We start from the raw sequence: 50,286 nt of genomic DNA, 5'->3' as shown, positions 1-50,286 counted from the left end.
TCCGAGGCATAGTCTTTGCGGTGCTCGACCACCATGCGCACCGCCCGTTCGCGTAACTCGGCAGGGTACCTGGTCACCTTTGCCATTGCTCCGTCCTCTCAAAGTCCGGAGCCTCCAGGATACCCGGGGCGGTTCACTGCGAGGTTTTCGTCAGGCGAGTGCCGGGTGGCGACTCAGACGACTCCACGTCGCACCGCCTCGGCACACAGTTGGCCGATCGTCTGCACCCCAAAGCGCTCTTGCAGCCGTTGACTGATCCGCTGCACGCTGCGGGCGCTAATCTTCGTCCCCTCAGCGGTGAGTGCCATCGCAATCACCTTGGCGCTCTGACCCATCACGAGGCCACGCAGCACCTGCCGTTCCACGGTGTCGAGTTCCGGCGCAGGGATCTGTGGGCCCAGTAGCCGCGTCGCCACAAACTCCGTGCGCAGCGCTTCCACGATCGGCACGCCAAGCACCACGATCGCTCCGGCCGCCGCCTGCGCCAATTGGTCGCCTAGATCGGCCGGCGGCGTGGGTAGCTTCGGCAGAAACCCGCGGACCCCAAGCAGCAGCACCTCGCCGAGGGCCGCTGCCTCCCAGGCCGTGGTGTAGACCACCACGTGGGCTTGTGGCGCTTGCTGGGGCAGGAGCCGCAGGTAGCGCAGATCCAGCCGTCCGTCAGTTATCGGGTCAACGATGACCAGATCAGGCCACAACGTGCTCAGCGGAAAGCCGAACCGCAGGCCGGCGTCGCCGACCAGCGTGAAGCGGCCGTCGCGGTCCAAGGCCACGCTCAGCCGCTCGCGGTGGACGGGATCCTCATCGAGGATGAGCGTCCGGAACGGGGTGCGGCTTGGTGCAGACACCGGTGCGGCACCTCTCCCGTCCAATAGGGCATCCCCGCGTGGCCCACTCACTCGATAAACGCTGGGCCGAACCGAATTCATCCAGCGTGAGGCGGATCTGACTGATGCAACGGACTCGCCGGTGGCGCTGGACGCGGGGGACATGGTCGAGCTGGGCATCGGGGTGCTGTGGACGGGCGGCGAGTGGATAGACGAGCGAGCCTCACGGACCGGCTCGTCCCGCCCCTACTAGATCGTAGAGACGAACAGGAGCTACTAACGGCATTGCATATATGCTATAATATGCATGCATTCCAATGGAGCACGAACCCGGCCCGGAGCAGATTCACCTGACCGGCATTCACATCAACCTGCAGGCGCAGGCGATCGTGTTTGAGGACCACCACGGCACGGTCGGGCGGCTGGTCTTCGGCGGCGAGACGGTACTCTACGAAGGTCGCCCGCTGCTGCTCCTACCAAGCGGCGACCCGGCCAACCCCACGGAACGACCGGCGCCGCCAGGTCCGGATCGGCCACTCCCGCCCACTCCCGCCGAACCGATGATTCATAACCCATCGCCGCAGCCGCCACGCACGGCGTTTTGAGACACCTCCAGAAGTGCTCGCAAACGGAGGTTTCTGAGAGCCTCCGCGACTCGCGTTGAACGGCGGTCTGCGGCTGTGTGTCTTGCTGCACTGTCAGCGCAGGATGGCGTTGCTGCGCAGGTCGACCGGGTAGAAGCGGCCGGCGAGCAGCTCGCGGATCAGGCCGCGATCCTCGACCAGCATCCCCCGGCGACACGAGGCAACGATCTCAGAACTCAACCCTGGACGCGTTCCGCTGAGACGATGTTTGTGATACGGGTGGCGACTTGGCGGCCACACCGGCTTGGCCGCCAGCACACGATGGCCTCACCTCCCTGTCTCAGATGGCCCTTTCTGAGACGAACACGCGATCGTGCAGCGCGAACGTGCGGCATCCACTATGCAAGTCCACTGCGGTGCGAGCACTGCCGCTTCCCTCCACCCGGCGACGGCCGGGTAGTGCGGCGAGAGGGCCGGCGCTAGTGGAAAGCAGGGTAGCCTCTGGGCAGCGGTCCGGCGCGTGAGCCAGCAACTGCGCGCACCGTTCATACGGCGCCCCAACCGGCCAGGAGCGCGGCCAGCGCGTCGCGCCAGATCCGCTCAGCGTCGTCTTCTGGGAAGGCGCAGCGGAGTTCGAGCGCGGCCAATCCCTCGCAAAGCGCGTGAAACTCGTACAGCGCGTCGGTCAGCGGACGTGCCCCGAGTCTGCCTGCCGCAGCCAGCCGCGCCAACCGGCTCCGTAGGCCATCCAGCGCATGGTCGGCTGCGCCGCGGAACCCCTCCGCGAGATCCGCCTGGACTTCCACACGCTGCACCGCTAGCCGGAACAGCGCCGGATGCTGGAGCACGAAGCGACGAAAGACACTCACGCCCGCCTCCACCAGATCAGCAGCCGGATCGTCTGTCTGCGGTAACCCATCGATCGCGGCTCGGAGCAGGTCGAAGGCTCGGGCGCCAAGCGCGATCACGAGTCCATCCTTCGAGCCGAACACGCTGTAGACAGCGCGGGTCGTGGTGCCGACTGCGCCTGCCACACGCCGCACCGACAGCGCCTCGATCCCGTTCGCAACCACAAGGCGCTCGGCAGCATCGAGGAGGGCGAGAGCCGTGCAATCGTCGTGTTCCTTGGGCCGCCCCACTGCTTGACATCCTATCGCGACGCTGTTACGTTACAACGTACCATAACTACCATGCCGCACAAAGAACGAGCAAGACATGAGCAGTGTAGCGCAGCAGGCCGACTTCAATGCCCGACCACCGATGCCGATTTCCGAGTACGAAGCGACCGTCAAGCGGGTCAACGTCGGCTACGACCTAATCCTGACGCTCGCGGACTGCTGCTTGCGCGCCCTGGGGCACGCTGACTTGCAGTTGCTGGTTGTCGGCGACGGCCGCGGGGCGGAGATCACCACGTTCTTACCGGCAAACCCGGGCTGGCACCTCACCGGGGTCGACCCGTCGCGCGACATGTTGAGCCTGGCGCAGGCGAAAGCCGCACGGCTCGGCGTGCAGGAGCGCGTGGACCTCGTGCGGCGCACGGTCGACGACCTGCCGCCCGAGCCGCGCTTCGATGCGGCGACCTGCCTGTTCGTGCTGCACTTTCTGTCGGACGCCGACAAGCGGGCGCTGCTGCGTGACATCGCCCGGCGCTTGCGGCCCGGGACGCCACTGCTCCTGGCCAACGGCGTCCGGCCCGAGGACGGTGGCCTGCGCGAGGAGTTGTTGGCCACCTGGCAGCAGTACGGCGAAGCGATGGGCATGCCATCCGCGCAGATGGCGGCAACGATCGCCCAGATTATCGCGTTTCCGGCAAGTCCGGCGGCGGACTACGAGCGGGTGCTGCGCGAGGCGGGCTTTGGCCGCAGCACCCGGCTCGTGAGCGTCCTGGGTGGCGGCTTGACCGCCTGGTTGGCGCGCAGTGACGGGTGATGGGCTGGAATCCGGCCTCCATCGCGGCCGAGGGTAGGAGAGCGCGATGACGCACGCTGACCGCCAGATCGTGAACCGGCGCACCGGGCAGACGATGATCTTCCGCCGCACGGCACAGGACACCGCGGGGCAACTGCTCCAGATCGAGTGCTCTCATGAACCGCACGGGCCGCGGGAGATCGAGCACATCCATCCGTACCAGGAGAGCCGCTTTGAGATCCTCGGCGGTCGTCTTGGCTTCCAGATCGCCGGCTCGGAGCGCAGCGCAGGCCCGGGCGACGTGGTGACGATTCCACCAAACACCCCCCACCACTTTTGGAACGCTGGCGCCGAGGTGGCGGACTACCTGCAGGAGTTTCGCCCCGCACTCTGCAGTGAGCAGTACTTCAGGGCGCTCTTCAGCCTGGCGCGCGCCGGGAAACTCGACCAGCGGGGTATGCCCTCTCCCCTGGCGCTCGCGGTGCTGGTGCCTGCCTTCGGTGACACCATTCGCCCGTGTAGCCCGCCCTGGCCGCTGCTGCGCGGCCTCGCCTGGTTGCTCGGTCCGCTCGCGCGGCTGCGCGGTTATCGCCGCGAGTCCCCGGACGGCGCCGCAGCGCCCTCACCCCGGCAGCCCGCGGCGTCCACTGGACCGTCCCTACACGACTGATGGCCTCAGCTACGGCCGCTCTCAGGTGCGGCTCGCTGGCGGGGTCTCCAGATGAGCATGTTGCTGCACGGAGGACAGCACGATGACGGCCGAGCAGATCCACACCTACTGCGCGATGTGCGTCTCCCGCTGTGGCGTGTTGGCCACCGTGCTGGACGGGGTGCTGACCAGGGTCACCGCCGATCCGAACCACCCCAACGGCGGCATCTGCGTCAAGGGCACAGCGGCACCCGAACTCATCTCGTCCCCCGACCGCCTGCGGTACCCGCTGGTGCGGACGCGGCCCAAGGGCGATCCGGACCCCGGCTGGCAACGCCTCACCTGGGATGAGGCGCTCACGCTCGCGGCCACGCGGCTGCTGGAGATCAAGGCCCGCTACGGGCCGGAGGCGGTGGCCGTGTCCGTGGCGACCCCGTCCGGCAGCGCCGCTCACGACTTCAACCGCTGGGCGTGGCGCCTCGCCAGTGCCTTCGGCAGCCCCAACCTGATGGCGACGACGCACATCTGCCAGTGGCACCGCGACTACGGCGCCAGTTACACCTACGGCGTCGGCACCCCACCACCGGACTTCGAGCAGACCCGTTGCCTGCTCCTCTGGGGCTTCAACCCGCAGGTGAGCTGGCCCACGATGGCCATGCGCATCGCCCGCGCCCGTGCCCGTGGCGCCAAGCTCATCGTGATCGACCCCCGCAGGACGGGTCTGGCGGAGAAGGCCGATCTCTGGTTGCGCGTGCGGCCCGGCGCCGACGGCGCCCTCGCCCTCGGCCTGATCCATGTGCTGCTTACGGAAGATCGCTACGATCGCGCCTTCGTGTGCGACTGGACCAACGCGGCCTTCCTCGTCCGCGAGGACAGCGGACAACTCCTCACCGCGCAGGACCTCGCCCCGGACGGGGACGCGCGGCAATGCCTCGTGTGGGACGGCAACGGCGCTCGCCCGGTCCCCGCGCGCGTCGGTGGTGGCTATGAAGCCAAGGGCGTCGTGCCGGCGCTGGGTGGTCGCTACAGCGTTGCTTTGGCGCACGGGCAGACCGTCGCCTGTCGGCCCGTACTACAATTGCTGGCCGAACTCGCCGCGCAGTATGTTCCGGAGCGGGCCGAGGCGCTGACCTGGGTGCCGGCCGACGCGGTGCGGCGCGCCGCACGGTTGTTCGCCAGCGAAACCCCGTCGTGCTATTACACCTGGGCCGGGCTCGAACAGCGCGTCGACGCGATGCAAACGAACCGGGCCGTCGCGTTGTTCTACGCGCTCACCGGGCAGTTCGATCGGCGCGGCAGCAACATGCTGTTCGCCAGCACGCCGACCAACCCCATCGTCTCACCCGCGCTGCTCTCGCCTAAACAGGCGGCACGGCGGTTAGGGTTCGCCGAGCGCCCGCTCGGTCTGGCGCGTCTGCCCGGGGTGGTTCGCGCCGCCGACGTGTACCGCGCCATACAGACCGGGCAGCCCTATCCGGTGAAGGGCCTGCTCGCCTTCGGGAGCGATCCGCTGGTCGCGCACGCCGATCCTCTGGTCGGCAAGCAGGCGCTGGACGCGCTCGACTTTTACGTGCACGTGGATTTGTTCGCCAACCCCAGCGCCGCCTGCGCCGACCTGCTGCTGCCCGCCGCCAGTTGCTGGGAGAGTGAGGCGGTGCTGCCTGGGGCACCGCCTCACGCCCTCGCCGAGCACACGGGAACCTGGGCGCAGTACCGGCCGGCCGTGGTCAAGCCGGTTGGCGAGGCGCGCCCGGACCTTGCGATCATCTTCGAGCTGGCGCAGCGGCTGGGGCTGGGCGAACCGTTCTTCGGTGGTGACATCGAGGCGGCACTGAACCACCATCTCGCGCCGTCGGGGCTCACGCTCCAGCAGTTGCGGGAGCATCCCATGGGCATGCGCGTGCCCGGCGAAACGCGTGAGCGCAAGTATGCCGAGATCGACTCCCAGACGGGAGAGCCCCGCGGCTTCGAAACCCCCACACGCGTGCTGGAGATCTATGCGACGCGCTTCGCCGAGGCCGGCTACCCGCCCCTCCCCGTGGTCGCGGAGCCGGAGGCAGTCACCGGACAGCCGGACCTGGAGGAGTGGTATCCACTGGTCCTCATCTTCTTCCGAGTAGTGCAGTTCTGCGACGATGGGCACCGCAACCTGCCGCGCCTGCGCCGCCAGGTGCGCGAGCCCTACCTGGCGATCCACCCGGCCACCGCCGCTGGACTGGGCATCGCCGACACCGACGGGGTGATCGTGGAGACGCCACACGGCGCGGTCACGCTGTGGGCGAAGCTGGATGCGGCGCTTGACCCCCGCGTGGTAGCCACGCAGTACGGGTGGTGGCAGGCGTGCCAGGCGCTTGGTGCGCCGGCCTACGACCCCTTCTGCCTGGACGGGGCGAACGCGAACCTCCTTATCCCCGCCGATCCAAGCGATCCGATCAGCGGCTCGGTCGCGCACCGTACGCAGCGCTGCCGCGTACGCAGGGCCTGAGCGACGGCGGATGTGCCATGGAAAGCGCTATGGCGAACGCGGACGGCTACGCGTGTAGTGCCCTGTGCATCACAGCACAGGCAAATATCTACTATGACATGCATACATTCCTATGGAGCGCGAACCCTGTCGTGATCCGACTCAGCCGACCGGCATGCGTCTCACGCTGGAGAAGCAGACCATTGAATTCCAAGGCCGCGACGGCACGGCCGGAGGCTTGGGCTTCACCGGCGATACTGTGCTCTACCAGGGCCGGGCGCCAGCACCTCGCACACCCGTGTGGGTCCGGCACCGCGCTCAGCGCAGGATGGCGTTGCTGCGCAGGTCGACGGGGTAGAAGCGGCCGGCGAGCAGCTCGCGGATCAGGTCGCGCTCGTCTTCGATGCGGCGCTCGAAGTACGTGGCGCACTTGCCGATGTCCTGGATCGAGTGCGAGTCGGTGCCCGCCGTGCCGGGCATGCCCATCAGGTCGCAGAGGCGGCGGCTGAAGGCGTTCTCCTTTTCGGTGCCGCGCCCGTTCAGCTCCTCCAGCCCGCAGCAGAACTCGTACGACGGGTTCTGGCTGGCGCGCAGCAGCGCCTTCTGGTACTCCTCTTCGTCCTTCACGTACCAGGGCATCTGGCGGCGGTACGGGTGCGCGGCCACCATGCAGCCGTCGCTCTTCTCCACGTGACCGGCCAGCTCGTTGCTGCGGTGCATGCCGAAGACGTACTTGTCGATGCCGAAAGTGAGGATGTGGCCGTCGTCGGTGCCGATCTCGACGCCGGCCAGCACGAGGAAATCGTGCTTTTCCTGGATCTCCTTGAGCGACTTCGCGTCCCAGAGGGTGTCGTGTTCGGTGAAGCAGATGCCGTCCAGCCCCGCCTTCTTCGCCCGGACGATCAGGTCGTCCGGGTTGAGCACGCTGTCGTGCGAGCGGGGCCAGGTGTGGTTGTGCAGGTCGATCAGCACGCGATGGCGCCTCCCATCGGAACGTCTTGTTGTGATTCTGTTGCATCTCTGGCAATGGTAGCAGGCGCAGCCGCGGCTCGCATGCACTGCGCGGCCGCGGTATCTCCCTGCCTGCCCCTATGCTATAGTGGCGTCGCGGTACGCGACAGAATTCACAAGCGGCAAGACGCCGCGGGGGAAGCATGGCGTGCTCGGCAACTGGGGCCACCTCGGCTTTCTGATCCTCGTCGGCATCGCGCTGCCGGGCACCGCGCTGGTCGTCTCGGTGGTGCTCGGCCTGTTCAAAATCCGGCCCAAACTGCCCAACTCGGTGAAACAGGCGACCTACGAGTGCGGCGTGGAGACCGAGGGCCCGAGCCACGTGCAGTTCCACGTGGGCTACTACGTCTTCGCCCTGCTCTTCGTCGTCTTCGACATCGAGTCGATCTTTCTCTACCCCTGGGCCGTGGCCTACCGACACGAGGCGATCTACGGCCTGGTCGAAGCGGTGATCTTCATAGGCGTCCTCGCTCTGGGCCTCGCCTATGCCTGGAAGAAGCAGGCGCTGGTCTGGCGCTAGACGCGGCATCGGCTCATTACACCAAACACCAAACACCAAACACCAAACACCAAGCAGCAAGGATGTGAGCCTGTCATGACCATCGAGCTGACAGGAGAGCGGGTGGCCGCCCGCCTCGGCGAGCTTCTGCCTGAAACGCGGGTCGAGGCGATCGGCCATTCGGTGTACGTGGCCGCCGAGTCGCTGCTCGCGGTTTGCACGGCGCTGCGCGACGATGCCGACCTGCGCATGCAGCACCTGACCAGCATGACCGCCGTGGACTACATCACCCACTTCGAGACCGTCTATCACCTGCAATCGCTGGCGAAGAACCACCTGGCCGTGCTCAAGTGCCGCATCGACGAGCGCGATGAGCCGGAGATCCCCTCCGTCGTCTCGGTCTGGTACGGGGCGCAGCTGCAGGAGCGCGAGGTCTACGACCTCTTCGGTATTCGCTTCACGGGCCACCCGGACCTGCGCCGCATCTTCTTGTGGGAGGGCTTCGCCGGCTGGCCGCTGCGCAAAGATTTCCTGCAGATCTCGGCCGGTGCCCAGCACCCCGGCCTGCCGCACTTCCCCAAGCAGGAGCAGGGCTTCGGGGTGCTCAGCGGCCCCAACTGGACCGCGCCCGAACCGCCCCGCCAGTCCTAAACCGCTTCCCCAGCTTCCCCCTCTCCATCGAAATGGAGAGGGGGCCAGGGGGTGAGGCCACGCCATGACCATTCAGACCGAACCGTTCATCGTCAACATCGGACCGCAGCACCCCAGCACGCACGGCGTCTTCCGCATGCGCGTGGTGCTCGACGGCGAGAAGATCATCGACGCCGACATGGTCGTCGGCTACCTGCACCGCAGCCTGGAGAAGCTGGCCGAAGAGCGGACCTATACGCAGAACATCCCCTTCACCGACCGTATGGACTATCTTTCCGCCATGTCCAACAACCTGGGCTACTGCATGGCGGTGGAGAAGCTGGCCGGCATCCGCGTGCCCGAGCGCGGCCAGTACCTGCGCGTGATTATGGCCGAGCTGCAGCGCATCGCCAACCACTCGATGGCGATCGGCACCTTTATCAACGACTGCGGCGCCTGGCAGACGCCGCTGATGTGGATGTTCGCCGAGCGCGAGAAGATCCTCGACCTGTTCGAGATGACCTGCGGCGCCCGCCTCACCTGCAACTACATGCGCATCGGCGGCGTCGCCTTCGACATCCCTGACGAATTCCTGCCCGCGGTCAACGGCCTGCTCGACGATCTGCCGCGCAAGATCGATGAGTACGAAAAGATGCTGATGGAGAACGAGATCCTGATCGCCAGGGCGCGCGGCGTGGGCACGATCCCGCGCGACCTGGCGATCAATGCCTCGCTCACGGGGCCGATGATCCGCGGCTGCGGCATCCCCTTCGACATCCGCAAGGCCGACCCCTACGCCGTCTACGATCGCTTCGACTTCGCCATCCCCGTGGGTGAGAACGGCGACTCGTACGATCGCTTTCTGGTGCGCATGGCCGAACTGCGCGAGAGCGTGAAGATCCTCAAGCAGGCGGTGCCGGCGCTGCCGGGCGGGCCATATAAGGTCGATGTGCCGCTGTCGGTGCGGCCCCCGGTCGGCGATGCCTACGCGCGCGTCGAATCGCCGAAGGGCGAGCTGGGCTACTACATCGTCAGCGACGGGGGCACGGCGCCCTACCGCTTCCACGTAAGAGCGCCATCCTATATCAATCTCTCAGTGCTGCGTGAGATGGTGATCGGCGCCTCGGTCGCGGATTCGATCGTCGCGCTGGGCAGCATCGACATCGTGATCGGCGAGGTCGATCGGTGACGGCCCTTTGCGGCTACGTGCTTTCCGAGTGGTACGACCTGCGCGATCTGGGCAACCCGGTGCAGGCGCTGCTCGACTGGATCAACGGCTGGGGCGACGGCTCGACCTTTCACTGGCTCGCCTACGTCGTCGCCGGCCTGATCGGCGCGGCGGCGATCGGGCTGTTTCTCGGCATCGCCATGCTCTCGCTGATCTGGATCGAGCGCAAAGCCGTCTCCCGCATCCAGATCCGCTACGGCCCCAACCGCACCGGACCGTTCGGTCTGCTGCAGCCGGTGGCCGACGCGCTCAAGCTGATGCAGAAAGAGGCGTTGACGCCGCTCGCGGGCGATAAGTACGTCTTCTGGCTCGCGCCGGTCGTGATCTTCATCCCTACCTTACTCGTCTTCGGCGTGCTGCCCTTCGGGCCGAAGATGACGGCGGCGAACATCAACGTCGCCGTGCTCTACATCGTCGCGGTCGGCTCGGCCACGCCGCTCGTGATCTTCATGGCCGGCTGGTCGTCCAACAACAAGTATTCGCTGCTGGGCGCGATGCGCGGCATCGCCATGGCGATCAGCTACGAGATCCCGATGGTGCTCTCGCTGCTCGGCGTGGTGCTGTTCACCGGGCACATGGACCTGAACGGCATCGTGCAGTGGCAGCAGAAGTACCACGTCTGGCTGATCGTGTTGCAGCCGCTGGCGGCGCTCACCTACTTCATCTCCGCCAGCGCCGAGCTGAATCGCACGCCGACGGATATCGCCGAAGCCGAGTCCGAGATCGTGGCCGGCTATCACACCGAGTACTCGGGCATGAAGTTCGGCCTGTTCTACGCCGTAGAGCTGGGCAACGCGCTGGCCGTTTCCGGCATCTGGGCGACGCTCTTCTTCGGCGGCTGGTGGCTGTTCGGCCTTGACCGCTGGATTCCCGCCTGGCTGATCTTCCTGGGCAAGATGTACATCCTCTACGGGGCGCTGATCCTGACGCGCGGCACGCTGCCGCGCCTGCGCATCGACCAGTTGCTCGACTTCGCCTGGAAGTTCCTGCTGCCGCTGGCGCTGGTCAACGTGCTGGTCGTCGCGGCGGAAGTGACGATCTGGCAGGAGAACGGCATTTCGGCCGGTTGGGTGCTGCCGATCGCGGCAGTGATCAACATCGTGCTCAGCGGTGTGCTGATCGTCGGCTACACCCAGACGTTCGGCTTCGCCCGGCGGCAGCGGCCACGACGGGCGCGGCTCGTGACAGACACGCTGGCGGCGATGCCGCAGTAGATCGATTTGCGCTTCGGTCAGGCTTCGGAGGAGAGGCGGATTGAGCGGCTTCGGCCCGGTGTCGGCGTTCTACGTGCTGGCGGTGCTGTCGATCGGCTCGGCGCTGGCGGTGATGGCGGCGCGCTCGATCATCCACGCGGTGCTCTTCCTGGTGCTGTTCTTTGTCTCACTGGCGGCGATGTTCGTGCTGCTCTCTGCCGATTTCGTCGCCGTGGCGCAGCTTCTGGTCTACGCCGGCGCCATCGGCGTGCTGGTCGTGTTTGCGATTTTGCTCACGCCCTCGCGCGATCGGCGCGGCATGGAGACGAAGTTTGTCGGGCCGGGATTGCTGGCCGGCGCCGTGGTGGCCGGCACGGTGGTCTTCATCGCCTTCAACACCAACTGGGATACCGCCTCGAACGACTTTCCTTCGACGGTCGACGCCATCGGCCAGGCGCTGCTCAACCGCTGGGCGCTGCCCTTCGAGATCGCTTCGGTGCTGCTGATCGCGGCGATGATCGGCGCAATCGTGGTGGTCGGCGGTCGCGGCGTTGATCTCGACACCCACGCGGCGGGGCCGGCCACGCGGTTAGTGCGGAGGGAGCGTTAGATGGTCTCTCTCGAGCACTTCCTCGTGGTCGGCGCGGTGCTGTTCGGCATCGGCCTCTGGATCGCGCTCTCCAAGCGCAACGCCGTGCTGATCCTAATGGGCATCGAGATCATGCTCAACGCGGTGAACCTGACGTTGCTGGCGTTTTCGCGCTTCGTCAAGTCGCCGACGCCGATCGCCGGTCATATCTTCGTGATCTTCGTCATCACCGTCGCGGCGGCCGAAGCCTCCGTGGCGCTGGCGATGGTCGTTTCGGTCTACCGCAACCGCGGCACGATCGACGTCGACCAGATCGATTTGTTGAGGTTCTAGGTGACGTTCAGTTGACAGGTGACCGGTGACAGGTGACAGGGGGTTCTGGAGCGTTCCATGAAACTCTGCAGTTCTCAGGCGCTGCTGTCACCTGTAACCAGTTACCTGTAACCTGAGGCGAAGCGTGTGGACTGAACTGTTCCGGGTGAAGAATCGCTACATGGCCGAGGTGTGGCGCGAGCTGTTCAACGCCGAGGGCGTGGCGACACACGCCGTCGTGCTGGGCGATCCGAAGACCGCGGGCGACCTGACGCCGCACGCGATCTACGTGCCCGACAGCAAGACCCACGTCGCCCTGGAGATCATGCGCAAGATCTAGCCTCACGTGCCACGCGCCAAGATCCCCCCTTCTCCCAGGATTGGGAGAAGGGGCCGGGGGATGAGGGCCGAGAGCAAGCATGAATTCGTTTCCGGAAGGCTTCGCCTGGGCGATCTTCCTGCTGCCCGTGGCCTCCAGTGTGCTGATCACGCTGGCACTGCTCACGGGCGCGCTGCCGCGCCGCCAGCTTCGCCTCGCCGGCTACCTGACCATCCTCTGCATCTTCGTCGCCTTCCTGCTCTCGCTCTGGGCGCTGAAAGCCGTCGATCATAACGCCGGCCACCCGCTCAGCTACACCTCGCACCAGTGGCTGCAGTTCCCCGGCTTCACCTTTACGCTCGGCCTGCGCGTCGATGGATTGACGGCGGTGATGCTGGTTGTTGTCACCAGCGTCTCGCTGCTGGTGCAGTATTACTCGCAGGGCTACATGGAGGGCGACCCCGGTTACGGCCGCTACTACGCCTACATGTCGCTGTTCACCGCCTCGATGCTCGGCCTGGTGCTGTCGGATAGCATCCTTTTCCTCTTCGTGAACTGGGAACTGGTCGGCCTCTGCTCCTTCCTCCTGATCGGCTTCTGGTTCCACAAGCCGAGCGCCGCAGCCGCCGCCAAGAAGGCGTTCATCACCACGCGTGTAGGCGACGTCGGCTTCATGATCGCGATCCTCATCATCTGGACGCACACGGGCACCTTCGACATTGCCAGGATTCACCAGGCCGCGGTGGCCGGCACGATCGGTTCGACCACGCTGACCCTGTTCGCGCTGGGCGTGTTCGCCGGCGCGGCGGGCAAGTCGGCGCAGGTGCCGCTGCACATCTGGCTGCCGGACGCGATGGAAGGCCCAACCCCGGTTTCGGCGCTGATCCACGCGGCGACGATGGTCGCCGCCGGTGTGTATCTCGTCGCCCGCTTCTTCCCCGTCTTCGCGGCCTCGAGCGGCGCCCTGCATACGGTCGCCTGGATCGGCGCGATCACGGCGATCGTTGCGGCGACGATGGGCGTGGTGAACCCGGACATCAAGCGCGTGCTCGCCTACTCCACGATCTCGCAGCTCGGCTACATGATGCTGGGCCTCGGCTCCGGCGCCTACGTGGCGGCGATCTTTCACCTGATGAACCACGCCTTCTTCAAGGCGCTGCTCTTCCTCGGCTCCGGCAGCGTCAACCGCGCGACGAACACCTTCGACATGCGCCTGATGGGCGGCCTGCGGCGGGCGATGCCGATCACCTTCTGGACCTTCGTGATCGCCTCGCTCAGCCTGGCCGGTGTGCCGCCCTTCTCCGGCTTCTACAGCAAGGACGACATCCTGCACGCGGCCTGGAACGACAACAAGATCCTGTTCGTGCTCGGCTTCCTCGTCGTCTTCCTCACCGCGTTCTACATGGCGCGCGTGATCTTCCTGACCTTCTTCGGCGAGTTCCGCGGCGGCGCGCCGCATCACGACCACTGGACCGAGGGCTGGACGACGATTCCGGTCTCCGCCTCGGAGGATCAGAACGTGCACGACTCCGCCGCCGTGTCCGAGGTGCTGCAAGCCGAGGAGGAACATGAGCGCGAGGGCGATGTCCACCGCGACCACGCGGTGCATCCGCACGAGTCGCCCTGGGTGATGCTGCTGCCGCTCGTGGTTCTCGCGGTTCCGGCGGTGATCAGCTGGCTGGTGAACTACCACACGCACTGGTTCGGCGACCTGATCAAGAACGCGCTGCCGGCCGGCACGCCAGAGCGCACCGATGAGGTCGTGAACTGGGGGCTGGCGATCGCCTCGATCGCGATGGCGCTGGCCGGTATCTTCGTCGGCTACGTGATCTACCAGGCACGGCGCGGCCTTGATGTGACGATGGGCCGGCTGCTGCGGCCGCTGTATGTGCTGTTCAGCAATAAGTGGTACGCCGACGTGATCGGCGAGGACCTGATCGCGCGCGGCCTCGTCTACCGCGGCCTCGCCTACGCGAGCGATCTGATCGACACCTACGTAATCGACGGCATCGCCAACGGCTTCGGCCTGGTGACGGAGCGCGGCGGTGCGGTGCTGCGACGCGCGGCCAGCGGCGAGTTCCAGGCGTATGGCTTCATCTTCAGCGCCGGCGTGGCGGTGATCGCCGTCGTGCTGGTGGTGATCGCCCGGACCAGTTAGACATGCTTTCAGAACCGGCGGGCGCCCGCCGGTTCTGAAAGCATGGATTCGCCAAATCCGCGGAGGCAGGGTGCAAACGTGCTGAGCGTGATCCTCTTTCTGCCGCTGACCGGCGCCGTGGTCTGCGCCCTCTGGCCGCGCGAGCAGCAGCAGTACGTGCGCTGGTGGGCGGCGCTCGTCTCGCTGGCAACCTTCGCCGTCTCGATCGCCGCCTTTGCCGCCTTCGACCGCACCCAGGCCGCCGGCTTCCAGTTCGTGGAGCATTTCACCTGGATCGACGCCCGCGACATCGGCGGCGCCTTTACGCTCCAGTACAAGATCGGCATCGACGGCCTCAGCATCCCGATGGTGTTGCTGACCACGGGGCTGACGCTGCTCTCGGTGCTGATCTCCTTCGGCGTGGACCTGCGGCAGAAGGAGTACTTCGCCTGGATGCTCGTGCTGGAGACGGGCGTGCTGGGAGTCTTTCTCTCGCTCGACTTCCTGCTCTTCTTCCTCTTCTGGGAGGTCGAGCTGGTGCCGATGTACCTGCTGATCTCGATCTGGGGCACGGGGCGCAAGGAGTACGCGGCGCTCAAATTCGTGCTGTTCACGGTGGCCGGCTCGTCGCTGATGCTGGTCGGCATCTTCCTGCTGCACTACAGCACGAACACGTTTGACTTCGAGCAGCTCAGCGGCGCCAACATCCAGAACACGATCGTGCCGATCAACATGATCTTCTGGCTGATTCTCGCCGCCTTCTTCGTCAAGCTGCCCGTCTTCCCCCTGCACACCTGGCTGCCGGACGCGCACACGAACGCGCCGACGGCGGTGAGCGTGCTGCTGGCCGGCGTGCTGCTGAAGATGGGCGGCTACGGCATTCTGCGCTGGGGCGTGAGCATCTTCCCGCAGGCGGCGAAGGACTTCGCGCTGGTCTTTGCGATCTTGGCCGCGATCAATATCATCTACGGCGCCTTCGTCGTGCTCCGGCAGCAGGACTTAAAGCGGCTGATCGCGTACTCGTCGGTCAGCCACATGGGCTACGTCTTGCTCGGCGTCTCGGCCCTGAAACAGGTGGGGCTGACCGGCGCCTCGCTGCAGATGTTTACCCACGGCATGATCACCGGCCTGCTCTTCATCATGGTCGGCCTGATCTACGAGCGCACGCACACGCGCGATATCGGCCAGATGTCGGGTCTGATGCGCAACATGCCGTTCATCGGCGTGACGTTCTTCATCGCCGGCTTCGCCTCGCTCGGCCTGCCGGCGATGGCGGGCTTCGTGGCGGAGTTGCTGGTCTTCCTGGGCACGTTCAACAAGTTCGTGCCCATGACGATTCTCGGCGTGGTCGGCGTGCTGCTCAGCGCGGGCTACATCCTCTGGATGCTGCAGCGCGTGCTCTGGGGTCCGCCGATGGAGCGCTGGGAAGGGCTTCGCGACACGCGCAACTGGTGGGAGATCGGCCCTGTCGTCGGACTGATCGTGGCGATCATCTCGGTCGGCGTCTACCCGCTGTGGATCGTGGACGTGGTGCAGAACGGCGTGCAGCCGATCGTGCAGCGGCTGGGGTGAGAGTACAGGTGACTGGTGACAGGTTACAGGTGGCGGGGACGGTCATGAGCGTTCGTCCGAAGCATGTCGTTCGGTCAATTCGGCCGCATCGGTACCCATGGCGAAGGATGGAGTCCTCGCGTGGATGACATCACCCGGTTTTTGCCCGAGCTGATCGTGCTCGCCACGGCGGGCCTGGTCGTGCTCGTCGATCTGCTGCCAGTCGACAAGCGGGTGCTGCCCTGGCTCACGCTGCTCGGCCTCGCCGTTTCGGCGGGCTGGACGGTGGGGCTGATCATCGCCGGCGGCCAGGGCCGCGCTTTCGGCGACATGCTGCGCGTGGACGCGTTCAGCCTCTTCTTCCTCTTCCTCTTCCAGGCCGTCGCCGCCGTGATCGTGCTTTCCGCCATGGACTTCGCCGGCCAGATGCCCGACCGGCAGGGTGAGTTTTACGCGCTGGTGCTGGCCGTGGCCTCCGGCGCGATGCTGCTCTCCGGCGCCAACGACCTGATCATGATCTTCATCTCGCTGGAGTTGACCAGCATCTCGCAGTACGCGCTGGCCGGCTTCATGCGCGACACGCGCTCGAGCGAGGCGGGTCTCAAGTACCTGCTGCTCGGCGCCGTGAGCACCGCGACGCTGCTCTACGGCATGGCGCTGCTCTTCGGCCTCACGGGCACGACGGCGCTGCCGGGTATCGCCACGGCGCTGCACGGCGCCAGCGACAATCTGCGTCCGGCCTACCTGCTGGCGGCTACGCTGCTGGCAGCGGGCTTTGGCTTCAAGATGGCCATCTTTCCCTTCCAGATGTGGGTGCCGGACGTATACGAGGGCGCGCCGACGCCGGTTTCGGCATATCTGTCGGTTGCCTCAAAGGCGGCGGCGTTCGCGATCGTGCTGCGCATCTTCTTCGAAGCGCTGGGCGACACGCGCATCTCGTCCGAGTGGGCCAACCTCTTCGCCATCCTCGCGGCGATCTCGATGACGCTGGGCAACGTTGTCGCCATCCAGCAGCACAACATCAAGCGGCTGTTCGGCTACTCGTCGGTGGCGCAGGCGGGCAACTTCCTCGTGGGCATCGCCGCCGTCTCGGCGTCGAGCGGCCGCTTCACGATCGGCGCCAGTGGTGTGCTCTTCTTCATCGCGGCCTACGCCTTCACGAACCTCGGCGCCTTCCTCGCGATCATCGCGATCTCGGACGCGATCGGCAGCGAGGAGATCGCCGACTACGCAGGCCTGGGCCGGCGGGCGCCGTGGCTGGCGGCGATCTTCGCCCTCTGCCTGATCTCGCTCACGGGCTTCCCACCAACGGCCGGCTTCTTCGCCAAGGTCTACATCTTCAACGCCGCGATCCAGGCGAAGTTCGTCTGGCTGGTCGTCATCGCGGTGCTGAACTCGCTGGTCTCCGCGGTCTACTACCTCGGCGTGCTGCGCGTGATGTACCTGGGCGAGCCGAAGGCGGAGGGCCGCGTGCGGGCGGGCATTCCGATCAGTTTCGGCATGGGCGTGTCCGCGCTGGGAGTGCTGGTCTTCGGCGTAGCGCCCGGCCCGCTGCTTACCGCCGCGCAGAAAGCCGCCGACGTATTCGCGGTGCATTGATCTTCCTCGTCCCGGAGGCCAAACACGGATCACTCCAGCGTGGTTTAGCAGGAGTTTTCGTCACAAATGTCTCGTATTACGCTATTATCCTTCTTTGCGATTGTGGCGCTTACGCTCATCTTTGCCGACACCCGGATTAGGACCGTTCACGCCGCCATGCGTGACGCTGCGCCACCAGATCTGGAAGCAGCGATCCAAGCTTACGTCGAAAACCAAGGCTCAGTCTTCCGAGGCGAGTGCGCCTCCGTTCCGACCGGAGTTTCAGGCGGCACGTGTTACGAGGCTTCCGTCCTGAACGATGGCGTGGCTGAGGTTTGGCTTGCGCTTCCCTTTACGGACGGTGGCTCGCTGGTGCTATTTGACCAACCATTCGAAGGCTGGGAGCTGCTGAGCTTGCCCGTGAGCTTTTCTGCAAGCTCCGCCGGTATCTGGACCGCCGCTGATTGGTCCTCCGTCACCGGCAATTGGTGGTTCACGGAAGGCGTATTGCCTGACTATCCCGGTATCGTTTCGCTTTACGTTGAACCGGACGGCACGAGCGGTATTGGAGCGGGGCGGTTCGGCGTTGCCAAGGTCTCGTTTACCTCATTTGAACAGGGAATCGCGTATGGCACTATCACAACTCTGGAGCCTCAGGGAGCAACTGTCGGCTCGGGTCGAGTTGCTCTAATCCTCCTAGATGATGGAACTGCCATCCTCACGTCGTCGGCAAGCCGCAGAAACCTGACGTTCCAGCGCCAAATTCCATAGAGATCGCTCGGCTGAACGTTTGCTGGCGGATCATCGCGTTGAATGAAATTGACATAGCCTTCGATGAACCGTTCACCGGCCTCGATCTTGCTTCGTGGTTGCCGGCGCTGGCGGAGCGGGCGCTGGCCGCAGAGGGAATCGAGGGCGCGGCGCTCTCCGTGCTGATCACCGACGACGCCACTTTGCAGGCGCTGAACAGAGAGTATCGCGGCTACGACGAGCCCACCGACGTGCTTTCATTCGGCCTCACCGAGCGGATGAAGCCGGCGTTAGACGACATGTCCGAGGTCGAAGCGTTTCCACTGCCGCCGGAGCTAAGCGAGCAGATCGGCGAGGTCGTGATTAGCTATCCCACCGCCGTGCGCCAGGCCGCCGAGCACGGCCATCAAGCCAACGACGAGCTGGCGCTGCTGCTTGTGCACGGCATCTTGCACCTGCTCGGCCACGACCACGACCAGCCCGAGGAAATTCGCGTCATGCGCGAACGCGAGGCCGCGCTGCTGTGCGAGCCGGTGTGGCCGAGCCACTGATGCTGGCAGAGCGCCAATCTGTTACGGTATAATAACACAGGTGTTCCAAACGCTGGCTCCCGAGAGGCTGAGCGATGGCCGCTGAAGTCTGGTATCGCAAGTGGCGGCCGCAGACCTTCGCCGACGTGTCCGGACAGGACCACGTCACCCGCACGCTCGCTCGTGCCGTCGAACTGGGCCGCGTCTCCCACGCCTACCTCTTCTGCGGCCCGCGCGGCACCGGCAAGACCAGCACCGCGCGCATCCTCGCCAAGGCCGTCAACTGCGCATCGCCCGAGGCCGGCCAGCCCTGCACCCGCTGCGAGTCGTGCCAGGCCGTGGCCGCCGGCCGCGCGCTGGACCTCGTGGAGATGGACGCAGCGAGCAACCGCGGCATCGACGAGATCCGCGAGCTGCGCGAGCGCGTCGGCTACTCCACCACCGGCTCGCGCTACAAGATCTACCTGATCGACGAAGTACACGAGCTGACGCAGTTTGCCTTCGACGCGCTGCTCAAGACTCTGGAAGAACCGCCTCCCCATGTTATCTTCGTGCTGGCGACCACCGAGCGGCACAAAGTCCCGGAAACCATCCTCTCCCGCTGCCAGGTCTACGACTTCGTGCGCATCAAGCTCGCGGCTGTGGTCGGGCGCCTGCGCCAGATCGCCGAGGCCGAGGGAGTGCAGGTGGACGACACCGCACTGGCCCTGATCGCGCGTCGCGCCACGGGCAGCCTGCGCGACGCGGTCAACCTGTTCGAGCAGGCAGTGGCCACGCAGGGCCACGCGCTGAGCGAGGTCGGCCTGCGCGCGGCAACCGGCGCCGGCGACGCACGGGCGCGGGAGTTGCTTCAGGCGCTGATCGAACGGCGGCTTGACGAGGCGCTGAATCTCGTCGCGGCCGTGCGCGACGACGGCATCGATTTGAGGCAGTTCACGCGCGACTGCGTGCAGACGCTGCGGGCGGCGCTGCTCGTGCGGGCGGGAGCCGCCGCCTCGCTCGATCTCGGCGATGAGGCCATGGCCGGGCTGCTCGCCCTCGCCGGAGAGTCCGGCGCCGGCGAGCTGGCGCGGTCGCTGCGGTTGCTGATGAACGCCGATTTCCGCGCCGACCCACTCTCGCCCCTGCCGCTCGAGCTGGCGATCATCGAGGCGATCGAGCGCCCTGCTGTCGAAGCTGCCCCGCCGGCGGTGCACGAAGCGGCGGCCGCCCGCCCGCAGGCAGGGACGGGCCGCGCGGCCGGGCTGGCCGTCGCGCTGCCCGCGCCGGCGCCGGCCGCGCGGGTGCGCGCGGTGCAGACCCCCCGCACCGGCCCGCCGCCTGCGCCGCTCGTCGCCAGGCGCGGCGAGCAACCGAACCCGGCCGATCCAGACACGCCTCGTCCTGCCGAGAAATCCGTCGAAAATCCGTCGGCGCAGCCGCCCGGCTCAGCAGCCACGGCCGCGGCGCCGCAGACGGAGGAACCGTCCGCTGCTGTGACAGCAGCGACCAAGGAGCCGCTCACAGACGCTGCACCGGCTGCCGAGGTCGCGGAAGACGCGCTGCTCGATGCCCCCTCCGCGCCCGCCTCGCTCGACGCGGTGCGCCGGCGCATGCGCGAGCTGCACACGCGGGTCAACGCGATTGACAGGAACACCGCGGTTCTGCTGAAGAGCGCGTGTGATATCGTCAGCTTCAATGGAACCAGCCTCGTGCTTGGCTTCGAGCACAAGCCGCTGGCCGAGCGGGCGCAGCGGGCCGCGGCGATGACCGCGCTGCAACAAGCGGCAGCCGAACTCTTCGGCTCGCAGGTCGTCGTGAGCTGTGTGCACGAGCCTGACGTGGTCAACCGTATGCAGGCGTTGCTGGCGGAGCGGCCCAGCCACCTGCTGGACGAGGCGCTGAAGCTCGGCGCGCGGCCGCTGGAGAAGACGACATAACCTGGCGGACGGCGGGAAGTGGCCGGCCGCTGGAGACCGAGGGAGACCGGGCGATGAACAGGCAGCAGCGACGACACGGCGGCGGTGGTGGCGGCTTCGGCGGCATCAGCCCCGACTTGCTGAAGCAGGCCCAGGAGCTGCAGAACAAGCTGATGCAGGCGCAGCAGGAAGCACAGAGCGCCGTGACCGAAGGCTCGGCCGGCGGCGGCGTGGTCAAGGCCGAAGTCCGGGGCGACCTCAAGATCGTCTCCGTCACGATCGAGAAGGACGTGGTCGATCCGGACGACGTGGAGATGCTGCAAGACCTGGTGCTTGCCGCGATCAAGGACGCGCAGGAGAAGGCCGAGGCCAAGCAGGCCGAGACGATGAACTCGCTCACCGGCGGCATGGGCGGGGCGCTGGGCGGCGCCGGCCTGAACCTGCCGGGCCTTGAATAGCTTTCGGGCGCCGGTTGGTCGCCGGCGGAGGGCTGCATGACTGTGTTGCGCCTGCGTATCGTCGGGCACTCGCTGCCCGGTCTGCAGTGGTGCGATCAGGCGCCGGTCTATGTCGGCGTCCAGCGCGGCTCCGTCGTGGTCGATCTCGTGCCCGGCGACGCCGGCGAGGCGGTCTTCGATCTCTCGGTGGATGTCGTGGCGCGGGACGACGGCGAACGCGACTTCCGCGGGCCGTACGCCCAGGGCAAGCGCGGCGACCGCTTCCTGTACTTGAGCTGGGGCACCCTGGGCGCCGACGGGCGCTTCGTCATGTTCCGCCGTGCCAAGATCCGCTTCGCCGAGATACCGACCGCGGAAGTCGAGCATGCGCTCGCCACGGGCGAGACACTCGTCGGCACGCTCAGCCTGACCGGCGAACGCGGCGGACCCGTTTGCGCCGCCGTGCGGCCCCCACGCATTCGCTGGCAATCCGCTGCGCCCGTGTCGGCCTGAAGCACCGCCGGGTCGCGGGCGAGATCAGGCCGGCAATCGACGCTGCTGTCACCCGCCGTATCTGAGACGGCGTGTAAGCAATTTTGCTATAATTACCGGGAGCAGTGATGAGGTGATCGGGGTTGAACGACGTGATTTCCGCTGCCGCCACGCCGGTGGCGCGGCTGATCGACGAGTTTCACAAGCTGCCCGGCATCGGGCCGAAGTCCGCCCAGCGCCTGGCCTATCATATTCTGCGCACCAGCGCCGAAGAGGCGCACGCTCTGGCGCAGGCGATCGTCGACGTCAAAGAGCAGATTACGTTCTGCAGCTCCTGCCAGAACCTGACCGAAGTCGATCCCTGCCGTATCTGCCGCTCGGACAAGCGCGACACGACGGTGATCTGCGTGGTCGAGGAGCCGCTGGACATCCTCGCAATCGAGCGCACGCGCAGCTATAAGGGGCTGTACCACGTGCTGCACGGCGTGATCTCGCCGATCGACGGCGTCGGGCCGGAGGACCTGAAGGTGCGCGAGCTGATCGGCCGTCTCTCTGACGGCGCCGTGCGCGAAGTGATCATGGCGACCAATCCCAACGTCGAGGGCGACGCAACGGCCATGTACCTCGACCGCCTGATCGCGCCGAGCGGCGTGCGCGTCACGCGGCTGGCGCGCGGCCTTGCCATGGGCGCCGACCTCGAATACGCCGACGAAGTGACGCTGACTCGCGCCCTTGAAGGCCGGCAGCAGGTCTAGCCCTCCTCACACGGGCGCGTCAGCACCCGTCGGAAAGTGGATTCAGCGCCGTGCCCGCACGCATCCCCCGTGTCTACCGCACCGAGGCGATCGTCCTGCGCCAGCGCAAGCTCGGCGAGGCGGATCGCATCGTCACGCTCTATTCGCCGCAGCTTGGCAAGATCGAGGCCGTGGCGAAGGGCGTGCGCCGCCAGACCAGCCGCAAGGCCGGCCACCTGGAGCCGCTGACCTGGAGCACGCTGCTGCTGGCGCATGGGCAGAACCTGGACATCGTCACGCAGAGCGAGACGGTCGAGAGCTTCATGCCCTTGCGTGAGGACCTGCAGCGGCTGGCGCGCGGCATCTACGCCGCCGAGCTGGTCGATCGCTTCAGCGAGCCACGCTCGGAGAACTACCCGGTCTTCCGCCTGCTGGCCGAGACGTTGCGCCGCCTGGCCACGCCCGCCGATTCGGCGGATCTCGCCGTGCGCCTGTTCGAGCTGCATCTGCTCGCGTTCGTCGGCTACCGGCCGCAACTCGACCGCTGCGTCGTCTGCTCCGGGCCCCTCACGCCCGTGACCAACGCCTTCGGGCCGGCGCTCGGCGGCGTGGTCTGCCCGGCCTGCCGCGCCGCTCAGCCCGGTCTCTGGCCGCTGAGCGTCAATGCGCTCAAGATCTTGCGCCTGCTGCAGCGCGGCGACTGGACCACGGCCGCGGGGCTGCGGCTTTCGGCCGAGCTGCTTTCCGAGATCGAGCTGCTGCTGCGCGGCTACATCCGCTACGTGCTGGAGGCGACGCCGCGCTCGGTCGTCTTTGTCGACGCGCTGCGCCGCGACACGCCAGCGGGCCGGCCGAAGCACCTGGAGCTCGAGCCGGCCACCCCGGCGTTGGCCGCGCGCGGAGGCGCGTGATAGCATGTGCCGCGCCGGCCGTGGGTTCGCGTGGACCGGGCGGTGAACAGCGTTTCGGGGGAAGGTGTATGCCGCTCTATGAGTTTTACTGCGAGCCTTGCGACGGCGTCTTCGAGCTGCTGCGCTCGATCCGCGAGTCGTCCGATCCGGCCTCGTGCCCGGTCTGCAGCCGCGACGCGCGCCGGGTGATGCCGACCTCGTTCAACGCCTTCACCTTCCGTGACGGCTACCCGCGGCGCATTCCGGACAAGGGCACCTACTGGCATCTTGGCAAAGAGGTCAAGAACCTCGTCACCGGGCCGGTGCGCCCGAACGAGCATCCAGAGATCAACAAGCCGATCCCGCCGCCGAAGCCGCTGAAGGGAGACGTCGCGGACAAGCGCGAAGTCGCCCGCTTGCAGGCCGAGCAGAAGGCGGCGGAGGAGCGCGAGCGCCAGGCGGCGATCCAGGCCTACGAGAAGATGCAGGCCGAAGGCAAGAAGACGGCCGACGCCCTCTAACTGCCGCGCGAAAGCACGAACTCGGCAAGGTCGGCGAGCGCGACGCGTGCCGGGCCCACGGGCAGTGGGTCCAATGCGGCGAGGGCGCGGTTGGCAAAATCGCGTGCCACGGCGGCGGACTCTGCCAGCGCGCCGGAGCCGCGGATCGCCTCCAGCACCTCGGCCAGCCTCTGCTCTCGGTTGCGGCGGGCGAGGAAGAAGCGCCGCACCGGGTTGTTGGCGCCGGCGCGTTCCATCAGCAGCAGTGAGGGCAGTGTCAGCGTGCCGGAGAGCAGATCGCTGCCGGCGGGCTTGCCCAGCGCCGCCTCGCTGCCGGTGAAGTCGAGAATATCGTCCACGATCTGGAAGGCCATGCCGTAGTTGAAGCCGTAGTCGCGCAGCGCCTCGACCCAGCCCGGAGCGCAGCCCGCGATCAGCGCGCCGCCCTCCGTCGCCGCGGCGAACAGCGACGCCGTCTTACCGCCGATGCGCGCGAAGTATTCCTGCAACGTCTTGCGGTAGTCGAAGGCGCTCACGTCCTGCGCCAGCTCGCCCGTGGCCAGCGACATAATCGTACGGGCGAAGAGGCGCACCACCGGCACGCTGTCGGTGCTCGCCACCAGGTCGGCCGCGTGGGCGAACATGAAATCGCCGACCATCACGCTCGCCGAATTGCCGAACAGGCTGTGCGCGGTGGGCAGGCCACGGCGCAGCGGCGATTTGTCGATCACGTCATCGTGTACCAGCGTGGCCGTGTGCAGCAGCTCGATCGAGGCGGCCAGCGGCGCCAGCTTCGCCAGATCGTAGCTGCCGAAGTTGCCCGCAAGCAGCGCCAGCGCCGGCCGCACGCGCTTGCCGCCGCCGGCGAGGATGTGGTCGAGCATGCGCCGCAGCGGTTCGTACTCGACCTCGCGAACCCGCGCCAGCGCTGCCTCAACCAGCGAGAGGTCGGCCGTTACCGGGCCATAGAGCATCGTTGCCGTGGTCACGTCGTCCCCTTCGCCGCAGCGGTGGTCGCCGCTGCGGGCAGCCGGAACAGCTGTCTCGCGTTCTCCGCAGCCCGTGCGCCCAGTGCGGCCGCGTCCACCCCCCGCAGGGCGGCGATCTTCGCCACGGTCTCCGGCAGATAGGCCGGCTCATTGCGCCGGCCGCGGCGCGACTGCGGCGCCAGGGACGGGCAATCCGTTTCGACGGTGAAGCGTTCGTCGGGCAGCATCGCTGCCACGAGTTGAGACGATTCGGCCTTCGGATATGTGACCGTTCCCGGAAGCGAGAGAGAGAAACCCAGCTCCAGAAAGCGCCCGGCCCATTCCGTATCGTAGGCAAAGCAGTGCAGGAGCCCAGCAGGCGCCGCGGCCACGTTCGCGCCGCGCCGCCACGCGGACAGCACGGCAAACGTATCCTCGGCCGCCTCGCGCGAGTGGATCACCACGGGCAGGCCGAGAGAGGCCGCCAGCCCAAGTTGCGTCTCAAAGACGGCGCGTTGCACGTCACGCGGCGAGTGGTCGTAATGGTAATCCAGCCCAATCTCGCCGATCGCCACGACGCGCGGATGCCGGGCGAGCTCCGCCAGCCGCGCGAACGTGCCGGCATTTGCACGCTTCGCCTCGTGCGGATGGACGCCGACCGTCGCCCACACATCCGGCTGGGCCTCCGCCAGTGCCACGGCGGCACGGCTCGAGGCCTCGTCGTCTGCGGAGCAGACGATCGCGCCGACGCCGGCGGCGCGGGCGCGAGTAAGCATCTCCTGGCGGTCGGCGTCGAACTGCCGGGCCTGGATGTGCGCATGCGCGTCGATCAGGGAGGCGCCTTGCTGCGCGTTCACGTGCCCAGCCGCGCCTCCTCCTCGTCGACGATCGATGGGTCGAGCTTGCGGAAGAGCGGCTCGGGGGGCGGCAGCGGCCGCTCCGGCTCGGGAACGGTCAGCCCCCAGCCCAGTTCCCGCACGGGCCGCGTCTCGCCCAGTAGCCGGTTCAGTTTCTCAGCGGAGAAGGGCAGGTAGGGATAGAGGGCCGTGCGCAGCGTAGCGATCACGCTGAGCGCGGCGTACAGCGCGTTTGCCGCCGCCTGGCGGTCTTCCCGAATCGCCTTCCAGGGCGCGGTCTCGTCCAGGAAGCGGTTCGCCTCGCGCGCCAGCTCCATGCCCGCGCCGATGCCGGCGCGGAAGCGGCAGGCCGCCAGCTCACGCCCCGCGGTTTCGAGCGTCTGCTGGCAGCGTTCGATCAGGGCGCCGGCGCGGCCGTCGAGCGCGTCCGGTCGCGGCACGCGCCCTTCGAAGTGGCGCGGGAACTGCGTCAGCACGCGGTTCACTAGGTTGCCCCAGGTCGCCACCAGCTCGTCGTTGTTGCGGCGAAGGAACTCGGCCCAGGTGAAATCGGTGTCAGAGGTCTCCGGCATCGCCGCCGAGAGATAGTAACGCAGCGGGTCCGGGTCGTAGCGGGTGAGGTAGTCCGGCACCCACACCGCCCAGTTCTGGCTGGTCGACGACTTGCGGCCGCTGATATTGATGTACTGGTTGGCCGGCACATCGTACGGCAGGTTCAGGCCGCCGTGGCCCATCAGCATCGCCGGCCAGATCGTGGCGTGAAACCAGATGTTGTCCTTGCCGATGAAGTAATAGGTCTTCGCCGCCGGGTCTTCCCACCAGTCCTTCCAGGCGTCGGGTGCGCCCTGGATCTGCGCCCACTCCCTGGCGGCGGAAAGATAGCCGATCACCGCCTCGAACCAGACGTAGATGCGCTTCTGCTCCCACCCCTCCAGCGGCACGCGCACTCCCCAGTCAAGATCGCGTGTGATCGCGTTGTCGTGCAGCCCCTCGTTCAGCATGCCGAGCGAGAAGTTCAGCACGTTCTTGCGCCAGTAGGTCTCCTTCACGCCGTCGTCCAGCCAGGCGCGGAGGCGATCCTGAAAGGCGGAGAGGCGCAGGAACATGTGCTTCGAATTGCGCACCACCGGCACGTTGCCGCAGAACTTGCAGCGCGGATTGATCAGCTTGAGCGGGTCCTGCGGCCGGCCGCAGTTGTCGCACTGGTCGCCGCGCGCCGGCTCGTAGCCGCAGAAGGGGCAGATGCCCTCCACGTAACGGTCGAGCAAAAAGCGCCGGTCCGTCTCGCAGTAGAACAGCTCCTGCTCCTGCTCGTAGAGGTAGCCCTGTTCCAGCAGGCGCAGGAAGACGTCCTGGCTGACGCGGGCGTGGTTCGCCGTGCCGGTGCTGGTGAACAGGTCGAAGGAGATGCCCATCCGCTGCCAGGTGTCCAGGAACGAGGCGTGGAACTCCTCGGCGACGGCCTCGGGCGAGCGCCCCTCGCGCTCGGCGCGGACCGTGATCGGCGTGCCGTGCATGTCGCTGCCCGAGACCATCAGCACCCGGTTGCCGGCCGTGCGGTGGTAGCGAGCGAAGATGTCGGCCGGCAGATAGGCACCGCCGAACTGGCCCTGGTGGACCGGCCCGTTGGCGTATGGCCAGGCGACGGCGACGAGGATCGTCTCGGTCACGCCTGATTGCTCCCACGCCTGCAAAACTTGCTGTCGGCCCTGTGCGCGGGCGCTGTTCGCCGTACCGCCGCGGGCCCCGGAACCGCTGAGGACGAGCACGATCGTAGCACACGCGTGCGAGCCGGCGCAGCAGCGCGGCGCACAGCACGATGGCCCCGCTTACGGCTTAGCGGATCAGTGTCGTGCCGCCGACGGCGCCACGGGCAGCGGCGCTTCCCCACGCGCCGCGCGCCCGCGCGGCAGGGTCGCACGCGCGTAGAAGAAGGCGATGAGGTTGGCCGCGGCCACCAGTACGAGGACGACCCTCGGACCGAAGAGGGCGCTGGCGGCCCCGACGAGCAGCAGCGGCACGATCGAGGCAAGGCTGCTGAGCACGCCCTGGAAGGCGAAGATGCGTCCCTGCATGTGCGCGGGCACGTGCTCGTAGGTGATCAGCCGTGCCGCGACGAGCACGACCGCGTAGGTGAAGCCGAGCGGCGCGGCCATCAGGGCAGAGAAGGCCGCGGTCGAGTAGAAGAAGCCCGGCGCGGCGTGACCCAGCGGCCCGAACACGCCGCGATGCTTCATCGCGTGCACCAGCGGATCGCCGAGTCCGAGGCCGATCAGGCAAAGCAGGAACAGCGCGAAGCCGATGCCGCCGAGCAGGCTCTTGCCGCGGCCCCGCGCCAGCTTCGGCACCAGCCAGTTGCCGGCGGCCACGCCCAGCGCGGCCGGCGCGAAGACAAAGACGGCGTTCTCCGCCGAGAGGTGCAATACCTGGCGGGTGTAGTTCGGCAACACCGAGACGAGCACCACGATGGTGGTCGTCACCAGGGTGTTTTGCACGCCGGCAAGGAAGACCGAGCGATTGGACCGCAGCAGCCGCCAGCTTTCGCCGGCGGACGCGCGCAGGCCGCGGTAGCGCGGCTCGGCGTGTTCGCGCATCCAGCCCTTCGGCGGCCGGGCCAGGCGCGGCATGCGGGCATAGCTGAAGGCGGCGGCGAGAAAGAGCACGATCGTGAGCACGAACAACGGATCGGGACCGACGGTCTTCAGGAAGAGCGGCGCCAGGATGACCGTGCCCGCGATCTGCGCCAGGATGATGCCGATGTTGAGCAGCGCCGTGGCCGAAGCGATCTGCTCCTGCGGCACGAGCTGCGGCACCACCGCCGATTCGGCCGGGCCGGAGAACTGCGTCACGGCCGAGAGCGCGAGATTAACGCCGTAGATCATCCAGACGCTTTCATTCGAGCGCAGGAAGCCGACGCAGAGCAGCGCCCGCAGCAGGCAACTGCACACGATTACGCCGCGGCGGGGCAGGTGATCTACGGCCACTCCACCGATCACGCCCAGCGCCGCCGCCGGCACAATGAAGCTCAGCACGAGCAGCGAGCTGTGGATCGTCGAGCCGGTGCGGTTGACGACGGTGACGAGCAGAGCCAGCAGGATCGCGTTTTGCGCCGTGTTGGCGAACAGCCGCCCCGCCCAGAAGCGTCGAAAGCGGAGGTTTGCGGTGAGGCGTGGGCTGGGCTCGGCGCGAACCATAGACGCATCGCCCTCGCCCGGCACGTACGGGCGGCGCCGGGGCGGCGGGAACCGCGAGAAAAAGAACGGGGCCGGCAGTTCCGGCCCCGTGGTAGCGCATAGGGGATTCGAACCCCTGATCTCCGCCTTGAGAGGGCGGCGTCCTGGGCCGCTAGACGAATGCGCCCCGTGGCTGGGGATGGAGGATTCGAACCCCCACATACGGAGCCAGAGTCCGCTGTCCTACCGTTAGACGAATCCCCAACGCTCCGATCTATGGTACCGCACGCCGTCAAGCCCCGCAACCGCGTTACCGCGCTCCGACCTGGTCCAGACGCCAGCAGATGGGAGTATTGTGCCTCGACACTGCTTCAGGGAACTTACAATCGGGGCAGCCGGGCATCGCCGGCAGCCGCACCTCCGAGGAATAGGCCATGCGTCGTCGCGCGGAAACGACGGCGGGCGGGTCTGATGCGCCCGGGCTGAGCGAGACCTTCCCCGGCGACGGCGAACTGGCGGCGCTGATGCGCGGCCGCGACTGGGCCGCGACGCCGCTGGGACCGGTCGAGCACTGGCCGCAGAGCCTCAAGACCTGCGTGCGCATCATGCTGACCTCGCGTCAGCCGATGTTCGTCTGGTGGGGCGACGACCTCATCAATCTCTACAACGACGCGTATACGACCATCCTGCAGGGCAAACATCCGCTGGCATTGGGGCAGCCGGCGTCCCAGGTCTGGCACGAGATCTGGGATCAGGTGGGACCGCGCGCGGCATCGGCGCTGCAGCGCAACGAGGGCACCTACGACGAGGCCCTGCTGCTGATCATGCAGCGCAATGGCTATCCGGAAGAGACGTACTAAACCTTCTCCTACAGCCCGGTGCCGAACGACCGCGGTGGCAGCGGCGGTATCATCTGCGCCAACACCGAGGAGACGCCGCGCATCATCAGCGAACGGCAGATGGCCGTGCTGCGCCAGCTTGGAGCCACCACGGCCGACGCGCGTACGCGGCAAGAGGCGTGCCGTCTCAGTGCGGCGTGCCTGAGCACCGACGCGCGCGATCTGCCGTTCGCCATGCTCTACGTCGTCGACCCGGAAGGACAGCGGCTGGAGCTGGCCGGCGCGGCGGGCATCGGCCCGGGCCATCCCGCTGCGCCGCTGCTCGTTGCCCTGAATGACGGTTCGCTGTGGCCGCTGGCCCGGGTGCTCGAGCGCAACCAGATCCAGATCGTCTCCGACCTCACGGAGCGGGTCGCTTCCCTGCCGGCCGGACCGTGGGACCGGCCGCCCGCGCAGGCAGCGGTCCTGCCGGTGGTGCCTGCGGGGGGCCGGGGGCAGGCAGCCCTCCTGGTCGCCGGGTTGAACCCTTACCGCGCCTTTGACGAAGGCTATCGCGGTTTCCTGGCGATGGTCGCCTCGCAGCTCGCCGCCAATATCGCCAACGCCGAGGCGTACGACGCGGAGCGGCGGCGGGCCGAGAGCCTGGCCGAGCTGGACCGCGCCAAGACGGCCTTCTTCAGCAACGTCAGTCACGAGTTCCGCACCACCGCTCACCCTGCTCCTCGGCCCGCTCGCAGACGTGCTGCACAACGCGCACGGCGAGCTTCCCGCGGATGTGCGGCGGGAGCTGGACGTGGCGCAGCGCAACGGGCAGCGGCTGCTCAAGCTGGTGAACATGCTGCTCGACTTATCGCGCATCGAGGCCGGGCGGATGGAGGCGAGCTACGAACCCACCGACCTGGCGGCACTCACCGCCGACCTCGCCAGTGTCTTCCGCTCCGCGATCGAGCGGGCCGGCCTGCGCCTGATCGTGGATTGCCCGCCATTGCCTCAGGCGGTCTACGTCGATCGCGAGCTGTGGGAGAAGATCGTCCTCAATCTGATCTCGAATGCGTTCAAGTTCACGCTTAGGGGCGAGATCGCGGTTGGCGTGCACCGGGCCGGCGATCGCGCTGTCCTCACCGTGCGCGATACCGGCGTCGGCGTTCCCGCGGAGGCCACGCCCCACCTCTTCGAGCGCTTCTACCGCGTGCGCGGCAGCGAGGCACGCACGCAGGAGGGCACGGGCATCGGGCTGGTGCTCGCGCGGGAGTTGGTACAGCTACACGGCGGCACGATCGCGGTTGAGAGTGCGCCCGGTCAGGGCGCCACGTTCACGGTGACGGTTCCCGCCGGCACGGCGCACCTGCCCGACGACCAGATCTGCGCGGCCCGCACGCTGGCCTCCACCGCCATCGGCGCCAGCGCGTACGTGGAGGAGGCGCTGCGCCGGCTGCCGGATGCGCCTGCCTCAGGTCCGGACCCGTTCGATCCGAGTGCGATGGACACGCCGGCCGGCGCCGGCGCTACGTTCCCATTCGACGGCCGTCATGCCCGCATTCTGCTTGCCGACGACAACGCCGACATGCGCGAGTACCTGGCCCGCCTGCTGCGGCAGCGCTGGACGGTCGAGGCCGTGGCCGACGGCGCGGCGGCGCTGGCCGCGGCGCGGGAGCGCCGCCCCGACCTGGTGATCAGCGACGTAATGATGCCGAAGCTCGATGGCTTTGGGCTGCTGCAGGCGCTGCGTGCGGAGCCGGGCACGGCCCACGTACCCGTTCTGCTGCTCTCGGCACGCGCCGGCGAGGAGGCGCGCGTTGAAGGACTCGAGGCAGGCGCCGACGACTACCTGGTGAAGCCCTTCTCGGCACGGGAGCTGATCGCCCGTGTTGGCGCCCACCTGGAACTGGCGCGCGTGCGGGATGAAGCCGCTGCCAAACTGCGCGAGTCGGAGGAGCGTCTGCGCCGGGCGACGCAGGCGGCCAGGATCTCTGCGTGGGAAGTGGACCTGCGCACCGGCGTGACAGCGGTCGCCCCCAGCTTCGCGGAGACGCTCGGCTATCCCGCGGACTGCTTTCCGATGCCCATGAGCGAGGCGATCCGCACCTTTTCGGAGCCTGAGGACGCCTCCGCTCAGCAACAAGCGATCGCGGAGGCGATCGCGGGCGACGGCAACCTCCACATCGAGAGTCGTTTTCACAATCGGCGGACCGACGCTGTGCTCTGGCTGGAGTCGACCGGCCAGGTTGTCCGGGGCGCCGACGGCGCGCCGCTGCGGCTGATCGGCGTTACCCAGGATGTCACCGCTCGCAAGCAGGCGGAGGAAGCGGTGGCCACGGCCGCTTCCCGAGACGCGTTTCGCGTCAGGCTCGCCGACGCGCTGCGGCCGCTCGCCCATCCAGACCAGATTCAGACGGCGGCGACGCGGCTGCTGGGCGAGCACCTCGGCGCCAGCCGGGTGCTCTACGCCGAGATCGGCGATAACGGCCAAACCGCCGTTGTGGAGGCGAATTACGTCCGCGTCGGCGTGCCTTCGGTTATCGGCCGCTCCCGGCTCAGAGACTTCGGCCGCATCGTCGCAGAGACGCTCCATGCCGGCCGCACGCTCATCTTTGGTGATTACGCCAGGCTACCGCACCTGACGCCGGCGGAGCGGGCGGCGTTCGAGGCCGTCAACATCCGGGCAAACATCAGTGTCCCGCTGCTGAAGGACGATCAACTCGTCGCGTTCCTCAGCGTGCACCAGTCGACGGTGCGGGACTGGTCGCCAGGCGAGATTTCGCTGATCGAGGAGACGGCGGAGCGCACGTGGGCCGCGGTGGAGCGGGCGCGGGCAGCGGCGGCGCTGCGGGAGCAGGTGAAGGCGCACATCGCCCTCAACGCGGCACTGCGGGAGACCGCCGAGGCCCGCGACCGCGCCCTGGCCGAGACGCAAGAGGCAATGCGCGTGCGAGGCGAGTTTCTCGCCGCGGTTTCGCACGATCTGCGTACGCCGCTGACGACCGTGCGCGGCCTCGTGCAGCTCACCAGGCGCCAGGCCGCGCGGATGGCCACGCCGGAAGCCGAGCGGCTCGGGGAGCGCCTGGAGCTGGCCGACAGCGCCGCCGGCCGCATGGCCTCGATGCTCAACGGCGTGCTCGACCTGGCGCGTCTGGAGAGTGGGCGCTCGCTCGAGCTGGAGCGGAAGCCGCACGACCTCGCCGCGCTCCTTTGCCAACTCGTGGCCGAACAGCAGCAGGCGGCGCCGCACCATCGCATCCTGCTCGACCTCCAGCAGCCGTCGCTCGAGGGCGTCTGGGATGCGGGCCGGCTGGAACGGGTGATTGGCAACCTGCTCGGCAACGCCGTCAAGTACAGCCCCGCCGGCGGCGATGTGCAGGTGACGCTCGCGGCCGAGACGCGCGCCGGCAGCCGCTGGGCGCGGATCACCATTGCCGATCATGGCGTCGGTATCCCCGCCGCCGATTTGCCCCGGCTGTTCGAGCGCTTTCATCGCGGCAGCAACGTGGTGGGCCGCATCCGCGGGGTCGGCGTGGGCCTGGCCGCGGCCAAGCAGATCGTCGATGAGCACGGCGGGACGCTCGAATTCGAAAGCAGCGAGGGCCACGGAACGACGGCCACGCTACGCCTGCCCTGCGAGCCGCCCGCAGGGGACGCGGGCGCATGAGCGGAACCATTCTCGTGGTGGACGACGATGTGGGCCTGCAGGCGATGGTGCAGGCGATTCTGGAGGATGAGGGCTACTCCGTCGCGCTGGCCAGCGACGGTCTCGACGCCCTGGCCGTGCTGGAGGTCGAGCAACCGGCACTGATCTTGCTCGACCTCAACATGCCGCGGATGGACGGCTACGCCTTCGCCGAGGAAGTGCGGCGCCGTGGGTTGCGGCCCGCGATCGCGCTGGCCGTGCTTACGGCCGACAACAGCGCCCGGCAGAAGGCCCGGCAGCTCGATGCCGACGGCGTGCTCAGAAAGCCGTTCACGCTGAGCGAACTGCTCAATATGGTGGCGCAGCTCGCGCCCGGGGCCGCCCTGTAGCGTCTCGTCGCGGCCTGCGCTGCGTCCCTGCGCCGGTTGACATTTCCGCAAGCCGCTGCTACGGTCAACGGCACAACTGCATAGGCACGGCAACGATCGGGAAGAGTACGCCGCCAGCGCGGCCCAGAGAGCCGGGGAAGGTGTGAGCCGGCGCCAGCGCAGCGGTCCCGCCGTAAGGCGGGTGCGGCCCCACAACCCCTGCACAATCCCCCCTCTCCATCTGAGATCGCGCTCCGCGCGATGGAAAGACCTGGAGAGGGGGCCGGGGGGTGAGGCCACGCGAATGGACCCGTGAGCCGCGGCCCGAAACGGCGCGGAGGGCAGCCGCCTTCGCGCGGGAGTAGGCGTCGCCGGGGTGGGCGCCGTTATCAGAGCCCAGGGTAACTCCGCTGCCGGGCGGACGTACCCGCAAAGAGATGCCGCGTGTTCCACGCGGTAATCAGGGTGGCACCGCGAGATCCCCTCGCCCCTGCGAGGCGCAATACAGCGCCGGGGCGGAGGGGTTTTTTGATGCGCCGCGACGGGCCGGGCGGTTGGCCCGTGCGGCTGGATCGGGCCTGCGAGCGCAGGCGAAGGAGGCGGCCGGTGCAAACGATGGCGGAGACGAAGATCCTGTTGCCGGAGAGCGAGATCCCGCAGCGCTGGTACAACATCATCCCCGACCTGCCCAACCCGCCCGCGCCGCCGCTGCATCCCGGCACGCACGAGCCGGTCGGGCCGGAGGCGCTGGCGCCGCTCTTCCCGATGGAGCTGATCAAGCAGGAGGTCAGCGGCGAACGCTACATCGATATCCCTGACGACATCCGCGAGGTCTACAAGCTGTGGCGCCCCTCGCCGCTGGTGCGCGCCACGCGGCTGGAGCAGGCGCTGGGCACGCCGGCGCGCATCTACTTCAAGTACGAGGGCGTGAGCCCGGCCGGCTCGCACAAGTCGAACACCGCGGTGGCGCAGGCCTGGTACAACAAGCAGGCAGGCGTCCCGCGCCTGACCACGGAGACCGGCGCCGGCCAGTGGGGCAGTGCCCTCGCCATGGCCTGCAACATGTTCGGCCTGGAGCTCAAGGTCTACATGGTCAAGGTCTCGTATCACCAGAAGCCGTACCGTCGCTCGATGATGCAGGTCTGGGGCGCGGACGTGGTCGCCAGCCCCAGCCACGACACCCACGCCGGCAACGCGATCCTTGAAGCCGATCCGGACTCGCCCGGCAGCCTCGGCATCGCGATCAGCGAGGCGGTCGAGGACGCGGCCACGCGCGAGGACACCAAGTACTCGCTGGGCAGCGTGCTCAACCACGTGCTGCTGCATCAGACCGTGATCGGCGAAGAGGCGCTGAAGCAACTGGCGCTGGCCGGTGACTATCCGGACATCGTGATCGGCTGCGTGGGCGGCGGCTCGAACTACGCCGGCCTCGCCTTCCCCTTCATGCGCGACAAGCTGGCGGGCAAGAAGGAGACGCGCTTCATCGCGGTCGAGCCGGAATCGTGCCCCAGCCTGACCCGCGGCCACTACGCCTACGATTTCGGCGACACGGCGAAGACCACGCCGCTGCTGAAGATGTACACGCTGGGCAGCTCGTTCATGCCGCCGGGAATCCACGCGGGCGGCCTGCGCTACCACGCGATGGCGCCGTTGATCAGCCAGCTTTACCACGACGGCGCGATCGAGGGCCGCGCCGTGCACCAGACGGCCGCCTTCGCCGCGGCGGTGCAGTTCGCGCGCACGCAGGGCATCATTGCCGCGCCGGAAACCTCCCACGCGATCCGCGCCGCGATCGACGAGGCGCTGCGCTGCAAAGAGACCGGCGAGGAGAAGGCGATCCTCTTTAACCTCAGCGGCCACGGCCACTTCGACATGTCGGCCTACGACCGCTACTTCGCCGGCGAGCTGGAGGACTACGCCTATCCCGCGGAGCTGGTGGCCGAATCGATGAAGGGCGTGCCGGTGGTTTGAGGTCACCTGTGGCCCCCATCCCCAGGTTCATCCCTCTGGCCCCGATCCCAGGGGAAGGGGAGATCGAGACACGGGGCGATCGGGGCTGAAGGCGAGGCTACTTCGGAGATTTGCAGGGGCGCCCGCCGTTCGCCCACAAGTGGCCGCCACACCCGGCGTCTTCCTCCCTTCCACCCGATCCCAAGCTCCCCTCCCTCTCCCAGGATTGGGAGAGGCAGGAGCAAGCCTCGGGGGAGGGTGAGGGCCGACCTGTTCAGAAAGCAGTCCTGCCGTGTATTTTCCTTCTCTTGCCGATGTGCGCGAGCTGGCCGCCACGGGCGCGGGCAACCTGGTGCCGATCTACCGTGAGGTGACGGCCGACCTCGATACGCCGGTGTCCGCCTTCCTCAAGGTGCGGCGCGGGCGGCACTCCTTCTTGCTCGAAAGCGTCGAGGGCGGCGAGCGGCTCTCGCGGTACTCGTTCATCGGCACGGAGCCGTACCGCATCGTGCGCACGGGGCCGGGCGAAGGCTGCGAGATCGACCCGCTGCGCCTGCTCGAAGAGGAGCTGTCGCGCTTCAAGGTCGTGGCCGTCGGCGATCTGCCGCCGTTCGACGGCGGCGCCGTCGGCTATCTCTCATACGAGGCGGCCCGCTACTTTGAACGTCTGCCCGTGCCCGAGGCAGACGAACTCGGCCTGCCCGAAGCGATGCTGCTGTTCGTGGACACGATCCTCGTTTTCGACCACCTGCGGCATCGCATCAAGGTCGTCAGCCACGTGCGGCTGGACGGCGACATCGACGCCGCCTACCGCCTGGCGCAGTTCAAGATCGACCAGATCGTGGAGCGGCTGCAGCAGCCGCTGCGTTACACACCGCGCCTTCAAGGCGAGTTGCACCTGAACGGCCGCGTCGAGTCCAACGTCGGCCGCGAGGGTTTTGAAGCGAGCGTGCTGGCGACGAAGGAGTATGTCGTCGCCGGCGACGTGATCCAGGGCGTGCTCTCGCAGCGGCTGGCGCGCAGCACACCGGCGCCCGCCTTCGAGGTCTACCGCGCCCTGCGCCAGGTCAACCCCTCGCCCTATATGTACTACCTGGAGTTGGGCGACTTTGAGATCGTCGGCGCCTCGCCGGAGATGCTGGTGCGCGTCGAAGATGGGCTGGTGGAGACGCACCCGATCGCCGGCACGCGCCCGCGCGGCCACGATCTCGAGGAGGACCAGCGGCTGGAGCAAGAGCTGCGCCACGATGAAAAGGAGCTGGCCGAGCACACGATGCTGCTCGACCTGGGCCGCAACGACGTCGGCCGCGTGGCGCGGCCGGGCAGCGTGCGCGTCACGCAGATGTTCGAGATCGAGCGTTACTCGCACGTCATGCACCTGGTCTCGCACGTCACCGGCCAGCTGCGCGACGACCTGACGCCCTACGACGCACTGCGCGCCTGCTTCCCCGCCGGGACCGTCTCGGGTGCGCCGAAGATCCGCGCGATGGAGATCATCGCGGAGCTGGAGCCGGACCGGCGCGGACCCTACGCCGGCGCCGTCGGCTGCTTCAGCTTCAACGGCAATTTGGATACCTGCATCACGATCCGCACGCTGGTGATGAAGGACGGCGTGGCCTACACGCAGGCTGGCGCGGGCATCGTCTTCGACAGCGACCCGACGGCCGAGCACCAGGAGTGCCTGAGCAAGGCCCGCGCCCTGATCCGCGCCATCGACCTGGCCGAGCAGCAGCTTGAGGCGCTGCCCAGCGGGAGCCTGGGCTACTGATGCCGGAGATCGAGATCACGGCGGCGATCAGCGACGGCGCCTCGCTGCTCTTCCTGCAGAAGGAGGGCGCTGAAGCGGGCGTCGGTCTGGCGCTGCCCCGTGTCCCGCTGCGCGAGGCGATCGAGATCGAAGAGGCGCTGGCCGAGTTCCTCGCCGAAACCCTGGGCATCACCGTGTCGGAGCAGAGCTTCATCGACACGTTCTACGAGCGCGCTGCCGACGGCGGCGTGCGGCTGAACAATCTTCAGCTTGTGACGCGGTGGGAGGGTGCGCCCCACCGATCGCCCGGCAGCGGCGTGCCGGTGTGGGTGCCTCTGCCATCCATAACAGAGCTTGCGCTGCCGGCTGACCTGAGCGAGGCGCTGCATGCTGCACTGGGCATCGCGTCGGGGCCGCGTGCCGACGAGCCGCCGGAAGGGCGAGCGGGCAAGGTGATTGTCATCACGGGCGCGGCGGGCGCCGGCAAGAGCACGGTCGGACGGCTGGTCGCGGAACAGAGCGAGCGCAGCGCGTTGGTCGCGCTCGACTACCTCGGCTGGGACATCTTCGTGCGCGGCGGCGTGCCGCCGGACTGGGATGGCTCCGATCCGGGGGCCGCCCGCCGCCAGATTCTCCTTGGCCTGCGCAACGCGGCGGCGCTGGCCCGAAACCTTACGGCCGAGGGCGTCGACTGCGTGATCGAAGGCGTCTTGGAGTCGCCCGAGGAGCTGGACACACTGCTGGAGGCGCTCGGCCCGATCGAGACCTATTTTGTGACGCTGGCGCCGCGGCTGGACGAATTGCTGCGGCGCGATCAGGCACGGCCCGAGGACCAGCGCATGGGCGAGCGCAGCGCCGAGCTCGACGCCATCATGCGGCTCAACGGCGAGCTGCGCGGCATGAAGCTTGACAGCACGGGGCTGACGCCCGAACAGACGGCGGCGCTGATCGTGGCCGAGCTGGAAGACGCGCGCGTGAACTGAAGCCGGACAAGGACGCGGCGATGCTGCTCTTGATCGACAACTACGACAGCTTCACCTACAACCTCTACCAGTATCTGTGCGAGCTGGGTGCGGAGGTGCACGTCGTGCGCAACGACGCGGCGACGCTTGACGAGATCGAGGCGCTGGCGCCGGTGCGGATCGTGATCTCGCCCGGTCCGTGTACGCCGAAGGAGGCGGGGATCAGCGTTGCCCTGATCAAGCGCTTCGCCGGCCGTGTGCCCTTGCTCGGCGTTTGCCTTGGGCATCAGTGCATCGGCGAGGCATTCGGCGGCGTGGTCGAGGGCGCGGGCGAGATCAAGCATGGCAAGCTGTCGCGCATCTCCCACGACGGCCGCGGCGTCTTCGCCGGCCTGCCCGACCCGATGGAGGCGATCCGCTACCACTCGCTCGCCGTAAGCCCTCACAGCGTGCCCGACGAACTGGAGGTCAGCGCCCGCAGCGAGAGCGGCGTGATCATGGGTGTGCGCCACAGGCGCTTTGCCGTCGAGGGCATCCAGTTTCACCCGGAATCGATCATGACGCCGAACGGCAAGGACTTGCTGAGGAACTTCCTGGCGATGGATGAAGCGGCAGTGGTCGCCTAGGGGCGCGTGGCGCCCGCCCGGCGCGGCGCACGCCGCGACCCGGTAGGCCGCACCCATTCAGAGAGGAATCTATGCGATGATCCGCGAGGCGCTGGATGCGCTGATTAATCATGACCGCCACCTGAGCGAGGACGAGGCCGCCGCGGTCATGTCCGAGGTCATGGCCGGCGAAGCCACACCCGCACAACTGGGCGCCCTGCTGGCGGCGCTGCGCCTGCGGGGCGAAACCGTGGACGAGATCGCCGGCATGGCGCGGATCATGCGCGAACGGGCGCTGCGCGTGCAGCATCCCGGTCCGTTGATCGACACCTGCGGCACCGGCGGCGACGGGTCCGGTTCGTTCAACGTCTCGACGGCAGCGGCGCTCGTGGCCGCGGCCGGCGGCGTGCGCGTGGCCAAGCACGGCAACCGCGCGATGAGCAGCGGCTGCGGCAGCGCCGACGTGCTCGAGGCGCTGGGGGCGCGCATCGAGCTGGCGCCCGAGGGCGTGACCGCCTGCATCGACGAGAGCAACTTCGGCTTCATGTTCGCGCAGGCGTTTCACCCGGCAATGAAGCACGCCGCGCCCACCCGCCGCGACCTCGGCGTGCGCACAGTCTTCAACATTCTCGGCCCGCTCTCCAACCCGGCCGGGGCGCAGGCGCAGGTACTCGGCGTGCCGCGGCCCGAGCTGGTGGAGACGATGGCCGCCGTGCTCGGCCGGCTCGGCTGCCGTCACGCGCTGGTCGTGCACGGCGAAGACGGCATCGATGAGCTGACGCTGGCCGGCCCTACGCTGGTCTGCGAGCTGAAGGGCGAAACGCTGGCGACCTACCGCGTCACGCCGAACGACGCGGGGCTTGAGCCGGCGCCGCGCGCCGCGGTGCACGGCGGCGCCCCGGTCGACAACGCGAAAACGATGCATGCCGTCTTCGAGGGCCGGCCGGGGCCGATCCGCGATTTCGTGCTGCTCAACGCGGCCGCGGCGCTGATCGTCGGCGGCGCGGCGGCGAACATCGCCGAGGGCGTGACCGTAGCTGCCAGGCTGATCGACACTGGAGAAGCAGGGCGCACCGCCGAGCGATTCGTCGAGGCCTCGCAGCGGCACGCACCGGGAACGGAGTGAGGCGAACCGTCGTGACCACGGATTCCACCCTCGTCACCGGCACGATCCTCGACAAGATCGTCGCGGCCAAGCGTGAGGAGCTGCCCCGCCGACGTCGCGAGGAGCCGCTCGCTCGGCTCGCGGACAAGGCGCAGCGCTTCGCGGAGACGCTGGACTTCCCCGCCGCCCTGCGCGGCACACGGCTGCGGCTGATCGCGGAGATCAAGAAGGCGTCGCCGGCCAAGGGTATCCTCGACCCCGACCTCGTCCCGCTCAGCCGCGCCCGCGCCTACACGCTCGGCGGCGCGGCGGCGATCTCGGTGCTGACCGAGGCGCCGCACTTTCTGGGCACGCTCGAATCCTTGGAGAGTATTCGCATTGGGCTCGACCGCTACTTCCCCGGCGGCCGGCCGGCGCTGCTGCGCAAGGATTTCCTCTTCGACCCGTATCATCTGCACGAGGCGCGTGCCTACGGCGCCGACGCCGTGCTGCTGATCGTGGCTATCCTCCCGGATGAGCTCCTGATCGAACTGCTGGCGCTGGCTCGGGAGTTGGGCCTGAGCGCCCTGGTCGAAGTCCACGACGAGGGCGAGGTCGAGCGGGCTCTGGCCGCCGGCGCCGCGGTGATCGGCATCAACAACCGCGACCTCCGCACCTTTCATACGTCCGTTGACGTAACAGAACGCCTGCGCCCGCTGATTCCGGCGCGGACGGTCGTGGTCAGCGAGAGCGGCCTTGCCGGCGCGGCCGAGGCGCAGCGAGTGCGATCCCTCGGCGTGGACGCGGTGCTGGTGGGTGAGGCGCTGATGACGGCGAGCGACGTGGTCGCGAAGATGCGGGAGTTCATGCCTGCATGACCGCCTTGCACACCCGCATCAAGCTCTGCGGCCTGCGCAGCGCCGAGCAGTCGGAACTCGCCGCCGCGCTCGGCGCCGACTTCATCGGCCTCGTCTTCGCTGAACGCAGCCGCCGGCGCGTCACGGTCGAGCAGGCGCGGCGGGTGCTGGAAGGGCTCGGCCCCGGCGCGGGAACGTTGACGCGGCTTGTCCACGACGCGGTGCCGGCCGGCGCCTGGTTCCGGCGGAGTGTGGCCGCCCTGGCGCTTGCGCTCTCGGAGCGGCGCCCGCTTGTGGTCGGCGTGTTCGGAGACCAGCCGACCTCGCTGATCAATGCCGTGGCAGCCGCGGTGCCACTCGACCTGGTCCAGCTTTCCGGCACCGGTCCCTGGGAGCAGGCGCTGGAGATTCGCCGCCCGGTGATCAAGGCGCTGCACGTGCGGCCCGAGCTGACGCCCGAGGCCGCGCTCGACACGGCCGAAGCCGGAACCGCCGCGCTCTGCCTGCTCGATACCGCCGTACCCGGCGAGATCGGCGGCACGGGCCAGCGGTTCGATTGGACACTCGCGATCGAAATCAGCTCTCGCCTGCCGTTCCTGCTCGCGGGCGGTCTGGCGCCGGAGAACGCGGGCAAGGCGGTGGCCTGCGTACGACCCTGGGGCGTCGATGTGAGCAGCGGCATCGAGAGCGACGGCGCCAAGGATCCAGAGAAGATGCGCGCGTTCGTCGCCGCCGTCCGCGCCGCCGACGCCGCGCGATCGGCAGCAGAGGGACGGTAGCGGCCGTACGTGTACGGCCCGTTGCGCGGACGGGCGCGATGCGCGGGGCGCCGCACCGGGACGCCGGCTGCTTGCTCCGCCGGGAACCGCGGGCTCGTCCGTGGCGGCCTCGCACTCGAACGTTCATCCGCCGCGGCAAGGAGCATCCGTTGGTTCAAACCCCTGACAGCGCACGGCCCGACGAGCGCGGGCGCTTTGGCGAGTTTGGTGGGCGCTTCGTGCCCGAGACTCTGATGTCGGCCGTGATTGAGCTGGAGCGGGCATACGGCGAGTTCTCGCGGGATGAGACGTTCCGCCAGGAGCTTGCGCACCTGCTGCGTACCTACGTCGGCCGGCCGACGCCGCTCTACTTCGCCGAGTCGTTTACTCACCGCCTCGGTGGGGCGCGGATCTTTTTGAAGCGTGAGGACCTGGCGCACACCGGCGCCCACAAGATCAACAACGCGCTGGGGCAGGGCTTGTTGGCGAAGCGCATGGGCAAGCAGCGCGTGATCGCCGAGACGGGCGCCGGTCAGCACGGTGTCGCCACGGCCACCGTCTGTGCCATGCTCGGCCTCGACTGCGTGGTCTACATGGGCGAGCAGGACATTCACCGCCAGGCGCCCAACGTGGCGCGCATGAAACTGCTTGGCGCCGAGGTGCGCCCGGTGACGACGGGCAGCCGCACACTGAAGGACGCAATCAACGAGGCGATGCGCGACTGGGTGACCAACGTCGCCACCACGTATTACCTGCTCGGCACCGCCGCCGGCCCGCACCCGTATCCCGTGATGGTGCGTGACCTGCAGTCGGTGATCGGCCGCGAGGCACGCGAGCAGATCCTGGCGGCCGCAGGGCGGCTGCCCGACTACGCGGTGGCCTGCGTGGGCGGCGGCAGCAACGCGATCGGCCTCTTCCATCCCTTCTACGAGGACCGCACGGTGCGCTTCGTCGGCGTCGAGGCCGCGGGCAGCGGCATCGAGACGGGCAAGCATGCGGCCACCCTGGTCGCCGGCCGGCCGGGCGTGCTGCACGGCGCCCGCTCGTATCTCTTGCAGGACGCGAACGGTCAGATCACGGAGACACACAGCATCTCTGCCGGCCTGGACTATCCCGGCGTCGGCCCGGAGCACAGCTTTTATAAGGACACGGGCCGGGCGGAGTATGTTTCGATCACCGACGCCGAGGCGCTGGCAGGCTTCCAGATGCTGTGCCGCACGGAGGGCATCATTCCGGCGCTCGAATCGTCGCACGCGCTGGCCTACGCCGCGAAGCTGGCGCCCGCGCTTGCCCGCGAGCAGATCGTGCTGGTGAACCTTTCCGGCCGCGGCGACAAGGACATGGACACGGTCTCCACCGCCCTCGGTCTGCCGCTGTGAGGCACGGCGTGAGCGAGGATTCATCCGACCCAACGCCCGCGCCGCGGCCGCGCGACGGCGAGTTGCCGCTGCCGCCGTGGGACTGGCGCCAGTGCCTGGCGGGGGTGGGCGCGGTGATTGCCGCCTTCCTGCTGCTGGGCCTAGCCCTTGCGATCATCGTCAGCGGCACGGGCACGGCGACCGACTCCGTCAACGGCCTCGTGCTCAGCCTGCTGCTGACGCTGCTGTTCGAAGCCGCGCTGTTCGGCGTGGCCCTCAGCTTCAGCGTCGGCCGCTTCCCCGGCGGGCTCGGCCTGCTGGGCTACCGCTGGCGGCCGCCGGGCCGCTGGGCCGGATGGACGTTCGCGGCGTGGGTGCTGGCCTATGTGGCGCTGTTCGGCTACATCGGCCTCACGCAGATTCCGGGCCTGCACTGGCTCTATCCGCAGGACAATGTGCCGCAAGGCATCTTTGAGCACGCCGCGACGATCCCCCTGGCCACGCTCCTGACCGTGATCGCGGCGCCGATCGTGGAGGAGACGTTCTTCCGCGGCTTCATCTTCAACGGGCTGCGCCGGCGCCTCGGCTTCAGCGGCGCAGCCTCGCTCAGCGGCCTGCTGTTTGCGCTGGCGCACCAGCAGGGCACGCTGATCATTCCCTTCACCGTGATCGGCGTGATCCTCGCCTGGACCTACTACCGCGCCGGCACGCTCTGGGCAAACATCGGCGCCCACTGCCTGTTCAATCTCGTCAGCGTTGTGATCGCCTTCGCCGGCAAATGAGGCCCGCGCGACCGTGTGATGGAGGGGAAATCGATGAGCCGCATCGCCGCGACGTTCGCGCGGCTGAAGGCCGAGGGCCGCACCGGGCTGGTGGCATTCATCACGGCGGGCTATCCAGACGTTGCCAGCACCGTCGAGCTGGTAGAGGCGCTGGCCGCGGGCGGCGCGGACGCGATCGAGCTGGGCGTGCCCTTCTCCGATCCGCTGGCGGACGGCGCCACGATCCAGCGCGCCGGCTGGCAGGCGCTGGGGCAGGGTGTCACGCCCTGGACCTGCCTGGACGTGGCGCGGCGGCTGCGCGAGCGCGGTCTGACGCTGCCGCTGCTGCTGATGGGTTACTACAACCCCTGGCTTGCCGCGGGCCTCAAGACCTTCGCCAGAGCCGCGGCGGAAGCCGGCATCGACGGGTTCATCGCCGTGGACCTGCCGCCGGAAGAGGCCGAGGAGTTCCTGGCGGTCACGCGGCCGCTGGAGCTCGACCTGATCTTTCTCGTCGCGCCGACCAGCAGCGCCGATCGCCTTGCCGCCGTGGCGAAGGCGGCCAGCGGCTTCGTCTACTGCGTCAGCGTCGCCGGCACAACAGGGGCGCGCGGCGATCTGCCGGCGGAACTGCCGGCGTTCATCGCCCGCGTACGCGAACAGATCCGTTTACCGCTCGCAGTGGGTTTTGGCGTCTCGCGGCCGGAGCACGTTGCGCGCATCGGGCAACTGTGCGAAGCTGCTGTCATCGGCAGCGCAATTATCGATCAGATCGATAACGCTGCGCCTCACGAGCGCGTGGCTAAGGTTCGGGAGTATGTGGAGGTCGTCACCGGTCGCAGGAGGAGCTGAGGTTCCGGCCGTGCAGAGCCGGGCGCCGCGGGCGCTCATGGGTTCTGCCGGCCGCGCCTACGCTGACGCCTCCGCGGCCGGCGTCTTTGGACCTGCCTGACGCACGGCGCACACTGCACCGACGCTGCACAGGGGCGGGTTCATGACGGTATGCCGCGGCATCAAGGGCGCCACCACGGTCGAACGCAACGCACGCGACGAGATCCTGGCCGCGACCACCGAGCTGTTGCAGCTCATGATCGAGCGCAACGGCATCGATCCAGACGACGTGGCCAGCGCGCTCTTCACCACGACCACGGATCTCAACGCCGAGTTTCCGGCCGTGGCCGCGCGGCGTATGGGCTGGACGGAAGTGCCGCTCGTCTGCGCGCACGAGCTGGACGTGCCCGGCAGCCTCGGCATGTGCCTGCGCATCCTGCTGCACGTCAACACCGAGAAGTCGGCGCGCGAAGTGACGCACGTCTACATCCGCGGCGCCCGCGTCCTGCGTCCCGACCTGGTGGCCCGCCTGCAGTAGCGCGGAACTTTCGCGTTCATACAGATAGGCAGACGCGGCGTCGCGGCGCCGCATCAAGCTGATGGAATTCAGGCTCGCACGGCCCGTGAGGGCACGCAGCGGCGGCCTGCACGGGGAGGCGAGGAGGCTCGAGATGATCGTCGTCATGAAACAGGAGGCGACGCGTGAGGACATCGATCATGTCGTCGCGCGCATCGAGGAATTGGGACTCGGCAGTCACCTGATCGAGGGCGCCGAACGCACCGTCGTGGGCGTGGTGGGCAAGACCTACCCCGAGCTGCGGCCGATGTTCGAGACGCTGAACAACGTCGACGAAGTCGTACCGATCAGTAAGCCGTACAAGCTCTCGTCGCGCGAGTTCAACCCGCCCGACACGGTGATTGAGGTGAAGGGCGTGCGCATCGGCGGCGGCGAGATCGTGGTCTTCGCCGGCCCCTGCTCAGTCGAGAACGAGGAGCAGTTAATGTCCACGGCGCGCGCCGTGAAGGCCGCGGGGGCGCACGTGCTGCGCGGCGGCGCCTTCAAGCCGCGGACTTCGCCCTACCAGTTCCGCGGACTGGGCGAAGAGGGTCTGAAGCTGCTCAAGGCCGCGTCGCTTGAGACGGGCATGCCCGTGATCACCGAGGTGATGACGCCAGAGGACGTCGATCTCGTCGCGCAGTACGCCGACATCCTCCAGATCGGCGCCCGCAACATGCAGAACTATTACCTGCTGGAAGAGTGCGGCCGCGCGCAGAAGCCGGTGATGCTGAAACGCGGCCTTTCCGGCGAAATCCAGGAGTGGCTGCTCTGCGCCGAGTACATCATCGCCCAGGGCAACCGCCAGGTGATGCTCTGCGAGCGCGGCATCCGCACCTTCGAGACGGCGACGCGCAACACGATGGACGTGAGCGCGATCCCGCTGATCAAACGGCTCTCGCACCTGCCGATCATCGGTGACCCCAGCCACGGCACGGGCAAGTGGTACCTGGTCGAGCCGATGGCGAAGGCTTCGGTGGCCGCCGGCGCGGACGGCGTGATCATCGAAGTGCACCCCAATCCCGACCACGCGCTCAGCGACGGCGCCCAGTCGCTCACCTTCGAGAGTTTTTGCAGGACGATGGAGAGCCTGGGACGCATCGGCAACGCCCTCGGCCGCCCGCTGGCAGGCGTCGCCGCGAGAGCATAAGCAGACGGGCAGTGAGGAGGCGGGCGAAGCCGATCGACTACGGGTTCGCTCGCCTCCGCATTTGCCAACGGGAGGCTGCGCCGCGCTACATGTCCTCGTAGTCGGGATGGAGTTTAAGATGCTTCGTGATGAAATCTCCTGGCAATAGCGCCAGCGGTCTCTTCGCAGCCGTATTTGCTTCCCTTATCAGCCCTCTATCGAGAGTTATGAGGTAATCACTGCCTGCGGCGACGGCTGCTGCGTAGACATGAGCGTCTTTTTGGTTGATGGCCGGGTACTCGCCGCCGCCAGTCGGCTCAGTGGGTACGCGAATTGCACCGCTGGTAATCCGCTGGGAGAGTCGATACCAGGCCGGACCCGGTCGCTTATTCTCAAGATCGCGCTCGGTCTCATCGAGCACTCCCTGAGAAGCCGTGCCGATGAGTAGTCCCCGCTCGCAGACGCTGAGGATCAGAGCTGCACCGCCGGTCGGTGAGAGTGCTGCCGCAAAGAGCGCTGATGCGTCGAAGAAGACAACAGTCGTACGATCAACGATCACCGGCTTCGACGCTCTGCGTTGCGAAGGATCCTCGCGACGATTTCTCGTTGCTCGAGCGTCGATTCATCGTCGTGCAGGAACTGGTCAAGCTCTTCATCCGTGTAGTCACGGAGCTGGATATCCCGCCTAACCCGGCGGCTTAGGAGCAGTCTCTCGATATTTGAACGGGGCACGCGATAGCCGCGGCCGATACGCGAGGCCAGCAGCACCCCATCGCGGATGTAGCGATAGACCGTCTCTTTGCTGACCTGCAGCAGCGCGGCCGTCTGCTCGACGGTGAGGATCTCGGGCTGGTCGCGTAGCACCGTCATCGTTGTCGCTCCTGCTATGCGCTGAGCATAGTGTAGCGGCCCGTCCGCCTCAGCCGCCGGATCCGCCACGGCGCTATACTGCGCCCAACGCTCCATGTAGGCGCGGAGGCGGCGATGACGGCGGTGAGCTTCGGCATCTTCGACCACCTCGACCGGCGCGAGGCGCCGCTCGCGCAGACCTTTGAGGAGCGGCTGCAACTGCTCGACGCGGCGGATGCGGCCGGCTTCCGCACCTATCACCTGGCCGAGCACCACCAGACGCCGCTCTCGATCGCGCCCTCGCCGGCCGTCTTCCTCGCCGCGGCCAGCCAGCGCACACGACGGCTGCGCTTCGGCCCGCTGGTCTATCTGTTGCCCATGTATAACCCACTGCGCCTGATCGAAGAGATCTGCATGCTCGACCAGCTCTCCGGCGGCCGCTTCGAGCTGGGTGTGGGCCGCGGTATCTCGCCCTACGAGCTGGCTTATCACGGTGTCGATCCGGAGCGTTCGCGCGAGCAGTTCCACGAGGCGCTGGAGGTCATCACCGCGGGTATGTCCACCGATCGGCTGAGCTTCAAGGGACAGTTCTACCGCTACGACCGCGTGCCGATCGAGGTTTGGCCGGCGCAGCGCCCCTATCCGCCGATCTGGTATCCGACGACCTCCGAAGACGGGCTGCGCTTCGCCGGCCGCCATGGCCTGAACGTGGTGCTGGCGGGCCGCGCCGACGGCGTCGCCGCGCAGGCGGCGATCTACCGTGAGTCGTGGCAGGCGCACGAGCACGAGCCGGGGAGACTCAATGGCCATGTGCCCGAACCGATGGTGGGCGCGAACTACAAGCTGTACGTGGCCGAGACCGACGAGGCGGCGCTGGAGGTGGCACGGCCGGCGCAGCGGGCGCACCACAACGCGCTGGTCAAGCTCTGGCACGACTTCGGCGCCGAGCCGATCGGCCGCGGCTTCACCGACGACATCGACCTGATGATCGGCCGCGGCACGGCGCTGGTGGGCTCGCCGGCGAGGGTTCGCGAGCAGGTGGCCGCCTATTTCGAGCAGTCGGGCTGCAATTACCTCGTCGTGCAGATTCACTTCGGCTGCATGACGCACGAGCAGGCGCTGCGTTCGCTGCGCCTCTTCGCCGAGGAGGTGATGCCGGCCTTCGCGGCCCCGCCGGCGGCAGCGGCGGCCTCTTGAGCGGCGGCCGAAGCGCGAATCCGTGTGATACTTCCGCCATGAAACGGGAGCCTGCCCCTCGCGGCGGAGGAACCGCATGACGGGCGCGCCGGTGCTGTGGCATCATCCCTTCTCCGTCACGCTCGACGTGTTCGAGGGGCCGCTGGATCTGCTGCTCTCGTTGGTGCACGCCGCCAGGCTGGAGATCACCGACGTCTCGCTCGTGACGATTACGAGCCAATACCTCGCCTACATGCGCGAGTTGCAGCAGGTCGATCACCGCGACCTGGCGGACTTCGTCGCCATCGGCGCCCGGCTGATCGAGTTGAAGTCACGCGCCTTGCTGCCCTCGCCGCCGCCGCTTGAGCCGAGCGAAGACGCGGAGCCCGATGCCGAGAGCCTGGCGGAGCTGCTGCGCCGCTATCAGCAGTTCAAGCAGGCGGCGGCGGTACTGCGTGAGCGCGAAGCGGAGCTGGTGCGCGCCTTTCCGCGGCTGGCGCCGCTCCCGGACGTGCCGCCCTTGCCGGGTCTCAGCCAGGTGACGCTCGAGCGGATGGCGGCGATCGTCGGCCGCGCCCTCGCCCGCGCCGAGCCGCCGCCCGGGCCGGGGCGCTATGCGCGCCCTCAGTTCAGTCTGCGCCAGAAGATGCATGAGATCGCGGCCATGCTGCGGATCGGCGGGCGACTGCGATTCGCCCGGCTGGTCGACGAATGCCGCTCGCGCGACGAGATCATCGTGCTGTTCTTCGCCGTGCTGGAGATGGTGAAGGCGCGAGTGCTGGTTCCCGTGCAGCCCGAGTTGTTTGGCGAAATCCTGCTGGTGTCAGCTCCGCCGGAGCATTCCACAGCGACGAACGGCGCGGACACCCTGGCCGCGTCTACCGCGGTCGCCGCCAACGAGCGCGGCTCAGAGACCGAGCTTGCCGGGGTTGAGGATGCCGAGCGGATCGGCGGCGTGCTTGATCGCGCGCAGGAGGTCCATGCCTGAGCCGTGTTCGCGCGGCATCAGTGCCGCCAGCCGCAGTCCCGCGCCGTGGCAGTACTCCATCGAGCCGTCAAGATCTTGCGCTAACCTCAACGCCGCGTCGATTGCGGCGGCAAACGTCTCGCGATCGTCCGGGGTGCGGGCGCGGCGGAAGAGTGTGGCGCTGAACAGCTCCGGGCTGTTCCACAGACCCCACTCGCCGATCGAGACGCCGCGACCGAGCAACAGTTGCTCCGCCCGCGCCTTGAACTCGAGTACATGCGACGGCGGCAGGCTCACATGAATGAAATCGAACAAGACGCCGGCCGGCAGCCAGTCCGGCATCTGCGCCGGCTGTTGCTGGCGGCGGCGCATCTCCTCCGCGATCACGTGCCGGTCGCGCCAGAACCGGCGCGAGCGCGCCGGCGGCAGCCGCACCGCACCATGCCGCTCCAGCAGCTTTCGTGCCCGCCGCACCAGCGCGCGAACTTCCTCACGCAGACCCTGAAAGCCGGCGAAGAGGATTCCCGGCTCGCCGGCCGGTGTGGTGAGCCGTTCTCCGCTGCGCTCGCCGGAGAAGGTCTGGCCGAAGTCGATCACCGTGGGGCTGAAGCCCGCGGCAAAGAGCGCCTGGATCGCGCGGTAACCTTCGTCGAACCCGGCGAACCGGTAGCCCAGCAGCGCCTCGGTCTCTGGCTTTGGAAACACGCGCAGCACGACCTCGGTGATCACACCCAGCGCGCCCTCCGCGCCGGCAAACAGCGCCCGGAGCCGCGGCCCCGTCGAGGAGCGCAGCGCCGGGCGCGTACGCACGATCGTGCCGTCGCCCAGCACCGCGGTGAGGCCGAGCGCCTGGTCGCCCATCGAACCGTAGCGGCCGCCCAGGTAGCCGAGGCCGTTGGTTGAGAGCGTGCCGCCGGCCGTGGCGATGGGGAAGGTCCAGGGGTCGTGGCCGACGATCAGGCCGTGCGGCGCGAGCGCGGTCGCAAGGTCGGCAAGCACGACGCCGGCCTCTATATGCGCGGTGCGATCCTCGGCTGAGATGGCAATGATCCGGTTCAGCGAGCGCGTGTCGAGCACCACGCCGGGCTGCGTCACGCGCACGCCGCCCATCAGGCCGGTGCCGCCGCCGAACTCGACCAGCGGCACGCGCTCTCGG

48 protein-coding genes, 2 tRNA genes and 1 pseudogene (1 of these 51 cut by a window edge) are annotated in these 50,286 nt (G+C 68.0%); 39 read left to right on the top strand and 12 right to left on the bottom strand.

All coding sequences use genetic code 11. The features are described 5' to 3' along the window. Positions 1-173: 173 nt before the first annotated feature. Positions 174-848 carry a hypothetical protein gene (locus VKV26_22545; GenBank protein HLZ72694.1) on the bottom strand — a complete coding sequence of 225 codons (675 nt, stop codon included), beginning with the start codon at positions 846-848 and terminating at the stop codon, positions 174-176. Positions 849-1,144: 296 nt separating this feature from the next. On the opposite strand from VKV26_22545, the gene VKV26_22540 reads away from it, so the two are divergent. After that, positions 1,145-1,432, top strand: coding sequence for a hypothetical protein (locus VKV26_22540; GenBank protein ID HLZ72693.1), 288 nt, complete (start codon positions 1,145-1,147; stop codon positions 1,430-1,432). A 524-nt stretch (positions 1,433-1,956) separates the two neighbouring features. Here VKV26_22540 and VKV26_22535 read toward each other — a convergent pair. After that, complete coding sequence (locus VKV26_22535; protein HLZ72692.1) at positions 1,957-2,550, bottom strand: TetR/AcrR family transcriptional regulator; 594 nt, start codon at positions 2,548-2,550, stop codon at positions 1,957-1,959. A gap of 76 nt (positions 2,551-2,626) precedes the next feature. Here VKV26_22535 and VKV26_22530 point away from each other — a divergent pair, with 76 nt between their 5' ends. The 3 genes from VKV26_22530 to VKV26_22520 all read left to right on the top strand — a co-directional run bounded on the left by VKV26_22530 (position 2,627) and on the right by VKV26_22520 (position 6,453). Beyond that, positions 2,627-3,340 (top strand): class I SAM-dependent methyltransferase, encoded by a 714-nt coding sequence (locus VKV26_22530; protein HLZ72691.1) that lies wholly within the window; start codon positions 2,627-2,629, stop codon positions 3,338-3,340. A 46-nt stretch (positions 3,341-3,386) separates the two neighbouring features. Next, the gene (locus tag VKV26_22525; protein HLZ72690.1) at positions 3,387-3,989 is read left to right on the top strand and encodes a cupin domain-containing protein; all 603 of its coding nucleotides are present in this window, start codon (positions 3,387-3,389) and stop codon (positions 3,987-3,989) included. 82 nt (positions 3,990-4,071) lie between these two features. After that, positions 4,072-6,453, top strand: coding sequence for a molybdopterin-dependent oxidoreductase (locus tag VKV26_22520; GenBank protein ID HLZ72689.1), 2,382 nt, complete (start codon positions 4,072-4,074; stop codon positions 6,451-6,453). Positions 6,454-6,750: 297 nt separating this feature from the next. On the opposite strand, the gene VKV26_22515 is transcribed toward VKV26_22520, so the two are convergent. Continuing rightward, positions 6,751-7,404: a PHP domain-containing protein gene (locus VKV26_22515; GenBank protein ID HLZ72688.1), complete on the bottom strand. Its 654-nt coding sequence runs from the start codon at positions 7,402-7,404 to the stop codon at positions 6,751-6,753. A gap of 187 nt (positions 7,405-7,591) precedes the next feature. Here VKV26_22515 and VKV26_22510 point away from each other — a divergent pair, with 187 nt between their 5' ends. From VKV26_22510 to VKV26_22425, 18 genes are all read left to right on the top strand, one after another. Continuing rightward, positions 7,592-7,963: an NADH-quinone oxidoreductase subunit A gene (locus VKV26_22510; protein HLZ72687.1), complete on the top strand. Its 372-nt coding sequence runs from the start codon at positions 7,592-7,594 to the stop codon at positions 7,961-7,963. Between the two features lie 75 nt (positions 7,964-8,038). After that, on the top strand, positions 8,039-8,593 hold the full coding sequence (locus VKV26_22505; protein HLZ72686.1) for an NADH-quinone oxidoreductase subunit C: 555 nt from the start codon (positions 8,039-8,041) through the stop codon (positions 8,591-8,593). Between the two features lie 64 nt (positions 8,594-8,657). Then, positions 8,658-9,761: an NADH-quinone oxidoreductase subunit D gene (locus tag VKV26_22500; protein HLZ72685.1), complete on the top strand. Its 1,104-nt coding sequence runs from the start codon at positions 8,658-8,660 to the stop codon at positions 9,759-9,761. Beyond that, positions 9,758-11,014 carry an NADH-quinone oxidoreductase subunit NuoH gene (gene nuoH, locus VKV26_22495; GenBank protein ID HLZ72684.1) on the top strand — a complete coding sequence of 419 codons (1,257 nt, stop codon included), beginning with the start codon at positions 9,758-9,760 and terminating at the stop codon, positions 11,012-11,014. The genes VKV26_22500 and nuoH overlap by 4 nt, the downstream gene beginning before the upstream one ends. A gap of 40 nt (positions 11,015-11,054) precedes the next feature. Further along, positions 11,055-11,603 (top strand): NADH-quinone oxidoreductase subunit J, encoded by a 549-nt coding sequence (locus VKV26_22490; GenBank protein ID HLZ72683.1) that lies wholly within the window; start codon positions 11,055-11,057, stop codon positions 11,601-11,603. Beyond that, on the top strand, positions 11,604-11,915 hold the full coding sequence (gene nuoK, locus VKV26_22485) for an NADH-quinone oxidoreductase subunit NuoK (GenBank protein ID HLZ72682.1): 312 nt from the start codon (positions 11,604-11,606) through the stop codon (positions 11,913-11,915). 124 nt (positions 11,916-12,039) lie between these two features. Then, positions 12,040-12,234, top strand: coding sequence for a hypothetical protein (locus tag VKV26_22480; protein HLZ72681.1), 195 nt, complete (start codon positions 12,040-12,042; stop codon positions 12,232-12,234). A gap of 79 nt (positions 12,235-12,313) precedes the next feature. Then, positions 12,314-14,371, top strand: coding sequence for an NADH-quinone oxidoreductase subunit L (nuoL, locus tag VKV26_22475; protein HLZ72680.1), 2,058 nt, complete (start codon positions 12,314-12,316; stop codon positions 14,369-14,371). Positions 14,372-14,449: 78 nt separating this feature from the next. Next, entirely contained in the window at positions 14,450-15,922 is a 1,473-nt protein-coding gene (locus tag VKV26_22470; GenBank protein ID HLZ72679.1) for an NADH-quinone oxidoreductase subunit M, read from the top strand. A 120-nt stretch (positions 15,923-16,042) separates the two neighbouring features. Next, positions 16,043-17,500, top strand: coding sequence for an NADH-quinone oxidoreductase subunit N (locus VKV26_22465; GenBank protein ID HLZ72678.1), 1,458 nt, complete (start codon positions 16,043-16,045; stop codon positions 17,498-17,500). Between the two features lie 66 nt (positions 17,501-17,566). Continuing rightward, positions 17,567-18,250, top strand: coding sequence for a hypothetical protein (locus VKV26_22460; protein ID HLZ72677.1), 684 nt, complete (start codon positions 17,567-17,569; stop codon positions 18,248-18,250). 38 nt (positions 18,251-18,288) lie between these two features. After that, positions 18,289-18,780 carry an rRNA maturation RNase YbeY gene (ybeY, locus tag VKV26_22455; protein HLZ72676.1) on the top strand — a complete coding sequence of 164 codons (492 nt, stop codon included), beginning with the start codon at positions 18,289-18,291 and terminating at the stop codon, positions 18,778-18,780. A gap of 74 nt (positions 18,781-18,854) precedes the next feature. Then, on the top strand, positions 18,855-20,678 hold the full coding sequence (dnaX, locus tag VKV26_22450; protein HLZ72675.1) for a DNA polymerase III subunit gamma/tau: 1,824 nt from the start codon (positions 18,855-18,857) through the stop codon (positions 20,676-20,678). A gap of 53 nt (positions 20,679-20,731) precedes the next feature. Further along, on the top strand, positions 20,732-21,115 hold the full coding sequence (locus VKV26_22445) for a YbaB/EbfC family nucleoid-associated protein (protein ID HLZ72674.1): 384 nt from the start codon (positions 20,732-20,734) through the stop codon (positions 21,113-21,115). Positions 21,116-21,151: 36 nt separating this feature from the next. Beyond that, complete coding sequence (locus tag VKV26_22440) at positions 21,152-21,607, top strand: DUF5990 family protein (GenBank protein ID HLZ72673.1); 456 nt, start codon at positions 21,152-21,154, stop codon at positions 21,605-21,607. Between the two features lie 134 nt (positions 21,608-21,741). After that, on the top strand, positions 21,742-22,341 hold the full coding sequence (gene recR / locus VKV26_22435) for a recombination mediator RecR (protein HLZ72672.1): 600 nt from the start codon (positions 21,742-21,744) through the stop codon (positions 22,339-22,341). A gap of 50 nt (positions 22,342-22,391) precedes the next feature. Continuing rightward, positions 22,392-23,231 (top strand): DNA repair protein RecO, encoded by an 840-nt coding sequence (gene recO, locus VKV26_22430; GenBank protein ID HLZ72671.1) that lies wholly within the window; start codon positions 22,392-22,394, stop codon positions 23,229-23,231. Positions 23,232-23,299: 68 nt separating this feature from the next. Continuing rightward, positions 23,300-23,731, top strand: coding sequence for a zinc ribbon domain-containing protein (locus VKV26_22425; protein ID HLZ72670.1), 432 nt, complete (start codon positions 23,300-23,302; stop codon positions 23,729-23,731). On the opposite strand, the gene VKV26_22420 is transcribed toward VKV26_22425, so the two are convergent. From VKV26_22420 to VKV26_22395, 6 genes are all read right to left on the bottom strand, one after another. After that, positions 23,728-24,699 (bottom strand): polyprenyl synthetase family protein, encoded by a 972-nt coding sequence (locus VKV26_22420; GenBank protein HLZ72669.1) that lies wholly within the window; start codon positions 24,697-24,699, stop codon positions 23,728-23,730. The genes VKV26_22425 and VKV26_22420 overlap by 4 nt on opposite strands. Next, entirely contained in the window at positions 24,696-25,535 is an 840-nt protein-coding gene (locus tag VKV26_22415; protein ID HLZ72668.1) for a TatD family hydrolase, read from the bottom strand. Before VKV26_22415 ends, VKV26_22420 begins: the two co-directional genes overlap by 4 nt. Then, positions 25,532-27,205 (bottom strand): methionine--tRNA ligase, encoded by a 1,674-nt coding sequence (gene metG / locus VKV26_22410; protein HLZ72667.1) that lies wholly within the window; start codon positions 27,203-27,205, stop codon positions 25,532-25,534. Before metG ends, VKV26_22415 begins: the two co-directional genes overlap by 4 nt. A 174-nt stretch (positions 27,206-27,379) precedes the next feature. Then, the gene (locus VKV26_22405) at positions 27,380-28,729 is read right to left on the bottom strand and encodes an MFS transporter (GenBank protein ID HLZ72666.1); all 1,350 of its coding nucleotides are present in this window, start codon (positions 28,727-28,729) and stop codon (positions 27,380-27,382) included. Positions 28,730-28,818: 89 nt separating this feature from the next. Then, positions 28,819-28,895, bottom strand: a tRNA-Glu gene (locus tag VKV26_22400). 3 nt (positions 28,896-28,898) lie between these two features. Next, a tRNA-Gln gene (locus VKV26_22395) sits at positions 28,899-28,972 on the bottom strand. Positions 28,973-29,142: 170 nt separating this feature from the next. Here VKV26_22395 and VKV26_22390 point away from each other — a divergent pair. The 15 genes and pseudogenes from VKV26_22390 (at position 29,143) to aroF (ending at position 46,159) form a co-directional block, all read left to right on the top strand. Then, positions 29,143-31,456 (top strand): annotated as a pseudogene (locus tag VKV26_22390) (ATP-binding protein). After that, a complete protein-coding gene (locus tag VKV26_22385; protein HLZ72665.1) occupies positions 31,442-33,193 on the top strand; it encodes an ATP-binding protein in 1,752 nt (583 codons plus the stop codon). The pseudogene VKV26_22390 and the gene VKV26_22385 overlap by 15 nt, the downstream one beginning before the upstream one ends. Then, a complete protein-coding gene (locus tag VKV26_22380) occupies positions 33,190-33,561 on the top strand; it encodes a response regulator (protein HLZ72664.1) in 372 nt (123 codons plus the stop codon). The genes VKV26_22385 and VKV26_22380 overlap by 4 nt, the downstream gene beginning before the upstream one ends. Positions 33,562-34,155: 594 nt before the next feature. Then, positions 34,156-35,511, top strand: a complete 1,356-nt coding sequence (locus VKV26_22375) for a TrpB-like pyridoxal phosphate-dependent enzyme (GenBank protein HLZ72663.1) — start codon at positions 34,156-34,158, stop codon at positions 35,509-35,511. Positions 35,512-35,782: 271 nt separating this feature from the next. Then, complete coding sequence (gene trpE, locus VKV26_22370; GenBank protein ID HLZ72662.1) at positions 35,783-37,258, top strand: anthranilate synthase component I; 1,476 nt, start codon at positions 35,783-35,785, stop codon at positions 37,256-37,258. Continuing rightward, complete coding sequence (locus VKV26_22365) at positions 37,258-38,220, top strand: hypothetical protein (GenBank protein HLZ72661.1); 963 nt, start codon at positions 37,258-37,260, stop codon at positions 38,218-38,220. The genes trpE and VKV26_22365 overlap by 1 nt, the downstream gene beginning before the upstream one ends. Positions 38,221-38,240: 20 nt before the next feature. Continuing rightward, positions 38,241-38,825, top strand: coding sequence for an aminodeoxychorismate/anthranilate synthase component II (locus tag VKV26_22360; GenBank protein HLZ72660.1), 585 nt, complete (start codon positions 38,241-38,243; stop codon positions 38,823-38,825). Between the two features lie 76 nt (positions 38,826-38,901). Beyond that, positions 38,902-39,930, top strand: coding sequence for an anthranilate phosphoribosyltransferase (gene trpD, locus VKV26_22355; protein HLZ72659.1), 1,029 nt, complete (start codon positions 38,902-38,904; stop codon positions 39,928-39,930). 11 nt (positions 39,931-39,941) lie between these two features. Continuing rightward, the gene (trpC, locus tag VKV26_22350; GenBank protein HLZ72658.1) at positions 39,942-40,766 is read left to right on the top strand and encodes an indole-3-glycerol phosphate synthase TrpC; all 825 of its coding nucleotides are present in this window, start codon (positions 39,942-39,944) and stop codon (positions 40,764-40,766) included. Next, the gene (locus VKV26_22345) at positions 40,763-41,524 is read left to right on the top strand and encodes a phosphoribosylanthranilate isomerase (protein HLZ72657.1); all 762 of its coding nucleotides are present in this window, start codon (positions 40,763-40,765) and stop codon (positions 41,522-41,524) included. Before trpC ends, VKV26_22345 begins: the two co-directional genes overlap by 4 nt. Positions 41,525-41,673: 149 nt before the next feature. Beyond that, complete coding sequence (gene trpB, locus VKV26_22340) at positions 41,674-42,882, top strand: tryptophan synthase subunit beta (GenBank protein HLZ72656.1); 1,209 nt, start codon at positions 41,674-41,676, stop codon at positions 42,880-42,882. Between the two features lie 8 nt (positions 42,883-42,890). After that, the gene (locus VKV26_22335) at positions 42,891-43,643 is read left to right on the top strand and encodes a CPBP family intramembrane glutamic endopeptidase (GenBank protein HLZ72655.1); all 753 of its coding nucleotides are present in this window, start codon (positions 42,891-42,893) and stop codon (positions 43,641-43,643) included. Positions 43,644-43,676: 33 nt separating this feature from the next. Next, positions 43,677-44,474, top strand: coding sequence for a tryptophan synthase subunit alpha (trpA, locus tag VKV26_22330; GenBank protein ID HLZ72654.1), 798 nt, complete (start codon positions 43,677-43,679; stop codon positions 44,472-44,474). A gap of 142 nt (positions 44,475-44,616) precedes the next feature. Continuing rightward, positions 44,617-44,991 carry a chorismate mutase gene (gene aroH / locus VKV26_22325; protein HLZ72653.1) on the top strand — a complete coding sequence of 125 codons (375 nt, stop codon included), beginning with the start codon at positions 44,617-44,619 and terminating at the stop codon, positions 44,989-44,991. A 133-nt stretch (positions 44,992-45,124) separates the two neighbouring features. Continuing rightward, positions 45,125-46,159, top strand: a complete 1,035-nt coding sequence (gene aroF, locus VKV26_22320) for a 3-deoxy-7-phosphoheptulonate synthase (protein HLZ72652.1) — start codon at positions 45,125-45,127, stop codon at positions 46,157-46,159. A gap of 85 nt (positions 46,160-46,244) precedes the next feature. Here the strand turns inward: aroF and VKV26_22315 are convergent, their stop codons facing one another. Together VKV26_22315 and VKV26_22310 are read right to left on the bottom strand one after the other, a co-directional pair. After that, on the bottom strand, positions 46,245-46,697 hold the full coding sequence (locus tag VKV26_22315) for a PIN domain-containing protein (GenBank protein ID HLZ72651.1): 453 nt from the start codon (positions 46,695-46,697) through the stop codon (positions 46,245-46,247). Then, positions 46,694-47,008, bottom strand: coding sequence for a helix-turn-helix domain-containing protein (locus VKV26_22310; GenBank protein HLZ72650.1), 315 nt, complete (start codon positions 47,006-47,008; stop codon positions 46,694-46,696). Before VKV26_22310 ends, VKV26_22315 begins: the two co-directional genes overlap by 4 nt. Positions 47,009-47,122: 114 nt before the next feature. Here VKV26_22310 and VKV26_22305 point away from each other — a divergent pair, with 114 nt between their 5' ends. Next, a complete protein-coding gene (locus VKV26_22305) occupies positions 47,123-48,184 on the top strand; it encodes an LLM class flavin-dependent oxidoreductase (GenBank protein ID HLZ72649.1) in 1,062 nt (353 codons plus the stop codon). A gap of 76 nt (positions 48,185-48,260) precedes the next feature. After that, positions 48,261-49,151 (top strand): ScpA family protein, encoded by an 891-nt coding sequence (locus VKV26_22300; protein ID HLZ72648.1) that lies wholly within the window; start codon positions 48,261-48,263, stop codon positions 49,149-49,151. Here the strand turns inward: VKV26_22300 and VKV26_22295 are convergent. Continuing rightward, a protein-coding gene (locus tag VKV26_22295) for an FAD-binding oxidoreductase (GenBank protein ID HLZ72647.1) crosses the window boundary here: on the bottom strand, positions 49,071-50,286 show its 3' portion. It continues 326 nt past the right edge of the window; the window shows 1,216 of its 1,542 coding nt (coding positions 327-1,542); its start codon lies beyond the right edge, outside the window; it ends in the stop codon at positions 49,071-49,073. The two genes, VKV26_22300 and VKV26_22295, sit on opposite strands and share 81 nt — an antisense overlap.

The organism is Dehalococcoidia bacterium (assembly GCA_035310145.1).
Taxonomy (GTDB): Bacteria; Chloroflexota; Dehalococcoidia; order CAUJGQ01; family CAUJGQ01; genus CALFMN01.
Note: the sequence above shows the minus strand (reverse complement) of the source record. Positions and strands in the feature narration are given on the sequence as shown.

Bases quoted from the DNA above. Each gene is read 5' to 3' on its own strand.
- VKV26_22540 (HLZ72693.1), top strand. From the start codon at position 1,145: ATGGAGCACGAACCCGGCCCGGAGCAGATTCACCTGACCGGCATTCAC.
- VKV26_22530 (HLZ72691.1), top strand. From the start codon at position 2,627: ATGAGCAGTGTAGCGCAGCAGGCCGACTTCAATGCCCGACCACCGATG.
- VKV26_22525 (HLZ72690.1), top strand. From the start codon at position 3,387: ATGACGCACGCTGACCGCCAGATCGTGAACCGGCGCACCGGGCAGACG.
- VKV26_22520 (HLZ72689.1), top strand. From the start codon at position 4,072: ATGACGGCCGAGCAGATCCACACCTACTGCGCGATGTGCGTCTCCCGC.
- VKV26_22505 (HLZ72686.1), top strand. From the start codon at position 8,039: ATGACCATCGAGCTGACAGGAGAGCGGGTGGCCGCCCGCCTCGGCGAG.
- VKV26_22500 (HLZ72685.1), top strand. From the start codon at position 8,658: ATGACCATTCAGACCGAACCGTTCATCGTCAACATCGGACCGCAGCAC.
- nuoK (HLZ72682.1), top strand. From the start codon at position 11,604: ATGGTCTCTCTCGAGCACTTCCTCGTGGTCGGCGCGGTGCTGTTCGGC.
- nuoL (HLZ72680.1), top strand. From the start codon at position 12,314: ATGAATTCGTTTCCGGAAGGCTTCGCCTGGGCGATCTTCCTGCTGCCC.
- VKV26_22460 (HLZ72677.1), top strand. From the start codon at position 17,567: ATGTCTCGTATTACGCTATTATCCTTCTTTGCGATTGTGGCGCTTACG.
- dnaX (HLZ72675.1), top strand. From the start codon at position 18,855: ATGGCCGCTGAAGTCTGGTATCGCAAGTGGCGGCCGCAGACCTTCGCC.
- VKV26_22445 (HLZ72674.1), top strand. From the start codon at position 20,732: ATGAACAGGCAGCAGCGACGACACGGCGGCGGTGGTGGCGGCTTCGGC.
- VKV26_22440 (HLZ72673.1), top strand. From the start codon at position 21,152: ATGACTGTGTTGCGCCTGCGTATCGTCGGGCACTCGCTGCCCGGTCTG.
- VKV26_22425 (HLZ72670.1), top strand. From the start codon at position 23,300: ATGCCGCTCTATGAGTTTTACTGCGAGCCTTGCGACGGCGTCTTCGAG.
- VKV26_22405 (HLZ72666.1), bottom strand. From the start codon at position 28,729: ATGGTTCGCGCCGAGCCCAGCCCACGCCTCACCGCAAACCTCCGCTTT.
- VKV26_22380 (HLZ72664.1), top strand. From the start codon at position 33,190: ATGAGCGGAACCATTCTCGTGGTGGACGACGATGTGGGCCTGCAGGCG.
- VKV26_22375 (HLZ72663.1), top strand. From the start codon at position 34,156: ATGGCGGAGACGAAGATCCTGTTGCCGGAGAGCGAGATCCCGCAGCGC.
- VKV26_22365 (HLZ72661.1), top strand. From the start codon at position 37,258: ATGCCGGAGATCGAGATCACGGCGGCGATCAGCGACGGCGCCTCGCTG.
- VKV26_22360 (HLZ72660.1), top strand. From the start codon at position 38,241: ATGCTGCTCTTGATCGACAACTACGACAGCTTCACCTACAACCTCTAC.
- trpD (HLZ72659.1), top strand. From the start codon at position 38,902: ATGATCCGCGAGGCGCTGGATGCGCTGATTAATCATGACCGCCACCTG.
- VKV26_22345 (HLZ72657.1), top strand. From the start codon at position 40,763: ATGACCGCCTTGCACACCCGCATCAAGCTCTGCGGCCTGCGCAGCGCC.
- trpA (HLZ72654.1), top strand. From the start codon at position 43,677: ATGAGCCGCATCGCCGCGACGTTCGCGCGGCTGAAGGCCGAGGGCCGC.
- aroH (HLZ72653.1), top strand. From the start codon at position 44,617: ATGACGGTATGCCGCGGCATCAAGGGCGCCACCACGGTCGAACGCAAC.
- aroF (HLZ72652.1), top strand. From the start codon at position 45,125: ATGATCGTCGTCATGAAACAGGAGGCGACGCGTGAGGACATCGATCAT.
- VKV26_22310 (HLZ72650.1), bottom strand. From the start codon at position 47,008: ATGACGGTGCTACGCGACCAGCCCGAGATCCTCACCGTCGAGCAGACG.
- VKV26_22305 (HLZ72649.1), top strand. From the start codon at position 47,123: ATGACGGCGGTGAGCTTCGGCATCTTCGACCACCTCGACCGGCGCGAG.
- VKV26_22300 (HLZ72648.1), top strand. From the start codon at position 48,261: ATGACGGGCGCGCCGGTGCTGTGGCATCATCCCTTCTCCGTCACGCTC.